This window comes from Paenarthrobacter sp. Z7-10, from assembly GCF_026932795.1.
Lineage (GTDB): Bacteria > Actinomycetota > Actinomycetes > Actinomycetales > Micrococcaceae > Arthrobacter_M.
This window is the reverse complement of record NZ_JADPVH010000034.1, coordinates 1-44,355: the sequence shown is the minus strand read 5'-3', so window position 1 is coordinate 44,355 and position 44,355 is coordinate 1. Positions and strand designations below refer to the sequence as shown.

The following is a 44,355-nucleotide window of genomic DNA, read 5'->3' as shown; positions in this document are numbered from 1 at the left end:
CCTCCTGTGGAGGGGGCTTCCTTTATGCCCAACTGCCTGATGTCTCACGGGTGTGGACCTGCTTCCGCCCAAGCCTTACGCGTACCGTACGGTACGCGTTTCAGTCCTCGACGAGCACCGGATCCTTTTCGGAAAGGCGGCTCGTTTCGTCGTGCCATTCGGAGGAGAGCGGCTTCAGCGTCGGTTCGACGGCCCGTGCATGATGGCCGCAGAAAAGCAGTTCGCCGCCGGAGGATTCCAGCACGACACGCACATAAGCTTGAGCGCCGCAACGGTCGCAACGGTCCAGCGCGTTCAGTTCCCGGCTGGCTACAGCTGTCGTCATGATGGCCTCCTTAGTAGATCTGTCTTACCTATACAACCATTGTTCGCAGCGAAACGATGTCAGGCTTGGTCTGATTTTCGCTGTCCGCGTAGCGCGGCCCTTCGCTGCCGGCAGGACCGCAACGGTGCGGCAAGCCTGCGCGGCCCGGGACCGGGATGGCGTTACCCTGAAAGTGGGCCAGAAGCGGCCGTGATTCGAAGTAGTCGCACAACAGCATTACGTTCCCGAGGAGTCAGCCCAACGTGGCGCCACCAAATTCCGATTACACCGCCAGGCATTTGTCCGTCCTTGAGGGGCTCGAAGCGGTGCGCAAGCGGCCAGGCATGTACATCGGCTCCACTGACTCCCGCGGATTGATGCATTGCCTCTGGGAAATTATTGACAACTCCGTGGATGAGGCGCTGGCCGGCTTTGGACAGAGCATCAAAGTTATCCTGCATCCGGACAACTCCGTGGAAATTCACGACGACGGCCGAGGCATCCCCGTGGACGCTGAACCGAAGACCGGTCTGAGCGGGGTGGAGGTGGTGCTGACCAAGCTCCATGCCGGCGGAAAATTCGGCGGCGGCTCCTATACGGCCTCCGGTGGTCTGCATGGCGTGGGTGCCAGTGTGGTTAACGCGCTGTCCGCCCGGCTCGATGTCCAAGTGGATCGGGGCGGCAAGACCTACCAGATGTCCTTCCGGCGGGGCGAGCCTGGACACTTTAAGGACATCGGCCGCAGCCTCAGTCCTTCCGTCCCGTTTGAGCCCTTCATCGACAAATCCAGCCTGGACATCATCGGCAGCACGAAGCGCGGAGTAAGCGGCACCCGGATCCGGTACTGGGCGGACCGGCAAATTTTCACCCCGGACGCCAAGTTCTCCTACGAGGAACTGACGGCTCGTGCGCGGCAGACGTCGTTCCTGGTCCCCGGACTGCGCATCACCATCCGGGACGAACGCCGGCTGCCGGGCACCCCGGGCGAACTGGCGGTGCATGAGGAGGTTTTCCACCACGACGGTGGGATCTCCGAGTACGTCGACTACCTCGCCGCAGACGCACCCGTCACGGAAATCTGGCGCCTGCACGGCACGAGTACGTTCAAGGAAACCGTGCCGGTCTTGGACGCCAGCGGGCATCTGCGCAGCACCGAGGTGGAGCGGGACTGCGAGGTCGATATCGCGCTGCGCTGGGGCGTGGGATATGACACCACCATGCGCAGTTACGTGAACATCATCGCCACGCCCAAGGGAGGGCGGCACCAGGAGGGTTTCGAGCAGGCGATGCTCAAGACCTTCCGAAAAGTGATCGAGGCCAATGCCCGAAAGCTTAAGGCAGGCAGCGACAAGATTGAGAAGGACGACGTGCTGGCCGGGCTGACCGCGGTGCTCACGGTTCGGCTCGCGGAACCGCAGTTCGAGGGCCAGACCAAGGAGATCCTGGGTACGCCGGCGGTCCGGACCATTGTGGCCAAGGTGGTGGAGAAGGAAATCACCGCCAAACTCAATTCCGGGGCGCGCAATGACAAGACACAGTCGGCCCTGTTGCTGGAAAAAGTGGTTTCGGAGATGAAATCGCGCATCTCCGCCCGCGTCCACAAGGAGACGCAGCGCCGGAAGAACGCGCTCGAAACTTCGTCGCTGCCCACCAAGCTGGCAGACTGCCGCACCGACGACGTCGCCCGCAGCGAACTGTTCATTGTTGAAGGTGACAGTGCGCTCGGTACCGCCAAACTGGCACGGTCCTCGGACTTCCAGGCTCTGCTGCCGATCCGCGGAAAGATCCTCAACGTGCAGAAGGCCTCGGTGGGGGACATGCTCTCCAATGTCGAGTGCGCCGCCCTGATCCAGGTGGTTGGTGCTGGCTCCGGCCGGAGTTTCGCACTGGAGGCCGCACGGTACGGCAAGGTCATTCTCATGACAGACGCGGACGTGGACGGCGCCCACATCCGCACCCTGCTGTTGACCTTGTTCTTCCGCTACATGCGGCCCATGATCGACGCCGGACGCGTGTTCGCGGCCGTGCCTCCGCTGCACCGGGTGGAGGTGATCAACGCCGGGTCCAAAGCCAACGAGATGATCTACACCTACTCCGAGCAGGAGCTGCACACGCTGTTGGCCGGACTGGAGAAAACCTCAAAGCGCTACAAGGAGCCGATCCAGCGGTACAAGGGCCTGGGCGAGATGGACGCGGGGCAGCTGGCGGAGACCACCATGGATCCGCGGCACCGAACGCTGCGCCGGGTTACGGCCGCCAACGCCGAGGCCGCGGAGAAGACCTTTGAGCTGCTGATGGGCTCGGACGTGGCTCCGCGTAAGGATTTTATCATTGCCGGCAGCACCAGTCTGGACCGCGAGCGGATCGACGCTTAACCGCCCAGCAGCCCGGGAACAATCAGCAGGGCCGTGGGCAGTGCCAGCAGCGCTGCCGATCCGGCCAGAATCAGGGCCCGGCTGTTCCGGGCCAAGGCCGGAACTGGGGTCAGCAGGCGGCCCAAGCGTGCTGAGGTGGTCTGCGGCGTGTCGATCTGCTGCCGACCGGCGTCGACCAATTCGCTGGCTGGAAGCTGCGCGGGCCCGCTGGCGACCAAAGCAATCGCGCTGACCAGGGTAGCCCGATCCACGGTCTTGAGGGCCTCGTCGTCGGCCAGCATTTCAATCAGTGAGTTGACCGCCCGTTGTGCCAGCCGCGACGTCGGCAGCCACGGCAACGCCGAGCGCCAGGCCGCGAAGGCCCACAGCAGGAGGTGATGCCGCTGCACCAGATGGGTATTTTCGTGGATCAGCACGGCCCGCAGCTCATCGGGAGCCAGCAAATTCATCAGTCCGTCGGAGAGGACCGTGATGGACCGGGCGCCGCCGGGCAGGCAGTACGCCACTGGCGCTTCATGGTTGATGACCACCGTTCCGGGACGGCCCGCCGCGGGAGACCCCAGCAGGGCCAGCAGCTGACGGTGCCGATTTTGCTGGGTGCGGATCCGCAGGAAGGTCAGCAGCAGCGTAAACAGCAGATGGGCCAGCAGCAGCGCCGCCGCGCTGAGTGCAAATGCGTTCCAAAACCCCAACCGTCCCAGCGGGTCCGGTTTCGGTCCGAAGCCGGAGCCGAGCACGATGCCCAGCAGCGCCCGCATGCCGGAGAGCAGGTTATCCCCCAGCGGCACCAGTCCGAATACCAACATCGCCCCGATCATGGACAGCCCACCCGCCAGCGCAATGGATTGCCAGAGGACCATGGCCGAGAACGGTGAGCGGGAGGTCCAGCGAGCGCGCGAGAGCAGCAGCGGTACCGGCCACGCCAGCACCACGGCCAGCACCGCGAGGAACCAGGATGTGAAAAACATCAGCGGAACCCGGAAGCCGGCGGTCCCGGTCTAACCGTGACTGAGCAGTTTGCGCAAGGTCGCGGCTTCGCCGTCGCTGACCGTTCCAATGAACCGCGCCAGTACCGCTTCGCGGTCCGGCGCTGATCCCAGCACCTCCAGCATCAGCTCGGCCGTGTGCTCCGCCCGGCTGGTGACCGCCCGGTAGCGGTGCGGGCGGATATCCCGCTCGCGCTGCACCAAGCCCTTTTTTTCCAGCCGCGACAGGACCGTCAGAACGGTGGTGACGGCGAGTTCCTTCGAATCGGACCCGCCGCCGGCGGTATTTGACGGTCGTTGTGTCAGGAAGTCCCGCAGCGTGTTGGCGCTGATGGCTTCAGGATGTTCCCACAACAGATCCATGACGGCTCTTTCGAGCTCCCCAAGAGTGGCCATGTAATCCTCGATTATTCTCTCATTCAGATGTCTTGATCTAAATCTACCCGGTTTCCACAAATTGTTCTACACTCAGTAGAAGTTAGATTTCTACAGACTGTAGAAATACGCCGGATCCGCGCTGAGGGGAAACGATGGAAGCACTGGACATCGCCAGGTGGCAGTTTGGCATCACCACCGTTTACCACTTTCTGATGGTGCCCCTGACGATTGGCCTGGGCCTGCTGGTGGCGCTGCTGCAGACGATGTGGCACCGCACCGGCAAAGAGGAATACCTCAGAATGACCAAGTTCTGGGGCAAGCTCTTCCTGATCAACTTCATTATGGGCGTGGCTACCGGCATTGTGCAGGAGTTCCAGTTCGGCATGGCCTGGAGCGAATACAGCCGGTTCGTCGGCGATGTGTTCGGAGCTCCGCTGGCTATGGAGGCACTTCTCGCCTTTTTCGTGGAATCCACCTTCCTGGGCCTGTGGATATTCGGCTGGCAGAAACTGCCGGCACGGATTCATTTGGCGTGCCTGTGGATTGCCGTGCTGGGGTCTGTGTTGTCCGCCTACTTCATCCTGGTCGCCAATTCCTGGATGCAGCATCCGGTGGGCGTGCGGATGGTGGACGGACGCCCTCGGATGGTCGACGCGTGGGCGGTCTTCACCAATAACACAGCCCTTGTCACCTTCCCGCATACCTTGACTGGCTCCCTCGCCGTCGCGGGCGGCTTCCTGCTCGGCATCTCCTGGTATCACCTGTGGCGTCGGCGCAGGGACGGTATCGACACGGTCGACGACGACGGACGCGTTCTGGTAGGGGAGTCCGCCGTCATTCCCGGCCGGGACAAGACCGATCACAAGGTCTGGCTGCGGTCCCTGCGCATCGGCGCCGTCGTGGCCATGCTTGCCTTCGCCGGGACTGCCATCACCGGCGACATGCAGGGCAAACTGATGTTCCAGCAGCAGCCAATGAAGATGGCTGCTGCGGAGGCGGCCTGCCACGACGGCACCAGCTTCTCGATCCTCTCGCTGGGCGATGTGGGGAGCAAGGACTGCAGCGCGGTGGTGGCCGTGATCGAAGTACCAGGACTGCTCTCCTTCCTGGCGCACAATGATTTCAGCACGGACGTCAAAGGCGTCAACTCCCTGGTTCCTGAATACCAGGCCAAATACGGCACGAATCTGCCCAACGACCCTATTTACGGCGACCGTGCAGGCCAGCCGATCCACTACGTGCCCGTGATGGCAGTGACGTACTGGGGCTTCCGGGTGATGATCGGCTTTGGCGGATTGGCCGCCTTGGCGGCGCTGGTGGCCCTGGTCCTGGTCCGCAAGGGGACCGTGCCGTCGTCGAAATGGCTGATGCGGCTCGCGTTGTGCGGAATCCTCGCGCCGTTCGGGGCCAACGCCGCAGGCTGGATCTTCACCGAGATGGGTCGCCAACCATTCGTGGTCGCGCCGAACCCGCAGCTCAGCGGCGTCGACCGGGTGTTCATGTTCACCGCGGCGGCCGTCTCTCCCGGCGTCTCCGCCGGCGAGTTGATCTTTTCCCTGGTGGCCCTCGGCACCGTTTATGCCGCGCTGCTGGTGGTCGAGGTCCGGCTGCTGGTGCGCTACATCCGCGGCGGCGTTGCCTCGGCTATGCCCGAACTGGCAGATTTGGCCCCCCACGATGGCTCGGACCCGCACGGGTCCGGCCCGCAGCCTCCGGCGAACGACGACGTCCTCGCGTTCGCATACTGAGTCGACTTCGGGCATCACGTTCGAAACCACCGAACTGACATACAAGGATTTTCATGGAAACACTTCCTACACTCTGGTTTGTGCTGATCGCCGTGCTGTGGACCGGTTACCTCTTCCTGGAGGGGTTTGACCTGGGTATTGGGATGCTGATTAAGCTCTTTGCCCGCAACAATGACGAGCGCCGTGTCCTGCTGAACACGGTTGGACCGGTCTGGGACGGCAACGAAGTCTGGCTGATCACCGCCGCCGGCGCCACCTTTGCCGCCTTTCCGCTGTGGTACGCGTCCCTGCTCTCGGCTATGTATCTTCCGCTGGTGCTGGTGCTGCTGGGTCTGATCTTCCGCGCCGTGGCGTTCGAGTACCGCGGCAAGGTCAATGCGCATCGCTGGCGCAACCGGTGGGACTGGGCCATCGCCGTCGGCTCCTTCGTCTCTGCCTTCGGAATCGGTGCCGCGCTGGCCCTGACCACCACGGGACTGCCGCTGAACGCCAACGGCGACCGGGTGGGAGGACCCTTCGCCTGGTTCAACGGCTACGCGGTCCTTGGTGGCCTGGCCGTCGTCGGCTTCGCCCTGATGCACGCCGCCGCGTTCCTGATGCTCAAGACGGACGGTGAGATCCGTCTCCGGGCGCGCTCACTCCTGCGCCGCTGGCTGCCGGTGGCATTGCTGCCGATGGCGATCTGGGCGGCCGCGGTTGCGGCACAGTACGGCAAAGCTGCCAGTTGGCTGTTGATCGTGCTGGCCGCTGCCGGGGCAGCCGCTGCGTGGCGGTTCGCAGGGCAGGGCCGTGAGGGCCGCAGTTTCCTGGCCATGGGGGTCTTCCTGGTCTCCGCCAGCGCCGCCATCTTCGGTTCAGTCTTTCCCCGGGTACTGCCCTCCACCCTGAACCACGCCTGGGATCTGACCATCAGCAATGCCTCATCCTCGCCGTACACCTTGGGACTGATGAGCATCGTGGCCTGCTTCGGGCTGCCGATGGTGCTGGCATACCAGGCGTGGACGTACTGGGTGTTCCGCAAGCGCATCAGCGCAGCGCATCTGCCCGATCAGCATGACGTCGTTCCAGCGATTGGCACGGCTGAGTTTGGTACGGCCGACAACCGCACGGCCGACAACCGCACGGCCGCTGATGGCACGCTGGGATGACGAAGCGTCCAACCATGGCGGTTCCGCCCGGCGCCACGGGCAGCCTGTACCTGCTGGGGCTGCTCAGTGCGCTGAAGGCCCTGTGCGCGGTGGCCCTGGCCCAGGCCGTTGCCGGCGGAATCGTGGCGGTCATCGGCGGCGCCGGAATCGGTCCAGGAAGTGCCAGCACACCCGGAGCCGGGAGCATTGTCGGCTCCGGTGCGGGATTGGTTGGCGGGAGCTCTTTGGTTTCGGTTTTGATCTTGGGAGGCGGCGCGGCCGTGGCCCGGGGACTTGTCGTGTGGGCCGGCCAGGTGGTGGCCCGACGCACGGCCCTCGGCGCCAAGGAGGAACTGCGCCTGAAACTGGCGGAGCGATTGGCCCGCGACGCCGGAACAGATTCCGGCGCGGGGTCGGGTTCCGGCAGCACCGGCCAGGGGGCCGGCACTGTCCTGGTCACACGGGGACTCGACGCGCTGGATAACTACTACGCGCAGTTCCTGCCGGCACTGGTGGGCTGCGCCGTCGTGCCGCTGCTGATCGGCGCGCGGATCCTGCTTGCCGACTGGATCAGTGCCGTCATCATTGTCCTGACCGTCCCGCTGGTCCCATTGTTCATGGTGTTGATTGGCTGGCACACCCGCGCTCGTGTCCAGCGGGCCGCGGGTGCGCTCGCCACCCTGTCCAATCATCTGGTTGAGCTCGCGAAAGGCCTTCCGGTGTTGGTGGGGCTGGGACGGGCGCGGGCACAGACCGAAGCCCTCAGCCGGGTCTCAAATGAATACAGGTTGACTACCATGGCCACCCTGCGCGTTGCATTTCTCTCTGCCTTGGCACTGGAGCTCATCGCCACGCTCTCCGTGGCCGTCGTCGCCGTGTTCATCGGCATTCGGTTGGTGCAGGGCGGCATGGAGCTGGAAACCGGATTGCTTGTGCTGATCCTTGCACCGGAGTGTTACCTGCCGCTGCGCGAACTGGGATCGGCGCATCATGCGAGCGAGGACGGTCGGGAGGCGATGGAGCAAGCGGACAAGGTGCTGGCGGCACCCAAGGGCGAGCCGTTGTCCCGGTGCGGACCGGCCGGCGGCGGGACGGGCGTTGACTTTGCGAGGCACTCCACCGACCAGACACCCGACGCGACGAAGGCCGTCGTCGTCCGCGGTTTGACGGTGCACTACCAGGACCGCTCCGTTCCTGCGCTGGAATCGCTGGACTTTGCCGCGCCGTACGGTCGGATTACAGCTGTTGCGGGCCCAAGCGGCTGTGGAAAATCGACCCTGCTCAAGGTATTGGCAGGGTTGGTGGTGGCAGGGGAGGGGACTGACGTGCGAGGGGGTGTCAGCGGACTCGACCCGGAGCGGGTGGCGTGGGTGCCGCAGCACCCGGTAACCGCGGCTGAAACCGTTCGGGCCGAACTGGAAATGTACGCAGCACCGGATTTTCGCAGCCTGGCGTTCGTCCTGGACCGGGTTGGGATCAGCAAGCTGGCGGACTCGCACCCAGGAGAGTTGAGCCCGGGGGAGCTGCGCCGACTCGCACTGGCACGCGCATTGGTCAGGGTGGAGGCCGGTGCAGCGGTGGTGCTGTTGGACGAGCCCACGGCGCACCTCGACGCCGCCACGGCCCGCGTGATCGAGGAAGTCATCATGTCCCTGCGCGGCCGCGCCACCGTGATTTTGGCGACGCATAATGAACCTACGCTGGCGCTCGCCGAGCACGTGGTTCGGTTGGCAGGCGGAAAGGCACGGGGCGCGGTGCAGCGGGAAACGGTCTGTGCCCCCGCCGGTGTGCCGGGTACCGCCGTCCCCAGACTCTTCGCTCCCGACCGCGCCGACCGGAGCGGGCGGTTCGCTCCCGCAGTACGCCCGATACCCCGGTCCTCGCTTGTGCCGCTGAGGGCGAGGTTGGGTCTGCTGGCATCGATTCTCGAACCGTGGCGTCCCAAGTTCATGCTGGCGGTGTCGGCAGGCGTGGTTGCGACGCTGGCGGCATTGGCGTTGACCGGGCTCTCCGGCTGGCTGATCGTGCGGGCAAGTCAGCAACCGCCCATCTTGTACCTGATGGTGGCGATTGTTGGCGTACGGTTCTGCGGCCTAACCCGGGCTGTCGCGCGCTATGGCGAACGGCTTTGGCTCCATGATGCGGTGTTCGCTGCCCTGACCCGGATGCGTGTGCGGGTCTGGATCTCCCTCAGCCGCCAAGTCCTGTCCCGGCGCTCGCTGTTGCGCGGGGAGGGGGCGGTGGACCACCTGATCGGTGACGTTGATGCAGTGCGGGATCTGGCGCCGCGGGTGGTGCTGCCGCCGCTGACCGGGGTGCTTGCCGCAGCTGTGGTGCTGACGACGGCGACACTGCTGCTTCCGCAAGCGGCGGCGCTGGAGCTGGTTGTGCTGATCGGAGCCCTCGTGCTGAGTCCGGCTGCGGCGGTGCTGGCCGACCGGGCGGCGGCCCGGGCCGAGCAAGCACACCGGTCAACGGTGATCAGGGCGGTGGCGGCCTTGCTTAACGCGGCGGCGGACCTGCGCGCCAACCGGGCAGAAGGACGCCTGCTGGCACGGCTCCGAGCCGGGGACCACGCTGCGACCGCTGCGGTGAAACGCTCAGTTCAGGCGCAGGGGTTGTCCCAAGCGCTGCTCATCATCGTTTCCTGCTGTGGTGCGCTGGGCATGCTGGCTGTCGGAGCTCCGGCTGTATCAGCCGGAGCTGTGCGCCCGGAGGTGCTGGCCGCCCTGGTGCTGCTCAATCTTGCCCTGGTGGATGCCTTTGCCGGGGTGAGTGCCGCCATTCAGCTCTGGCCGGCGCTGAACACAGTGCTGATGCGTTTCGTGCCGGACCTGGCAGGTGCCGAGCTGCTCCGCGGTTCGAGCAGCGGTTCCAGTTCCGGTTCCAGCAGCGGTTCCAGCCGCAATTCCCCTGCAGATTCCAGGCCCATCTCCGGCTCCATTTTGGACCATCCTGCCGGCAGCAACGGAAAAAGCGGCACCGGCCTGAGCCTGCTGGAAGTGACGGCGGCGTGGCCGGACTCCAGCGGCCCGGTTTTCACGGGTCTGAGCACCACGGTCCGGCCGGGCGAGTGGCTGACTGTCACGGGCCCATCCGGGTCGGGGAAGTCCACTCTACTGGCGGTGATGCTGGGGTTCCTGGCAACAACCAGCGGTCGGCTGCAGGCAAATGGCCGCGTTGCCTGGTGTCCGCAGCAGGGGCATCTCTTCGACTCCTCGCTGCGCGCCAATCTGCTGCTGGCGCGGCCGCGGTCCGAAGCTCCGAGCGAGGCGCAGCTGAAGGGGGTGCTCGACGACGTCGGCTTGGGCCCGCTGCTGCGCCAGCTCCCGATGGGGCTCGATACCCGGCTGGGTCCGGAAGGCAGTCACCTCTCCGGCGGCCAGCGGCAGCGCGTCGCGGTAGCACGAACGCTGCTGGCCGGTGCCGACGTCGTCCTGCTGGATGAGCCAACAGCCCACCTGGACACCGCGTCGGCCCGGTCCCTGATGCTGGATCTGCGCCACGCCCTGCGGTCCAAGGCGGTTGTACTGGTCACGCACGATGCTGCGGGCAGGCAGCGGGAGGACAAGAGTCTGGTGCTGTCCGACGCCTGAGCAGTGGTCGGTGGTCCGTTCGCACCGCTGCCGCGGTGCCGGGGAGGCTCGGACGCTGCCGGATAGGCTGTCGTTATGACCGAGCTTCCCGAGGTTTCATTGCCCAGCTCGACCGGACTGGCTTTCCGGGCGATTGTTCCATCGGACATCGATCAATGGCTTGCCCTGATCGAGCGGATCGCCGAGGCGGAAAGGCCACCGTGGAGCGACCAGCGCGCCGACCTGACACACATTTTCGCCTCCAGCAAGAATGATCCAGCCCTTAATACGGTGATCGGCATGGACGAGGGCGGCACAGCACGCGCCTACGGGCGTGTGAGCAAGAACCTCGGCGGTCCCAAGGCCATTGCCGCAGGCGGAGTCGACCCACAATGGCAGCGGCGTGGTGTGGGATCTGCGGTGCTGGCCTGGCAGCTGGCCCAGGCCCGGCTCCGGTTTGCTCAGGAGCGGATGCCGGAGGCCAGGATCCGGGTGCATTCGGAGGAAGACAATGTGGCCGAGCGCGCGCTCTTCACCGGATTCGGTTTCGACGTGGTGCGCTACTTCACCTCAATGCTGCGCCCGCTCGACGGCGGGCTGCCGGAGATTGCGCCGGCTCCGGAGATCGAGATCGTTTCCCTTGCCCCCAACCTGGACGAGGCCGCCAGGCTGGCCCATAATGAGGTTTTCGCCGACCATTGGGGATCCGAGCCACGCGATCGGGAGGCTTGGGGATTCATGCTCGGCCATCCACTGTCCCGGGCGGATTGGAACACCTTGGCACTGGAACGCTCCAGCGGCGAGGTCGTGGGGTATCAGCTGGCCAGTTATGACCCCCAGGTGCTGGCACGGGAGGGTCGTGCGGAGGGGTACACCGAGCTGCTGGGCGTTCGCCGAAAATGGCGGGGTCGGAAGGTAGCCGCGGCACTGCTGGCCGACGCGATGCAGCGGTTCAAGGCTGCCGGCATGGACTATGCCGGGCTCGACGTCGACACCGAGAACCCGTCGGGGGCGTTGGGCCTGTATGAACGGATGGGCTACCGGGCCACGCACCGCTCGATGGCCTGGGATCTGCTGCTCGAGTGAGCGATACGCTCAGCCGTCCACGTCATGGAGATGGTGCACGATATCGTGCAGGAAATAACCGGAAATGGTCCGGACGGTGAAGACAAAACCGTTGCTCCGGAGGCCGGTGCGGTCCCACTGGCTTTCGGTGACCGAGGCAAAGGACGCTGCGAGTTCAGACCCGCACTCCAGCAGCTCGACGCTGACGACGGCCGGATCTTGGAGGGCGTAGCCCTGGTCCACAGCTGCCTGATCCTGGTCCCAGTTGGCGAATTCGGGATTGTCCGTCTCCAGCATCAGGTTCAGCCGCTGGTCGAAAAGGGCGAACACATCGCGCACATGACAGCCGTATTCGAGCGGGGACCAGCGGGAGTCCGAGACGGGTTCGGCGGCATCGGGCCGGCGCAGGACCGCCAGCCAGCGCGGCAGCAGCTCGGGAATCATACTGGCCGCCGTTGCGGGCGTGCTGTTGGCGGCTTCGAAGCCGCATTCGGGACAAGGACGGGTCAGTACCCAGGTCCAGTCCTTGTTGTCCGGGGGAATCGCCATGGTTGTAGTCTAGGCACTTGCTGACCTACTGCGGTTGTGCGGCGTCGACCAGTCCGAGCTGTTCAGCACCCGGTTTATCCGTTCCCGCAGCTGGTGTCCCGGCCAGGGATGGACCGACGGCCTCGACTTCCTGGCTCAGCGGAATCCCCGAACCGTCGCGGCGTCCATGTTCGGTGGGCAGCGCCCGGGCCACCCCGGTGGCGGAGGCAGCTTTGGCGGGCCCATGTCCGGCCCATGCAAGCAGCAGCAGGTCTTCGCCCTTGAGGAAGCGGTGGGCACGCACTCCAGCGGTGCCGCGGCCCTTGACGGGATATTCGTCCGCGGCGGTGACCTTGGCGGAACCGGGCACTGTACCGGGCAAGGCAACCGTGCTGCCAGCTATGGTGACCACCACTGCGGCATCGTCTCCGGGGGACAGCACTGAAAAGCCGATGACGCTGTCCCCGGGGCCGAGTTTGATGCCGGCCATTCCGCCCGCGGTCCGGCCCTGGGGACGGACACTGGCGGCCGGGAAGCGCAGCAGCTGTGCCTGTTCGGTGAGGAAGACGAGCTCCGCGTCGTCGGCGGCCGGTGCGGCGGACACCACCTGGTCCCGATCCTTGAGCGCAATGATGTTCCAGTCGTCGCGGTTCAGCGGATATTCCGGGACCACGCGCTTGACCACTCCCCGGCGGGTGCCGACGGCGATCGTCGTGTTGAGCGCGGTGAAACCTATCAGGGACTCGCCCTTGGCCAGCGTGAGGAAATCCTTAGCCGGTACGCCACCGGCCAGGTTGGGCATGCCGGATGTCGCCGGAAGGGCAGGCATGTCCACTACGGAGAGCCGGAGCATTCGACCGGCGGAGGTCACGGCGGCGATCTCGGACCGGGCGGTGGTGCGCACGACGGAACGGAGTGCGTCGTGCCTGGTCCGCGGGCCGGCATCGACCAGCGGTTCCTGGTTCGAGGTCCGCGCAATCTGGCCCGAGGTGCTGAGCAGGACCCAGCAGGGATCGTCGGCAATTTCCAGGGCCAGCGGTGCGGCTTTGCCGGAAGCGGAGGGTCCGGCGGATGCCAGCGCACTGGCCGCGCTGGGGGCCACCGCCTCGGATTCAAGCAGGATGGTTCGGCGCTCGGTGGCGTACTTGGCCGCAACAGCGCCCAATTCGCTGGAGACCAGATCACGCAGCCGCTGCTCCGAAGCCAGGATGGCTTCCAGCTCGGCGATTTCCTTGCGCAGCTGGTCCTGTTCCTTTTCCAGCTCGATCCGGGAGAACTTGGTCAGTTGGCGCAGCCGCAGTTCCAGGATGTAGGTCGCCTGGACTTCGCTTAGGTCATAAATGGCCATCAGCCGCGTCCGGGCCGCTGCCACTTCATCGGAGGAGCGGATAATGGCGATGACTTCGTCGATGTCCACAATGGCGATCAGCAGACCCTCGACCAGGTGCAGACGGTCCTTTTTCTTGCCCAGCCGGAAGCTGGTGCGGCGGCGCACCACGGAGATCCGGTGCTCCACATAAACCCGGAGCAGTTCGAGCAGTCCCAGCGTCTGTGGCTGGCCGTCCACCAGGGTGACGTTGTTGATTCCGAAGGAATCCTCCATTGGCGAATAGCGGTACAGCTGCGCGATCACGGCATTGGGATTGAAACCGTTCTTGATCTCGATGACCAGGCGCAGCCCGTGGTTGCGGTCGGTGAGATCCACGATGTCGCTGATGCCCTGGAGCTTCTTGGCCAGGACCGCGTCCTTGATTTTTTCGATCACTTTTTCCGGACCCACCAGGTACGGAAGTTCGGTGACCACCAGTCCGGTCCGGCGGGCCGAGAGCTGCTCGATCTCCACCTTGGCCCGGGTCTTGAACGAGCCGCGGCCCGTGGCGTATGCGTCGCGGATGCCGTCCAGTCCCACAATCCGGCCACCCGCAGGCAGATCCGGACCGGGGACAAAACGCATGATGTCCTCCAGTGTCGCGTTCGGATGGGCGATCAGGTGCTGGGCCGCGGCAATGACCTCGCCCAGGTTATGCGGGGCCATATTGGTGGCCATGCCGACGGCGATGCCGGTGGTGCCGTTGACCAGTAGGTTGGGGAACGCGGCCGGGAGCACATCCGGCTGGGTGAGCTGGTTGTCGTAGTTTGGAACGAAATCGACGACGTCCTCGTCCAGGTCGTCGGTCAGGGCAAGCGCCGCCGCGGCGAGGCGGGCCTCGGTATAGCGCGGCGCCGCCGGTCCGTCGTCGAGCGAGCCAAAGTTGCCATGACCATCGATTAGCGGCAGCCGCAGCGAGAAGTCCTGCGCCATCCGCACCATGGCGTCATAGATAGCCGTATCGCCGTGCGGATGCAGCTTGCCCATCACCTCGCCGACTACGCGGGCACTTTTCACATGCCCGCGGTCAGGTCGGAGGCCCATCTCGCTCATCATGTACAGGATGCGCCGCTGCACCGGTTTGAGGCCGTCACGGGCATCGGGCAGGGCGCGCGAGTAGATCACCGAGTAGGCGTACTCAAGGAATGAGCCCTCCATCTCACTGGAGACATCGATATCGATGATCTTCTCGGTGAAGTCTGCTTCTGCCGGAGCTTGGCGCTTGGCCATGGGAGAGCGGGATCCTTACTGCTGCGGATGGTGGGAACGGAGGGTGGCGGACATCCCGGGCCCATAATGTTGGACCCGTGGTTGGTCCAATGGGTTGAACGGGCGTCCACTCGCTACAGTGAGTCTATGGTGGAACAGCCTGCACACGGGGTATATCCCGAACATTGGGAGGCCGATGTCGTGCTGCGGGATGGCGGGACGGCGCACCTTCGGCCCATTTCGCCCGGGGATGCCGATGCCGTGCAGGCCTTCCACAGGGCCCAGTCGCAGAATTCCATTTATCTGCGCTTTTTCACCTACAAGTCCCAGCTCAGTGACAAGGAACTGCTGCGTTTCACGAATGTGGACTACCGGGACCGGGTAGCGTTCGTGATCACCATGGGACGGGCCATTCTTGGCATTGGCCGCTATGACCGGCTGGAGGATCCGCTGGAGGCTGAGGTTGCCTTCAACATCGCCGACCGGCACCAGGGCCGCGGGCTGGGCTCGATCCTGCTGGAGCACCTGGCCGCCGCCGCATGGGAGAACGGCATCCGCAGGTTCAGTGCCGAAATCCTGCCCGAGAACGGCAAAATGCTGGCTGTGTTTTCCGAGGCCGGCTACGAGGTGCACCGACACTTCGACAGCGGCGTGATCAGCCTTGGCTTTGACATCGATCCCACCGAGAAGTCGCGCTCCGTGATGGAGTCCAGGGAGCACCGTGCCGAGGCCCGCAGCGTGGCCGCGCTGCTTGCTCCGGCGTCGGTGGCGGTGATCGGTTCCGGCCGGTCTGCAGCTGAACCGGCCGGTGGGCGGTCCGAGGCGTCCAGGCTGGTGGAGCACATCCTGGCGGGTGGGTACAGCGGCGAACTCTTCCTCGTGATCTCCGGGCCGGCGACCGGTGCCGACGCGGACGGGACTTACCCAATCACTGCGTACCGCAGCCTGTCCGAGGTTCCGGGACCCGTGGACCTGGCCGTCATCGCGGTGGACTACGCGGACGTCCCGGCCGTCGTGGCGGAGTGTGGTGCCGCGGGCGTCAAGGGGGTTTTGGTGATTACGGGCGGCTTCGCGGACGACGGCGAACACGGTCTGGCGCGGCAGCGGTCGCTGGTGCGCCAGGCCCGAGCAAACGGTATGCGTTTAATCGGTCCCGCCTCGCTGGGGTTGGCCAACACCCGATCCGATGTCCTGCTTAACGCCTCGCTGGCGCCTCACCTGCCGGCTGCCGGCGGTTTGGGCCTGTTCAGCCAGTCGGCAGCCCTGGGCGTCTCGCTGCACGCGGCGGCCGTCCGACGCCGGCTGGGCCTGTCCAGCATGCTGTCCGCCGGCAACCGGGCGGACGTCTCCGGCAACGACCTGATGCAGTTTTGGGAGGACGACGGGCAGACCAGCGCGTGTGCGCTGTATCTGGAGTCCATTGGCAATCCCCGAAAGTTTTCCCGGATCGCCCGCCGGCTCTCGCGCAGTAAGCCGGTGATTGTCGCGAAATCCGATGTGATGGGCCTGCGGTTGCCTCCCGGACATGCGGTGCGCACGACGGCGGCGCCGGCCGGCGCGCTGGACGCCATGCTGCGCCAGGCCGGCGTGCTGCGGGTGGGGACCATCGAAGAACTGGTTGATGTGGCACAGCTGGTCCTCGGAGCTCCGCTGCCTGCCGGTGGCTCCGTGCTGGTGCTCAGCAACTCCCTGGCGCTGGCCTCGGTGGTGGCGGACTCCCTCGAATCGCACGGAATGGTGGTGCAGGACATCGTGGCTGATCTGCGGCCCGGCGCTCAGGATCAGGCGGCGGCGGGGCTGCGGGAACGACTTCTCGAATCGCTCGGCAGGGAGAGCGTCCATGCCGCCGTGGTGGCGCTGCTGCCGGATCCGGAATTGCCGCTGGAGCCCGTTGCCGCCGTCCTGCATGAATGCTCGCAGCGCACCGGAAAGCCCGTCGCTGCCGCCTTCCCCGGGATTCTCGATGCCTCCATCGCCGTCGACGGACTGAGCGGGGCCGGGCTGCCGTGCTACTCGAGCCCCGGCTCCGCTGTGGCCGCCTTGGCCGCCGTCGTCCGCTATGCCCAGTGGCGGCAGCGCGAACAAGGCGACTTTCCGCATCCGGCGGGGATCGATTCCGATGCCGTCTCGAGACGGCTGGAAATCCTGCTCCAGTCCGTCCGGGGCGACGCACTGGTGCGGCTGGGGCCGGATGAAGCCGCGGGGCTCCTGAAGCTGTACGGCATCACGGTGCTCGAATCGGCACCCTTCACGACGGCGGAGGAAGCGGTGGCGGAGGCCGACCGGCTGGGCTGGCCGGTGGCGCTGAAAACCACCGACGCCACCCTGCGGCACCGGCTGGACTTGGGCGGCGTGCAGCTGAACATCGACGACGCCGGGTCGCTGCGCCGCAACATAGCTCGGATGACGGCGGTGCTGCGGCCGTACGGAAGTTTCGGCATGGAGATCCAGGCGATGGCCGCCGTCGGGCAATCGTGCACGCTGCGGGCCATCGAAGACCCGCTGCTGGGGCCCGTGCTGTCCTTCGGACTGGCCGGGGACGCCGTCAATCTGCTGGACGACTGGGCCCACCGGGTGCCGCCCCTGACGCAGGCCGACGTCGCCGACTTGGTGCGCTCGCCGCGGGCGGCCCGCAAACTGTTCGGGTACCAGGGCCTGCCGGCGGTGGATCTGGCTGCCCTGGAGGACCTGGTGGCCCGGCTCGCCGTGCTCAAGGACGAGCACCCGGAGATAGCGCTGGTCGAATTCAACCCCGTTCTGGCCGGGCCGGCGGGGCTTACGGTTCTGGCGGCGGACGTGCGGATCGCCAATCCGGCCCAACGCACGGACAGTGCCCGCCGGGCGCTGCTTTCGTGAGTCAGACGCCGGTTAGCGTGTGTGCCTCGGATCTGTGAAAATGGAGGGATGAACACGTTCGGAACGACGGCTCATTCCACTGGCGCGGGTCACGGCTTGGCCTCGGCCCTGCAGCGTGCGGGCTTTTACCCGCTGTTGGTCTCGGATGTAGTCAATGACGCCTTGGACGGCCGCGAATGCCTGTCCCACCTGGTCCATCTCGAAACCCATTTTGACCGAACCGAGGTGCATCGTCACATCACCGTGCTGGTGCTGACCGAGGACATGCTGGTCATCACCCATGTTGACGACCAGCAGCTCGACGACGAGGGGGAGCAGATGGTGGCGCAGATTTCCACCGAATCGGTTCCGGTGAGCCAGATCCGCTCCGTGGTCCTCAGCTACATGTATGCGCAGCCGCAGAACTATAAGCCCTCCGACCCGGTGCGGGAACTGACGCTCTCCATTTCCTGGTCCGGTGGCCAGCGGCTGGATATCGGCCCGGCTGGCTGCAGCGACCCCCAATGCGAAGCGGACCACGGACTGACCGGAACCATTGCCCAGGAAGATATTGCGCTGCGGATCAGCGCCGAAGCCGATGGGCTGCAGGCCGTCCAGGATGCCAAGTCCTTCGCCCGGGCGCTGCGCGCCGTCAACACGAGCAGCTCAGCGGTCGCCGCGGATGGCCATGGCGCTCCGCGGGGTAAGTTCCCGGTACTCGGATCGCGGCTTAGCCGCGGCCACCACCGCGAGCCGTGACGGCCCCGTGACGGGTCAGCCGGAGGCAGCACTGCCGGAAGCCCCCGGATACGGGCGGAATTCCATCGCCGAGGTCCTGACCTCCAGCGCAGCGGCGCTTGGCGCCCCCGGCTTCAGCAACCACTTGAGCATTGGATCGGCGCGCCGGATCTGCATCGTGCTGGTGGATGGCCTGGGTAAGGCCATGCTGTCCCGCCGGGCCGCGCACGCCCCCTTTCTGCGGTCGGTGATCAGCGGTGGGGATACATCTTCGCACCGGCAGACGCTGATGGCAGCCTTTCCCTCGACGACGGCGACGTCCCTGGCCAGTTTGGGGACTGGTGCCGCTCCCGGCCAGCACGGCATGGTGGGCTATGACGTGCTTGACCCAACCCGGGACAAAGTCATCAACCAGCTCAGTGGCTGGGACCCCGAAGTCGATCCGCTGTCCTGGCAGCCCCTGCCGACCGTTTTCGAGCGGCTGCAGGGGATTCTTCCCACCGCCACCGTTGGCCTGCCCAAGTTTGCCGAGTCGGCCATGACACGCGCCGCGCTGCGCGGAAGCGAGTTCAGCCCGGCCACCACCCCGTACGCACGCACGGCTGCCGCCGCCGAGCTGATGGCTTCCCACGAGCGGCTGCTGCTCTATTTCTACTGGGGCGAACTGGACAAGGCGGGCCACCGATTCGGCAGTGATTCGGCGCAGTGGGAGCATCAGTTGGAGGAACTGGACGCTGCGGTGAAGCGGCTCTCCCAGCAACTGCCGGCTGACACCATGGTGCTGCTCACGGCAGACCACGGGATGGTGGACGTTCCCGAACGGCGGCGGGTGGATTACTCCGCCCGATCCGAGCTGATCGCCGGCGTCCGCCATACCGCCGGAGAGCCTCGAATGGTCCACTTGTACCTTGAGCCGGACGCGAACGAGGGAGCCCGCGATGCCCTGCTGACGAACTGGCGGGAAGTCTATGGCAGGCAGGCTTGGGTGCTGACCCGGCGGCAGGCTATTGAGGCTGGGTACTTCGGCCAGGTCCGGCCCGAAGTGCTGCCCCGGATAGGAGACGTGCTGATTGCGGCCCGAGAGCCCATCGCGTTCTACGACACCCGCCGCGTCCGCTCCTCTGCGCTGGAGGTGGTGGGTGCGCATGGATCCCTGACCCGCGCCGAACGCGAGGTGCCGCTGCTGCGGATTCCGATGGAGGCCGGTTCCCGCTCCAAACAAGCTTCCCGGAGCGGCCGCCGTGGCTGAGCTCGTCTTTTTTTCCGGCACGATGGATTGCGGCAAGTCCACACTCGCCCTGCAGATGGACTACAACCACTGCGCCCGCGGACGCGGCGGCGTGTTGTTCGCCTGCCACGACCGCGCCGGCGAGGCAGTCATCTCCAGCCGGCTCGGGCTGCGCACGCCGGCGGCCGAAGTGGCACCGGGCACGGATTTCTGGGACGAGGTGGTCCGGCGCCGAACCAGGGGAGACCGTGTCGACTACCTGATCTGCGATGAGGCCCAGTTCTACACGGCCGAGCAAATTGAGCAGCTGGCGCGGGTGGTGGACGAAATGGACATCGACGTGTTTGCCTTTGGCATCAACACGGACTTCCAAACCAGATTGTTCCCCGGTTCCCAGCGGCTGATCGAACTGGCGGACCAAGTGCAGGTTCTTCAGGTGCAGGCACTGTGCTGGTGCGGGAACCGCGCAACCCACAATGCCCGCACCCTGGACGGCGTGATGACGGTTGAAGGCGAGCAGGTCGCTGTGGGCGATGTGGCCATGGTCGAGCCGGCCGCGGTGGGGAATATGGCCGGGGCGAGCAGATGGCTGTGGCCGATGTGGCCATTGTCGAACCGGCTGTGTCCGCCGTGGGTCCCGCCGTGGAATATGAGACGCTGTGCCGGCGACACTTCATGCGCCGATTGACGGCGCACGGTGCGAACCTCATGGCCGAAAGGGATCAGCTGCTGCCCTTCCAATCGAGTGAGTAGTACGCGCTCGATACCGGCCTGTATCGCGCACTAACTACTCACTCGATTGGGTTCTTAGTACGGCTGCGGGGCTAGTCGCTCTTGGTGCCAAAGACTATTTCATCCCAGCTGGGCACGCTGGAGCGCTTGGGTTTAATGGCTGTCCGCCGATCCGCACGTTCCACGCCGGCAGCAGATCCGCCGCTGTTGATGCCCTCTCCGGTGGGAGTTTCCGCAGCAGTCTTACCGGGTTCGCCAGCTGTCGTCTTAGGCGCGGCGGAAATGCGGATTTCCCGGGTTTCGGTGCTGACCTCATGGAGTCTGAGGGCGTCCTCGTGGTTGCGGCTCCGTGGTGCCAAAGTCAGCGAAGGGTAGCCCTCCGGCATCGCCGCTGCCGGGCTGTCCTGATCGGCCGCCCCGCGGGTTGCTGTTCCCGCAGCGGTGGCATCCTGGGACCTGGCGGCCTCGTCGTCGTGCTTCTTGGGTCCTTGTGCAGCGGAAGAACCCGGTGCGTCCTCGGCCCCCGGCCGAGGATGTGCCGCGGGAATTCCATTCGTCAGCAGCACGGCAAGGGCGTCGTCGTCGTCCTCATCCACCCCGAGGCGTTGACCGCGGCGGGCGCGCAGCATGTCCAACAAACCTTCCGCCTCGTTGGGGACCGAGGCCGACATGGCCTCGGTGACGTGCGCCGCATCGGTTAATGGAAGGGCGGCATCCGTCTCGAAATCGAAGGGGCGGTCCGCGACGGCTGACAACCGCCGGGCCGGAAGCGGCCCGTCCAAGGGTTCAATTTCGCTCAGCTGCTGCGCCCAGCGATTGGCATTGCGGATGATCTTTCGGCCCGGGCTGAAGGTCCACTGAGCCGGAGCCGGCTCGCCAATGCTTGCCGCCGCGCCCGCGGCGGAGGATTCGAAGTCGGCCGTGACCATCCAGGTTCCATCCTGGTGCCGCCACGCGTCCCACAACACAGAGTCCGGATCGATGCCAAAAGCGGCCAGCCGGTACGAGACCATCTCTTCCAGGGTAGCCGGGTTGTCGCCAAAGGCGGACCGGTAGCCATCGTGCGGGGGAATCGGGGCCGACAATTCGATGGCCCTCGCCTGACGCGCCACATATTCCCGTTCGGCCACGACCGGGCCTTCATATCGTTGGATGTGCGCCAGCGGCAGGCCGGAGGCGGCGGCCACCGCCTCGGCGCTGTCACCGGCGCGGATCTGCATCTGGATGTCGCGGGGGGAAAGCCTGCTGCCGGATTCAGCGGTGGTCGCCTGGGCCGATGCTGTTCGCAATCGGGTGGATGCCCTGGAGGCCGCTACCCGCAGAGCCTCATCAATGGGCAGACGGAAAACGTCTCCACCGGTTCCACTGAGGAGCAGATGTTCGCCATCATCGTGGACACCCACCAACCGTAGATCCTGCATAAAACCCTCCAGCGTCGCCATACATTCACTGGAAACTCTGCCATTGAAAGCGTGGGATTCCTACTACCGGTGCAGGCGTGGCGCAAAATCAGCGTTATCGGGGGCACACGGGACGCTGCGGCCCTTACGCTGCGGTTCTTACGCCGCGGGCGAAAAGCTGCCGGGAAGGCTGTCCTGCGCACTTCGCCGGGCATAAGGTGTTCATCTGCATTCGAGCGGACATGCCCTCGGGCGCCTCGGGCGCGGACCATCTGCAAAACAATGGAGCGTGAGAATACAGGATATGGCGACTGACTATGATGCGCCGCGGAAGAACGAGGACGAGCTCAGCCAGGACTCGATCGAGGAACTGAAAACCCGGCGGACGGACAAGACGTCTGCCGTCGTTGATGAGGACGAAACCGAAGCTGCCGAAGCATTTGAGTTGCCGGGCGCGGACCTGTCCGGCGAGGAACTCCTAGTGCAGGTGCTGCCGCCTCAGGCGGACGAATTCACCTGTTCGTCCTGTTTCCTGGTCCGGCATCGTTCGCAGATCGCCCGTGAAAAGGACGGTTTGCTGTACTGCACGGATTGCGAAGGTTAGGGATTGCGAAGGTTAGGGATTGCGAAGGTTAGGGACTGCGAAGGTTAATGTCCGGGCTGCGCCGCCGACGACGGCGCAGTCAAGGCGGCGGCGAATTGCTCCGGTCGGCGCGAGGACGCCAGCCAATATGGCGTGCGGTCGGATTCGTCCGTAATCTCGATGCGAACCACCGGGCTCACCCAGCCCCGGATGCACAGGTAAGCCAGTCCGTTGAGTGCTGTGCCGCGCTGGGCAATGGCATCATTTGCGCGGAACGGCTGCACCTTCCCGACAAAGGCACGTTCAATATGCGCGCGGCCCACCTGCAGCGATTGGGTGCTGACTTCGATCCGTGGCGTGGACAAGATCAGCAGGATGCCCTGGACCAGGAACACCGCCACGCCCGCAATATAACCGGCGGTCATGCTGATCGGGGCACAGACCAGAATGGCTGCCCCGGAGATTCCCAGCGCCACCACCCAGATCCACACGGCTGGCCACAGCCTCTCCGAATAGGTCACAACGGAGGAGGGTGCGCTTTTCAGCGGGGGTTCGGAGGACATGGGAGCAGTTTTTCACCTTTCTGCGGACATTTCATCCCGGCAGCTCCGGTACGGCCGGATCCGGCAGGCGGGGCGGAGGGGTTAACCGGGAACCGGCTAGAGTGATCTGCTGTGAGGAAAGAATCCATGCCCGCCGTTTCGAGCGGAAAAGTAACTGATGCAGCGGGTGTTTCGGAGCCCGGCGGAACGGACGTTTCATCCGATTCCGGTTATGGGCCCGGGGCCGCAGCGCTCCCGACCGCCGGAACATCCGCGGCCGGCACATCCGCCGCTGGGACCCTGACGGTTCGCCTGAAAATGCTCGACGACGGAATTGAGCCGCCTCAGTACGCCCACCCCGGAGATGCCGGTGCAGACCTGCGCACCCGGGTTGATCTCGTGCTGGCGCCAGGGGAACGAGTGCTGGCTCCGACCGGAGTCAGCATCGCCCTGCCGGAGGGATACGTGGCCCTGATTCATCCGAGATCGGGACTTGCCACCCGGCACGGTTTGAGCATCGTGAATTCCCCTGGCACCGTGGATGCCGGTTATCGGGGTGAACTTGCCGTCACGCTCCTGAACACCGACCGGACGCAGAGTATTAGGCTCTCCCGGGGCGAGAGAATTGCACAGATGGTGATCCAGCGTGTGGAGCACGCGCATTTTGTTCCGGTTGCCGAATTACCGGACTCCGTCCGCGGCACCGAAGGTTTCGGATCCACCGGAGGCTTTACGGCGCCGGCTGGCCAGTCGGTGGGCGGTGCGCGAACTTTCGAAGCCGCGGCGGGCAATGGATCCGAGGCGGGCAATGATGCCGGCCAGCCTGGGTCCCCCTAAAGCGGCAGGGCGTCGGCGGCTTCGCCGGTAGTCTTTTGGCAGGAGTGTTTCGCCGGTACGGTCCGGTCCGTCGAACAAGTTGAAGGAGATACCCCGGAATGGCTTTTGGGTTCGGTAAGAAATCCCGCCAGGCGACTGAGCGCGACGCGGAAACTGCCGCATCGGACGCGGCGGTGCCCGACGCCGATACAACGGACGAGGCGCAGGAGGGGGCGCAGGGCTTCCCTTTGCCCGAATCCGGTGTACCGGCAGGCAGGGACGGCGAAAGCGCGACTGCGGCAGCCGGAGCAGCTGACGCTCAATCTGTGGATGACACGGCGCTCCCTGCTGCAGCCACTGTTTCGAGCATGGCAGCTTCCGCCAGCAGCGGCGTCGGCAATGCCACTCCCGATCCCTCGGACGTCGCGTATGAGCGCAATGTGCACGGTCCCTTCGACGCCGATGAGATCGATTCACCTGAAAACTATGTAGACCTGGGTGCCCTGCTGATCACCCCGCACGATGGTCTCGCGCTGCGCCTTGAAGTCGAGGAGCAAACCCAGCGGGTCATCGCGGTGACCCTGGATCTGGGTAACTCCAGCCTGCAGCTGCAGGCGTTTGCTGCGCCCCGCTCGGAAGGTCTGTGGGACGAAATCCGGGAGCAGATCGGTTTGTCCGTGGGTTCCCAAGGGGGAACTATCGAGGAGCTGGACGGCACCTTCGGTCCTGAGGTGCTGGCAAAGCTGCCCGCACAGGCTGCCGATGGCAGTATGGGCTTTCGAGTGGCCCGCTTTCTCGGAGTTGATGGGCCGCGCTGGTTCCTGCGCGGTGTGTTCGGCGGCGAAGCCGCCCTGGACCGGGATGCGGCGGCCGACCTGGAAAAGCTGTTCCGTGCCGTCGTCGTCGTCCGGGGTGAGAGCCCCTTGCCGCCGCGCGAACTGCTCGCCCTCCGCCTGCCCAAGGACGCCGTGACGGACTCCACCGGCCACGTCCCGGCGGACCATCCGGCCGAAGGGCAGGGCGCTGCGCCCTTCCGGCGCGGCCCCGAAATCACCGAGATCGGCTAAGTCTCCTTGGTTAACCAGCCGCCCGGCGACGGAACGCGAATGACGGAAATCTCCGCACTTCCCGTTCGCGGCCGTGCTCTATGCTGCGGCACCGTTCACTCCGTGACCATTCTGCCCCCCGGTGAGCCGCCGCAGTTCTCGGCCATCGTCACCGACGTCGATGATGCGGTGGATGCGCCCAAGGCCGGCCGCAAGGTCAACCACCGGGTCCGGTTGATCTGGCTGGGACGGCGCCGGGTGCCAGGCATCGGTGCGGGTACGGAGCTGCGTTTCGAGGGCATGGTCTCGATCCGGGACGGGCTGCCAACGGTTTTTAATCCCCGCTACGAAATTATCGGCAAACAGGAGACTTAGTTGAATCAGCCCGAAGACGACAGCCGGGAACGTCCCGAGCAGCCGTCGCTGGCCTCGCTGGCACAGGATTTCGCCGTTAAGTCTGGTGTCCGGCGCAAGGACAACGGTCACATCGACCTGCTTCAGGCGGCCGGCGGCATCCGAGGCATCGCCGAAAGCATACTGCCCGGGCTGGTGTTCCTGGTGCTCTTCACCACCACGGGGCTCCTGCTGATTTCACTGCTGGCCTCGGTGGCGGCAGCGGTGCTGTTCACGGTGGCCCGGCTTGTGCAGCGGACCCCGTTGACCCAGGCGCTGGCCGGCGTCATTGGCGTGGCGGTCTCCGCAGCACTGGCGCTCTTTACTGGCAAAGCCGCGGATTATTACGTGGCAGGGTTCCTGACCAACGCCGGCTATATCGTGGCGATGGCCGTCTCCATTGCGGTTCGATGGCCGGTGCTGGGATTGCTTTTCGGATACGTCCGCAATGAGGGACTGCACTGGCGCGCCAAGGCCGAAAGGCTGCGGGCCTACCGGGTGGCCACCTGGATCGTCATTGGAGTGATGGGCCTGCGGCTGCTCGTTCAGTTCCCGTTGTACCTGGCCGGGGCCGTGGGTGCCCTGGGGGCAACCCGGCTGCTGATGGGGCTGCCGCTTTACGCGCTGGGCTTGTGGCTGGCCTGGCTTGTCAGCCGTCCGGCTGTGCCGGCAGGGGAAACCCCCGCCGGCTCCGTTACTACGGCTGGGCCTTCTTCTTCGGAGACAACAGCGCCCTAAGACCGTCCTCGGCAGCGATGGTGCTGATGAAGAACAGTTCATCGCCGCCGTCGAAGACATCATCGATGCTCGGCGTTATTGGGGCCTCATCGCGCAGGATGGCCACCAACGTTGAGTCCGCCGGCCACTCGATGGAGCCAACCGTGCTCCCCACCACATGGGAATCGGAAGGCACGGTGAACTCCACCAGCGAGGAGACCCCCGTCTGCAGGGTCAGCAGCCGCACCAGGTCACCGATTTCCACTGCTTCCTCCACCAGCGCCGTCATCAACCGCGGGGTGTTGACCGCGACATCCACCCCCCAGGAATCATCGAACATCCAGTCATTCTTTGGGTTGTTGACGCGGCCCACGGTGCGGCCAACGCCGAATTCCGTCTTGGCCAGCAGGGAGACCACCAGGTTCACCTTGTCGTCGCCGGTAGCAGAGACGACGACGTCGGCCTCCTCCAGTTTCGCTTCCCGCAGTGTGCTGATTTCGCAGGCGTCCCCCACCAGCCAGCGGGCTCCCCGCAGCCCGCTGCGGCCAATCACCTCCGGCTTGGGATCGATCAGCAGGATGTCGTGGTCATGCGAGAGGAGTTCGCGGGCAATCGAGGAGCCAACGCTGCCCGCTCCTACAATGACGACTTTCATGCGGACTCCTTCACTGGTGCGGTGGCAAGAATTCGGCTGATCTCGGAACTCCGTGCGACGGGCAGCATCACGTGCACCGTGTCGCCCTGCTGGTAGCTCGTGTCGCCGGAGGGGAGCATGCCCTCGCCGAAGCGGGTGAGATAGGCCACCCTGGCCCCGGCGGCTTTTTCGACATCGAGGACGTGCCGGCCTATCCAGCCCGGATGCAGGGCAACTTCGGTGAGGATCAAGCGGCCTGACGGTTCACGAAAGTCGCCGTTGATGGTTGCCTCGGGCAGGATCCGGCGCAGCACCTGGTCCGCGCTCCAGCGCACCGCGGCAACCGTGGGGATGCCCAGCCGCTGGTAAATCTCAGCCCGTCCCGGGTCGTAGATGCGCGCCACCACGTGCTCCACATGAAATGTCTCGCGCGCCACACGGGTGGCCAGCACATTGGAGTTGTCGCCGCTGGAAACCGCGGCAAAGGCGTAGGCCTGTTCAATGTCGGCCTGCTTAAGGGTCTCACGGTCAAAACCCACGCCCGTGACCTTGCGGCCGGCAAAACCGGTCCGCAGCCGTCGGAACGCGCGGTCATCCTGATCAATGATGGCCACCGAGTGTCCCGCATCCTCAAGCGTGTGGGCCAGCGTGGCACCGACACGGCCGCATCCCATGATCACAAAATGTGGCACCCAGGCTCCTTTGGCTCGTTATCCGTGCTGTTGCACGTCCGTGCATATTATCTGCCGCCGGGACGGGCGGCGCCAAAACGTGGACTGTCGGCGGGCGGCGCGGGCGGCCCAATGTCCGGCTCTATGACATTGACTCCCGGAGCGACTACCGTTACCCGCGTGCTGACTTTTTTCAACGCGATTAAGCGCGTTCTGGTCGGGCGTCCATTTCGGAACGACCGGCTGGCCCATACCCTGCTTCCTAAGCGGATCGCGCTGCCGGTTTTCGCCTCCGATGCGCTCTCCTCCGTGGCCTACGCGCCGGACGAAATCCTGCTGACGCTGGCGCTTGCCGGCGGGGCCGCCGTCACGATGGCGCCTTGGGTGGGGATCAGCGTCATGATCGTCCTGCTGACGGTGGTGGCCTCATACCGGCAGAACGTGCACGCCTACCCTTCCGGCGGTGGCGACTATGAGATTGCCAACACCAACTTGGGTAAAACAGCCGGTCTGACCGTGGCTGCCGCGCTGCTGGTGGACTACGTGCTGACGGTTGCGGTATCGATGTCCTCGGCAGCCAACTATCTGGCTACGGCCGTTCCCGGTCTGCACAGCAGCCAGGCGCTTATCGCCGCGCTGGGCGTCGTGGTCCTGGCGCTGGTGAACCTGCGCGGCATCAAAGAGGCCGGCAACGTGTTCGCCGTTCCCACTTACATCTTTATCGCCTGCATTCTGGGAATGACCGCTTTTGGACTGTTCCAGGCCGTGACCGGCCAGCTCGGCACCGCTCCTTCGGCGGACTTCACCATCGTGCCGCAGGCGGACTTCGAAAACGGCCTTGCCGGCCTGGCCGGCGGGTTCCTGCTGCTGCGGGCCTTCTCCTCCGGCGCCGCCGCCCTGACCGGCGTGGAAGCGATCAGCAACGGCGTGCCCAACTTCCAGAAACCCAAGAGTAAGAACGCAGCGACCACCTTGCTGCTGCTGGGCGCCATCGCAGCCGGGATGCTTGCCGGCATCCTGTACCTTGCCCGAGTCACAGGCGTCCAAATGGCCCAGAATCCTGCGGGGGAATTCCTGCTGCACGGCCGGGCCCTGCCGGACAGCTACGTGCAGAACCCGGTGATCAGCCAAATTGCCAGCACCGTCTTTGGGTCTGGTTCCATTCCGTTTATCATCATTGTCGCCGCCACCGGGGTCATTCTGGTTTTCGCGTCCAACACCGCCTTCAACGGGTTCCCGGTCCTGGCCTCCATCCTGGCCCAGGACGGCTACCTGCCCCGGCAGCTGCGCACCCGCGGGGACCGGCTGGCCTTCAGCAATGGAGTGCTGGCCCTGGCCGCCGGCTCGCTGGTACTGATCATCGCCTTCAACGCCGACGTGACCAAGCTGATCCAGCTGTACATTGTGGGCGTATTCATTTCCTTCACCTCCAGCCAGCTGGGCATGATCCGGCACTGGGGACGGGCCCTGCGGGTGGTTAAGGACAGCGCCTCACGGCGTCGGATCATCAAATCGCGCACCATCAACACGCTGGGCTTCCTCATGACCTTGACGGTGCTGATCATCGTCCTGATTACCAAGTTTGAGCAGGGCGCCTGGATTGCCTTGCTGGCCATGTTCTTCCTGTTCCTGGTCATGTGGAGCATCCGGGCGCACTATGACAATGTGGCCAAGGAGCTGGCGGTGGACGAAGATTCCTCCCCGCGTGCCCTTCCCACCCGCGTGCACGCCGTGCTGCTGGTGTCGCACGTGCGCAAACCCGTGCTGCGCGCGCTGGCTTTTGCCCGGGCCTCCCGGCCGTCACGGCTGGACGCTATCACGGTGGACATCGATGCCGCCGAGACCGAGCGAACCGTCCAGGATTGGGAAAAGCTTGAAATTCCAGTTCCGCTGACGGTGCTGGCGAGCCCCTACCGGGAAACCATTACGCCGATCCTGGACTACATCCGCAGCATCCGCCGCGAGGCACCGCGGGACCTGATTGTGGTCTATATAGCCGAGTATGTTGTGGGCAAATGGTGGGAACAACTGGTGCACAACCAGACCGCGCTCCGGATCAAAACGCGGCTGCACTTTGAACCCGGCGTGATGGTAGCCAGCGTGCCATGGCAGCTGAAGTCGTCCGAGGACGCGCAGAGTTTCCAGGACATCCGCTGATGGCCGCCGATCGTTCGTCCATCCGCCAGCCGCAGCCCGAGCCGCAGTCGTCGGTACAGCCGCAGCCCGAGCCGCAGTCGTCGGTACAGCCGCAGCCCGAGCCGCAGTCGTCGGCACAGCCCGAGCCGTCGGCACAGCCGCAGCCCGGGCGCCGACCGCAGCTGCCGTCGGGATCTCATTTGAAGGGCGGGGAACTGGGTGAGATTAGGGATCGAACGCTGACCCTGACAGTTGGCCCCGTGGCTCACGGCGGCCACTGCGTAGCCCGGCATGAGGGCCGGGTGATTTTTGTTCGCCATGCGCTGCCCGGCGAAGTCGTCCAGGTGCGGTTGACCGAGTACGACGACGGCGCCAGCTTCTGGCGCGCGGACGTCACCGAGGTGATTCAGCCCTCCACCGATCGCGTCAAGCATTTTTGGGCAGCCGCGGACGCGCCGACGGCTTACGCTGCCGGCCAACTTCCTGTCGGTGGAGCGGAATTCGGGCATATCACGCGTGCAGGCCAGCGCCGGCTCAAGGAGGCCGTGCTGGCAGAACAGCTTCACCGTCTGGCCGAAGCGGGATATCTTCCGGGAACGGGAACGGGAACGGGAACGGGAACGGGTCTGGGAACGGGTCTGCCGGAGGTTGAGGACGTCGACGCGGCGGGTACGCCGGATCAGGCGGCAGGGCTGGCCTGGCGCACCAGGGCCGGTTTTGCCGTCACCGCAGCCGGGCGTCTGGGGATGCACGCACACCGCTCCAATCAGGTGCTGCCCATTGAGGCCATGCCGCTTGCCGCGCCAGCCATCAATGCGCTGCGGCTGTGGGAAACCGATTTGACCGGCATCGCCCGGATCGAGGTGGCTGCGCCGTCCACCGGCAGCGCGCCCTTGGTGCTGCTGGCTCCGGAGCCGGCGCTATCTGCAAAGGCCGCGGGGAAGGTACTCAAACGAGTGGCAACCCAGTTGGGCCAAGGAACCGCTGGGCTGGCATCCGCTGGACGGGCAGCCGTTTCGGTGGCCGGCTGGGACCCGGAAAGCGGTCTGATCACCCCTCTCCGCGGACGGTCCTGGGTATCGGAGACCTCTGCCGGCCATGAATTCAGGGTGAGCGGTGCCGGGTTCTGGCAGATCCACCGTCTGGCACCCGCCGTACTGACCGATGCGGTACTGGACTTCCTGCAGGACGGGAATCATCTCGCCGCGGGATCTGTTGTCGCGGACCTCTACGCCGGTGCTGGGTTGTTCACGGCGCCGCTGGCTGATGTGGTTGGCCCTGAAGGCTCCGTCCTCAGCGTCGAAGGCTCCGCCGGGGCCAGCCGGGACGCGCGAAAAAACCTGCACGCAGCAGCCCAGGTGACCATTCAAGGCGGACGGGTGGAGCGGGTGCTGGCCGGGGCACGTCACCGTTTTGACGCCGTTGTCCTCGATCCGCCCCGAGCGGGAGCGGGTAAACCCGTGATCCAGCGGTTGGTGGCCTCATCGCCGCGGGCCATCGCCTACGTCTCCTGCGACCCGGCATCGTTTGCCCGGGACCTGGGGTATTTCCGGACAGCTGGCTGGAAACTGGAGCGGCTGCGGGCCTTTGACCTGTACCCGAACACCCACCATTTGGAGACGGTTGCCCTGCTGACGCCTGGAACTCATTCTTGACCAAGACGTCTAACCACGCCGCCCGGCTGCACCGCCAAAGGGTGGCCGACGCCCGCGCGGCGCTTCCCAGTCCGGACCCGACAGCGTTGGCGGTCGCAGGGCTTGACGACGAGCAGGTGCGCGTCCGGCATGCCGCCGGCCTGACCAACGCCGTTCCACATGAGAGCAGCCGCAGTATCTGGCAGATCCTGCGGGCCAACCTCTTCACGCTGTTTAATGCCGTACTCGGCGCCTGCCTGCTGATCGTTTTGGCGGTAGGCGATCCCCGGGATGCCCTGTTCGGCTTCATTGTGCTGGCCAATGCGGCGATCGGGGTCGTGCAGGAGTATCGGGCGAAGCGCGCCCTGGATCGATTGGCCGTCCTGCATGCGCCGACTGCCCGGGTGCTGCGCGCCGGCGAGGTGCAGAACATAGCAGTGGCCGCCGTCGTGCACGACGATGTGCTGGTGCTCCGCAGCGGGGACCAAATTCCAGCCGACGCCGTGATCCTCTCGGTCGAGGGTCTGGAGGTGGAAGAGTCGCTGCTGACCGGGGAATCGGAGCCTGAGCTCAAGGAGCCCGGCGCCGAGGTGCTCTCCGGCTCGGCGGTGGTTGCCGGTTCGGGAGCCGCCCGAGTCATCCGGGTAGGCGCCGAGTCCTACGCCAGCGTGCTGACCGCCGAAGCCAAGCGCTTTTCGCTGGTGAATTCGGAAATCCGCAATGCCATCAACCGGATTATCCTCTACATCACGTGGGCGCTGATTCCGATTATTGTGCTGGTGGTCAATTCGCAAATGCAGGCCAAGGGTGGCTGGGAAGCGGCCATTGCGACAGGGGAGTGGAAAGGCGCGGTGGTCAGCGCCGTTGCCAGCATCGTGGCGATGATTCCCGAAGGCCTGGTCCTGCTGACCAGCATTTCGTTTGGATTGGCGGCCGTCACGCTGGCCCGCCGCCAGGTGCTGGTGCAGGAGCTGCCCGCCGTAGAAGGGCTGGCGCGGGTGGACATGATCTGCCTGGACAAGACGGGAACCCTAACCGAAGGCGAAATCATTTTTGACGGCCCCCACCGGGTGACGTCGGCCGCGCCGGTTGGCTGGGAGCTTGTGCTGGGCTGGCTGGCGGGACAGGAAACTGCCAACGCCACTGCGGCGTCCCTGCGTTCAAGCTTTGCCGAGATTCCGGGCATCGCGCCGTTGCATGCCGTCCCGTTCAACAGTGCGCGCAAGTGGAGCGCTGTGAGCTTCGACACCGCGGAGGCGGACCGGTTCCACTCAGGGCATGCCGCCCCGATCGCCGGGACATGGGTATTTGGAGCGCCCGAGATGGTGCTGGATGCGGCCGACCTCCGGCATGGCGAAGCCCTGAACCAAGCCGCGGCGCTGTCGGCGTTGGGGCTCCGGGCCTTGGTCCTGGCCCACACGCCGGAGCCGGTCGAAGCTGAGCGGGGACGTGATTCGAAACCGGGGCTGCTGTCGGCAACCCCCGGCGGGCCGCCGTCGGCAACCACTGGCGGCCCCCCGCAGATAACGCCCGGTCTGTTGCCCTCAGCAACGGCCGGACTGCCGCCGCGGTTACCCTCGGGACTGCTGCCGGTGATGTTGTTGACGTTCCGCGAAAAGGTCCGCTCAGATGCTGCGGAAACGCTGCGTTACTTCCGTGAGCAAGGGGTGGCGTTGCGGATCCTTTCCGGAGACAGCCCGCGGACCGTGGCGGCCGTTGCCCGAGAGGTGGGCTTTGTCCATGTGGGGGAGGGCTATGACGCGCGCGGACTGCCCACCGATCCCGACGGCATTGCCGAGGTACTGGAGCGCGAACACGTACTTGGCCGGGTCACCCCTGAACAGAAGAAATCCATTGTCCTCGCGCTGCAGCAGCGCGGCCACGTGGTCGCCATGACCGGGGACGGCGTTAATGATGCGTTGGCCCTGAAGTACGCGGACATCGGTATTGCGATGGGATCGGGGGCCGCCGCCACGAAAGCGGTTTCGCGGCTGGTGCTGCTGGACGGCGCGTTCTCCCGGATGCCCGGAGTGGTTGCGGAGGGGCGGCGGGTGATCGCCAACGTGGAACGGGTGGCCAACCTGTTCCTGACGAAGACCGCATACGCCGTGGTCATTTCGCTGGTGATTGGCGTGCTGCTGTGGCAGTACCCATTCCTGCCGCGGCAGCTTTCCATCGTCAGCTCCCTGACTATCGGCATTCCGGCGTTCTTTCTGGCTCTGCTGCCCAACAAACGCCGGTACCAGCCGGGTTTCCTGCGGCGCTGCCTGATGTTCTCAATTCCCGCCGGCCTCATTATCAGTGCCTGCATTCTGGCCGTCTACTCATACGCCCGGGCGTTTCCGAACCCGGAGTTGGATCCTGGCGGGCAGATCCGCTCGGGCCAGACGGCTGCCACCATGGCGGTCCTGCTGGTGGCTCTGTGGGTGCTGTCCGCATTGGCGCGGCCATTCGACAGATGGCGGGCATTGCTGGTCGCCGCTATGGCAGCCCTGCTTGCCGCGGTGCTCGCGGTCCCCTTCGGGCGGGAATTCTTTGCATTACAGGTGCCAACAGGGGACCTGCTTGCGGTTACGATGGGCGTAGTTGTGCTTGGCTGCGCGGGTATCGAGGTCCTTTACCGCTCGCTCAAGAGAGCGGGAGCCGTCTCGGAGCGGGAGTAAGGCTGCCCTAACTAGCGGGGTAACGGCCGCGTGGCAAGATAAAGGCTGTGGCGAGAGGAGTCCAATCATGACGAATGTGGACAGTTTTGGTTCCAAAGGCATACTCAATGTAGCCGGGACCGAGTACGAGATTTTCCGGTTGAATTCGGTAGAAGGTGCCCAAAACCTTCCGTTCAGCCTGAAGGTGCTGTTGGAAAACCTGTTGCGCACCGAAGACGGCGCCAACATAACTGCGGACCACGTCCGTGCTCTGGCCGGCTGGAATCCGGATGCACAGCCGGATACCGAAATCCAGTTCACCCCCGCACGCGTGATCATGCAGGACTTCACGGGTGTTCCCTGCATCGTGGACCTTGCGACCATGCGCGAGGCGGTAAAGGAGCTCGGAGGGGACCCCAAGCGGGTCAATCCGCTGGCTCCGGCCGAAATGGTCATTGACCACTCTGTCCAGATCGACGTGTTTGGCAACGCCAGCGCCGTCGAACGCAATATGGACATGGAGTACCAGCGCAATGGCGAGCGCTATCAGTTCCTGCGCTGGGGCCAGACGGCCTTTGACGACTTCAAGGTTGTCCCGCCAGGCATGGGTATTGTGCACCAGGTCAACATCGAATACCTCGCGCGCACCATCATGACAAGGGAGGTCGACGGCGTCCTGCGCGCCTACCCGGACACCTGCGTCGGCACCGATTCGCACACCACCATGGTCAACGGTCTTGGCGTGCTTGGTTGGGGCGTCGGCGGCATCGAAGCCGAGGCTGCCATGCTTGGCCAGCCCGTTTCCATGTTGATCCCGCGCGTCGTGGGCTTTAAGCTCACCGGTGCTATTCCTGCCGGAGCCACCGCGACCGACGTCGTGCTGACCATCACCGAGAAGCTGCGCCAGCACGGCGTCGTGGGCAAGTTCGTGGAATTTTACGGCGACGGCGTCGCTGAGGTGCCGCTGGCTAACCGCGCCACCATCGGCAACATGAGCCCGGAATTCGGATCCACCGCTGCGATGTTCCCCATCGATGAGGTCACGATGGACTACCTGCGCCTGACCGGCCGCTCCGAAGAGCAGTTGGCCCTGGTGGAGGCCTACGCCAAGGAACAGGGGATGTGGCACGATCCCTCCATCGAGATCAAGTTCTCCGAGTACTTGGAAATGGACCTCTCCACCGTCGTGCCGTCCATTGCCGGTCCGAAGCGACCGCAGGACCGCATTGAGTTGACTGCCTCGAAGGCGCAATTCCGCGAGGACCTGAAAAACTATGTCGCCGGGGACGCGGAAGCGCAGGGCAACACGGTGGACGAGGCCCTGGAGGAAAGTTTCCCGGCCTCCGACGCGCCCTCATTCACGCATCCGGGCACCCGGGTCTCGGACAACAGCCGCAAGGTGGTCTCCGCCGCTGCCAACGCCGATGGCCGCACTACCAATCCGATCCACGTAACCACTGCGGACGGCAAAGAGTTCGAGTTGGACCACGGTGCGGTGTCGATCGCCGCCATCACCTCCTGCACCAACACTTCCAACCCTTCGGTGATGCTGGCTGCCGCGGTGCTGGCCCGCAATGCCGTCAACAAGGGCCTGGCGTCCAAGCCATGGGTCAAGACCTCGGTTGCTCCCGGCTCGAAGGTCGTCACTGACTACTACGAGAAGTCCGGGCTGATCCCGTACCTGGAAAAACTGGGCTTCTTCACGGTTGGATATGGCTGCACCACCTGCATTGGTAACTCCGGACCGTTGGAACCGGAGATCTCCCAAGCCATCGCGGATAACGACCTTTCCGTCACGGCGGTCCTTTCGGGCAACCGGAACTTCGAGGGCCGGATCAATCCGGACGTCAAGATGAACTACCTTGCCTCTCCGCCGCTGGTCATCGCCTACGCTCTGGCCGGAACGATGGACTTCGATTTTGAAGCCGATCCGCTGGGCCAGGACGAGGCCGGCAAGGACGTTTTCCTTTCGGATATCTGGCCCAACCCCATCGAGGTCCAGGAAGTCATGGACGCCTCCATTGACAAGGAGATGTTCACCAACTCCTACGATGCCATCTTCGCCGGCGACGAGCGCTGGCGGGCCCTGCCCACGCCGGCAGGGGACACCTTCGAGTGGGATGCCAAGTCCACCTACGTGCGCAAGCCACCGTATTTCGAGGGCATGAAGGCAACACCGGAGCCCGTAACGGACATCTCCGATGCCCGGGTGCTGCTCAAACTGGGCGATTCCGTTACGACGGACCACATCAGCCCGGCGGGATCCTTCAAATCGGATACCCCGGCCGGGAAGTACCTGCTGGAGAACGGCGTGGAGCGCAAGGACTTCAACTCCTACGGCTCGCGCCGGGGAAACCACGAAGTAATGATCCGTGGAACGTTTGCCAACATCCGGATCAGGAACCAGCTCCTCGACGGGGTCGAAGGTGGCTACACCCGGGACTTCAGCCAGGACGGCGCACCGCAGGCGTTCGTTTACGACGCCTCGGTCAACTACCAGGCGGCCGGTACGCCGCTGGTGGTGCTGGCCGGAAAGGAGTATGGCTCAGGTTCCTCCCGCGACTGGGCAGCCAAGGGAACCGCGCTGCTGGGCGTCAAGGCCGTAATCGCCGAGAGCTACGAGCGCATCCACCGCTCCAACCTGATCGGTATGGGCGTTTTGCCGCTGCAGTATCCCAAGGGCGAATCCGCAGAAACGCTGGGCTTGGACGGCACGGAGATCTTTTCCATCGAGGGAGTGACAGCCCTGAACGAGGGCGCGTCGCCCAAGACGCTGACCGTGCGCGCCAAGTCCGCGGACGGTTCAGAGAAGTCCTTCGACGCCGATCTGCGCATCGATACGCCCGGCGAAGCCGACTACTACCGCAACGGCGGCATCCTGCAGTACGTCCTGCGGCAGATTTCGGTCAACTGAGCCACTGACGCTGAAGGCATCAACCGGCCCCGGTCCGGACGGGAAACCGTTCGGCCCGGGGTTTTGCCGTTGCCGGACAGGTCCGGCACGGTAGGCGCCGACCACGCGTTAGAGTTAAATCCACGTCCGGCCGATTTTCCGAGGAGGGTATCTATGGGACTTTTGGAGACCATCGCGCATCCGCGGGACCTCAGCAAGCTCAGCAGCGATCAAATGGAACAGTTGGCGGCGGAGATCCGCCGCTTCCTGATCAGCAATGTTTCCCAGACCGGGGGACATCTGGGACCTAACCTTGGCGTCGTCGAACTGACTTTGGCCATCCACCGGATCTTTGATTCCCCCCGCGACAGCATCGTCTTCGATACCGGCCATCAGTCCTATGTCCACAAACTGGTGACCGGCCGGCAGGATTTCTCCAACCTTCGCCAGCAGGGCGGCCTCTCCGGCTATCCATCACGCGCCGAATCCGTGCATGATATCGTCGAAAATTCTCACGCCTCCTCGTCGCTGTCCTGGGCTGACGGAATCTCACGGGCGCGTCAGCTGACCGGCGAAGGTGACCGCTACGTCGTCGCCGTGGTGGGCGACGGTGCGCTGACCGGCGGCATGACGTGGGAGGCGTTAAACAATATCGCCGCGGATAAACGCCGGCGGGTGGTGATAGTTGTCAACGACAACGGCCGCTCGTACGCCCCAACCGTCGGCGGGCTGGCTGATTACCTTGCCTCACTGCGGCCAGCCATCGACCAGGTCCGCACGCACCGCAAATACGAGGACACAATGGGCTGGGCCAAAGCCCGGCTGCAAGGCGGAGGTCTGGGCGGGCAGTTCATCTACAAGAGCCTGCACGCCGCCAAAAAAGGCGTCAAGGATTGGTGGGCGCCGCAGGGACTCTTTGACGATTTGGGGCTGAAATACATTGGCCCCGTGGACGGCCACGACCAGAAAGCGATGGAGGCCGCGCTGACCACAGCGAAGAATTATGCCGGCCCGGTCATTGTCCACGCGATGACGGAGAAGGGTCGTGGATACGCTCCCGCCCGGGCGCATCAGGCCGATCAGTTCCATGCCGTGGGCATCATCGATCCCGAAACCGGGGAGCCGCTGGATGCTCCCGGCGGGAAGTCGTGGACTGGTGTCTTCGCCGACGAAATTGCGGACATTGCCGATGAGCGTTCGGACATCGTGGGCATTACCGGTGCCATGCTCATCCCCGTTGGCCTGCACAAGTTTGCAGAGCGTCACCCCGACCGGGTGATCGACGTCGGCATTGCCGAGCAGCACGCCTTCACCAGCGCAGCGGGGATGGCGTTTGGCGGACTGCACCCGGTGGTGGCTATTTATGCCACCTTCCTGAACCGCGCATTTGACCAGCTTCTGATGGACGTTGCCCTGCACAAGGCCGGTGTGACAGTGGTGCTGGACCGGTCCGGAGTAACAGGACCCGACGGCGCCAGCCATCACGGCATGTGGGACATGTCCTTGCTGCAGATCGTTCCGGGCCTGCATCTGGCGGCACCGCGCGACGCCAGCCGATTGCGCGAGGAGCTGCGTGAGGCCGTGGCCATTGAGGATGGCCCCTCCGTGGTTCGGTACTCCAAAGGCAGTGTCGGCGCCGAAGTCGAAGCGCTCGAGAGACTGCACGACGGCGTCGACGTGCTGGCACGCCGTCCGGTTGGATCCGTGGACAACGATGTGCTCATTGTCAGCGTGGGCGCCATGAGCGAACTGGCGCTGAACGTTTCGAACCGGCTTGGGGCCCAAGGCATCAGTTCCACGGTGGTGGACCCGAGGTGGGTGCTGCCGGTCCCGAAGTCGATCATCTCGCTGGCGGACCAGCACCGGATTGTGATTGTGATCGAAGACGGCGTCCGTGCAGGTGGAGTGGGATCCCGCCTGCGGCAAGATATGCGGGCTGCCGGCATCGACACGGCACTGAACGAGGTGGGCTTGCCGGTTGAGTTCCTCGATCATGGCACCCGATCGGAAGTGCTGGAACGGGTGGGCCTGACCGCCCAGCGCGTGGCGCACGACGTCGTCGCCCAAGTCTTGGGCACCAAGGTCCCCTTCGCCCGCCCGCTGCCGGGGGCTCCGGCCCCGCACACCGGACAGCTTCCACAGCTGTGACCGTCGGCAACCCATGGGCTCGGCAACCCACGAACCGCTTTCAAGCGGCAGTTAAAGCGCGGCAGTCACCCTTCGACGGGTTAGGTGCCGCCTGGTTCAAGAATGGACGATCATGAGCATTGTCAGAATGTACCGGAAGTCCGAGGACGGCGTGCTGCAGTTCCGCGAGTCGTGGTACGACGAGGATGACGGGCAACTGGTGGTCAACCACGGCGCCGTGGGGCATCAGAGCGCCACCCAGGAGAGCGATGTTGCGTCCGCCGAAGCCGCCGAGGCCCTCCTTGCCGCGTTTCAGGAACAATGCAGCCAGGACGGATACACCGTCATCCCGCCCGAAGAACAGTATTGGGTGATTGCCCAATACGCACTTAAGACCACCGAGGGCACGGAGCGGGACCGCTACCTCGAGCGCAAGGCCAAAGACGCCATCACGTCCCACTTCGCCTGGCGGGGAATCGGCATCGTCGATCGGACCGAACTGGGTGGTGGCAAACTCAATATCTTCACACTGGCACCGGACCCGGCGAAAGCCGTTGCAGGCATCAAAGCTTGCCTCCGGGATGCCAGGCTGGACTTCACCAAACTCAGCATCGGCGTCGCTCCGAATCAAGACCCGGCGGCCGTCAAACTCAAGCACTCGCCGCAGCCGGGCGGGACCTTCGCGCTGTAGCCCGGCTCTTGGAGCCGGGGGACTTGTAGCGGGGGCTAGTAACCGGAGCTCAGCGCGACGGCATCCGAACGGCGATCCGGCGAGCGGCGGCCGTGAGCACCGGCACGTATTCGATGAGCTGTTCGATGCTGGTCCGGTAGGCCGGCGCGGCGGTCGAGATCGCGGCGAGTGCCACGCCATCGGGTCCGAGAACGGGGACAGCCACGGCGCGGATGCCGGCCTCGTGTTCCTGATCGGCCAAGGCCCAACCGCGGGTCCGCACTTCGTCTAGGGCCGCACGGAAAAGCTGGCGGTCGGTGATGCAGTTGGGGCCTTTGGCGGTTAGCTCCAGGCTGCTCAACAGGTCTTCTCGAATGGTTTGTGGTGCCATGGAGACCAGTACTTTGCCCTGGGCGGTGCAGTGCAGTGGACCGTGGGCACCCGGCCTGCCGATAACGCTGACGCCTTGGGGCCCCTGGACCGAGTGGACGTACAGTTGCTGATTCCCGTCCCGGACCGCCATCAGCGTTGCCTCGCCCGTCAGCGCTGAGACTTCCTCCAGGATCGGACGCGCCATCCCCGTCAGCCCGCGGGCTTGGGCTACGGACTGCCCGAGCACGAACACCTGAAGGCCCAAGGTGTAGCGGCGCGATTTCGGCTCAAACTCCAGAAAGCCGTTCCGGACAAGTGACCCCAGCAGCCGGTGTGCGGTACTTAGCGGAAGCTGGCACTCACGTGCCAGCTCGGCGGCTGCGGCGCCGTTTGGGTGCTCGCCCAGCCGGCCCAGCAGGCCCAAAGCCTTGGCCACCATGTCCCGTTCGCTGCTTTTCGGCACTTCTGCCGGGTCATCAACCTCGGTAGCAGTTTCGGTCATCTCAGCCTCCAAAGCTCTCTCGACTCCCACCATACGGGAACATCGCCCGGATGCTGAACTAATTCCTTGACAGGGGCACGGGACCGGAGGCATGCTGTTTCTATCTGATGAGAGTTGCTCCCATAATATGGGAGTTACAGATAATCCTCCAATTCTGGCAAGGGAGCCTATATGGACACGCAATCAGGGGCGCACCAGCCCCAGGGATCTACCGGAGCCGGGCGCTCGCCCAACCCGGGCACCACGGTGGGAGACGTTTTGGGCCATCAGCGTTGGGCACGACTGCTGCCGATCGCCTTCATCACCTACAGCCTGGCTTACCTGGACCGGTCGAACTATTCGATCGCCGTCGCCGGTGGGATGAAGCAGGATCTCGGGATCACCGGCGGCGTTTCCGCGCTGATCGGCGCATCGTTCTTCATCGGCTACTTCCTCTTCCAAGTGCCAGGAGCGCAGTACGCGGAGAAGCGCAGCGTGCGCACGCTGATTTTCTGGAGCCTCATTCTTTGGGGCGTTCTCGCGGCAGCCCAGGGCGTGATCCAAAATGTGACCCTCCTGATCATCGTCCGGTTCCTCATCGGCGTCGTCGAAGCCGCGGTGCTCCCAGCCATGGTCATCTTCCTGGCTCACTGGTTCACCAAGGCCGAGCGCGGCCGGGCGAACACCTTCCTGATCCTCGGAAACCCGGTCACGGTACTCTGGCTGACGGTGGTGTCGGGATTCCTGATCGAGGCGACCTCATGGCGCTGGATGTTCATTCTTGAAGGCATCCCGGCGATTATCTGGGCCTTCGTCTTCCGTAAACTGGTGGCCGACCGGCCACAAGATGCGAAGTGGCTCAACCCCACGGAGCGGGACCAGGTCATCAATGCACTGGAGGCCGAACAAAAGTCGATCCCCGCGGTCCAGGGTGGCCTGACGGCCGCGCTCCGCTCGCGCAACGTCGTCCTGCTCTCCATCCAATACCTGCTCTGGAGCCTGGGCATCTACGGGTTCGTCTTCTGGCTCCCGACCATTGTCAAAGCCGGATCCGGCCAAGGCATCGGCTTGACGGGGCTGCTCTCCGGCGCGCCCTACGCGCTGGCCATCATCGTCATGGTGATCAACAGCCGCGCCTCCGACCGCTCGGGAAACCGCAACCGGTACGTCTGGCCGTGGCTCGCGCTGGGGGCTGTTGCCTTCTACGGCTCATACCTTCTGGGTCCGGATCGTTTTTGGCTCTCCTATCCGCTGCTGATTATCGCCGGCGCCGCCATGTACGCACCCTACGGCCCGTACTTTGCGAACATCTCCGAGTTCTTGCCGCGGGCAATCGCGGCACCGGCCATTGCCGTGGTGAACTCCTTCGGTGCCATCGGCGGGTTCATCGGCAGCTACCTGGTCGGATGGCTCGATTCCCTCACCGGTTCCTCCTCGGCATCCTTCCTGCTGATGGCCGCGTCCCTTGCCGCGGCGGCCGCGATCATGTTGTGGGTGCGTTCCGCCGCAGGCTCACGCACGCTACCCGGGGCGCAGCTGCCGCTCTCCAGCGAGAGCCGAAGAGGGCGTGCGTGAGGCTCGCCCGTGTAGAGCACGACGGCGGCCCCAGGTGGGCCGTCGTCGACGGTCCCACCCTGGTGCTGATCGAGGACCCGTGGCCGGGCGCGGCGGTTGCCACCGGTGAGCGGGTGCCGCTGAGGGGCGCCCGCCTGCTGCCGCCGGCCACACCAATGAACGTGGTGGGCATGGCGCACAACACCGGGCCCGCAGATCGGAATCTGCCGGCGCAGGCCTTTTTCAAACCGGCCCGGGCGCTGACCGGTCCCGGGAGCGCAATCCCGATACCGCCAGGCATTGGACGGGTGGACGCCGAAGCCGAACTTGCCGTCGTGATCGGCCGGACGGCGCGGCACCTCACCCCGGCGGACGCCCTCCGGCACGTGCTCGGTTTCACGCTCTCAAACGATGTCACTGCGCGGGACCTCCAAGTGAGCGATCCGCTCTGGACAACAGCCAAAGGCTTCGACGGCTGGACCCCGCTGGGACCTTGGCTCGAAACCGGGCTTGATCCCTCGGAGGTGCAGCTCACCTTGAGCATTAACGGAGTGCCGCTCGAATCGGGAAGCACCGCGAATCTGGCTCGAAGCGTCGTGGAGGTGCTGGTGTACATCACCTCCTTCATGACGCTGGGACCCGGGGACGTGGTGCTCACCGGGGCCCCCGGTGAGGTCGGCAGGATTCAGCCCGGGGACAGGGTCTCGATCAGCTCACCATTGCTCGGCCAGCTGGAGAGTACCGCGGCTGCGGATCCCGTCCCCGCGGCCGCCGGGGCAGAGTCGTGAACGGCCAGATGCTCGATGTCGTCACCTTCGGGGAGGTGATGGCGATGTTCGTTGCCACCGAGTCGGGGCCATTGGAACGCGCGGCGAATTTCAACCGTGCCTTGGCCGGAGCGGAAACGAACGTCGCGATCGGGCTCGCCCGGCTGGGCCATCGAGTTGGCTGGGTGGGCCGCGTGGGGGAGGACCATTTTGGCCGCTTTGCGCTCGCGGAGCTGGCCAGCCACGGCGTCGACACCGCTGCGGTCTCCTTTGACCCAGAGGCCGCCACGGGATTCCAGCTCAAGAGCCGTGCGGACGGTGGGGACCCCGAAGTCGCGTACTTTCGGAGGAACTCGGCCGGCAGCCGCCTGGCGCCGTCGCCCGCCACGGATGCCTATATCGCCTTGGGACGCCATCTCCACGTGACAGGAATACCGCTCGCGCTCTCGCCCAGCACACGTGCCTTCACGCTCCGGGCCATCACGATAGCCCGGGAATCCGGATCGACGGTCTCTTTTGATCCGAATCTGCGGGCCGGCCTCTGGGCGTCGAAGGAAGAAATGATCCAGGTGACAAACGATGTTGCCGCCACCGCCGATTGGGTTCTGCCTGGTCTGACCGAGGGGCGCCTGTTGTCCGGTCTGCCCGGTGCAGACGCGGACCAGGTGGCCCGGTTCTACCTGGACCTCGGTGCCGAACGCGTCATCGTGAAGGCCGCCGTACAGGGCGCCTCCCTGCACACGCGTGCCGGCCGCTGGGACCGCCCGATCTTCCCGGTGGAGGTGGTCGATACCGTCGGCGCCGGGGACGGGTTCGCCGCCGGCCTGATCAGCGCGCACCTGGAAGGCCTGTCGGTCGAGGCCGCGCTGGAGAGGGCCGCGGCGATCGGCGCGCTTGCCACCACCAGCAGCGGCGACAAGGACGGCCTTCCGGACCGGCCGTCGCTTGCCGCGTTCCTGGCGGAACAGCACCTGGCGGTTGCCCTGAATTGAGTCCCGTCCTGTCGTGGGCGGACCTGGGTAAGGACCCGTCTTGAACGGACCTGGCCGAGGACGCACTGTAAATCGAACCATGAAAGCTCCACCCAGCAGAACGGAAGTAACCAGTGCAGCTGCAGATCGCACTCGATCGGATGTCACTACGGCGGGCAATCGACATCACCCGAGCCGTCGCACCCTATGCAGATTGGATCGAGGTGGGCACCTCTCTCGTTAAGCACTACGGTGTGGACGCGGTGGCACAGATTGTCGAGGCCGCCGCTGGTAAGCCGGTCCTGGCCGACCTCAAGACCGTGGACGACGCCGCGTTCGAATTCGGACTAGCCTTCGATGCCGGTGCATCATCGGCAACGGTGCTGGCCCTCGCGGAGGATGTTACCGTCGACACGGCAGTCCGGGTGGCTGCGGAGCGGGGCCTGGAAGCCGTCGTCGACCTGATGGTGGTGCCGGAGCTGAGGCGCTCTGCACTGGCGGCCCGGTTGGCCTCCCACGTTGTGCTGGCCGCGCATATCGGCAAGGACGCGCAGCAATCCGGTGCCGAGCCGGGCCACCTCCTGGGGCCGTGGGCCTACGGACATCCGGTGGCCGTTGCCGGTGGCCTCGGACCGCACGAACTGGCTTCGCTTGGCGGAGTCCAGAATCTCCGCGCCATCGTTGGTTCCGCGATCACCGGCGCCGGCGATCCTGTCGCGGCGGCCCGGACAGTCCGTGCCGCCGCTGACGCCGCCGAACGTGGGGTGGCATCGCGATGAAGAAAACCAACATGGCCCCATCCGGCCAGCAGCAATTGGACTTGTTGGACGTCGTCCTTTCCGAGATCACCACGGTGGTGCAGCGCGTCGAGCGGGAGGATGTCCGACGCCTGGCTGATGTGTTGGCCGGCGCGCCGCGAATCTTCGCCGCCGGCGAGGGCCGCAGTGGCCTGATGGCAAAGGCGTTTGCGATGCGCCTGATGCACCTCGGCCTGCCGGTGCACGTCATCGGGGAAAGCACCACGCCGTCGGTTCAACGCGGCGACGTGGTCGTGGCGATTTCGGGATCAGGCACGACGGCGGGCACGGTCCGGGTGGCGCAGCAGTCCG

The 44,355-nt window shown here is 65.1% G+C and carries 34 protein-coding genes and 1 pseudogene; 25 read left to right on the top strand and 10 right to left on the bottom strand.

Features of this window, described 5'->3' with window-relative positions:
• Nucleotides 1–100 precede the first annotated feature (100 nt).
• The gene (locus tag IV498_RS11565; protein WP_269046758.1) at nucleotides 101–325 is read right to left on the bottom strand and encodes a DUF7455 domain-containing protein; all 225 of its coding nucleotides are present in this window, start codon (nucleotides 323–325) and stop codon (nucleotides 101–103) included.
• A 242-nt stretch (nucleotides 326–567) separates the two neighbouring features.
• On the opposite strand from IV498_RS11565, the gene IV498_RS11560 reads away from it, so the two are divergent.
• Complete coding sequence (locus IV498_RS11560; RefSeq protein ID WP_269046757.1) at nucleotides 568–2,679, top strand: DNA gyrase/topoisomerase IV subunit B; 2,112 nt, start codon at nucleotides 568–570, stop codon at nucleotides 2,677–2,679.
• Here IV498_RS11560 and IV498_RS11555 read toward each other — a convergent pair.
• Both IV498_RS11555 and IV498_RS11550 read right to left on the bottom strand, forming a co-directional pair.
• The gene (locus IV498_RS11555; protein WP_269046755.1) at nucleotides 2,676–3,647 is read right to left on the bottom strand and encodes a M56 family metallopeptidase; all 972 of its coding nucleotides are present in this window, start codon (nucleotides 3,645–3,647) and stop codon (nucleotides 2,676–2,678) included. The two genes, IV498_RS11560 and IV498_RS11555, sit on opposite strands and share 4 nt — an antisense overlap.
• Nucleotides 3,648–3,677: 30 nt before the next feature.
• On the bottom strand, nucleotides 3,678–4,061 hold the full coding sequence (locus IV498_RS11550) for a BlaI/MecI/CopY family transcriptional regulator (protein WP_269046753.1): 384 nt from the start codon (nucleotides 4,059–4,061) through the stop codon (nucleotides 3,678–3,680).
• A gap of 134 nt (nucleotides 4,062–4,195) precedes the next feature.
• Between IV498_RS11550 and IV498_RS11545 the strand changes: the two genes are divergently transcribed.
• From IV498_RS11545 to IV498_RS11530, 4 genes are all read left to right on the top strand, one after another.
• Entirely contained in the window at nucleotides 4,196–5,791 is a 1,596-nt protein-coding gene (locus IV498_RS11545) for a cytochrome ubiquinol oxidase subunit I (RefSeq protein WP_269046751.1), read from the top strand.
• Nucleotides 5,792–5,844: 53 nt separating this feature from the next.
• Nucleotides 5,845–6,939, top strand: a complete 1,095-nt coding sequence (cydB, locus tag IV498_RS11540) for a cytochrome d ubiquinol oxidase subunit II (RefSeq protein WP_269046749.1) — start codon at nucleotides 5,845–5,847, stop codon at nucleotides 6,937–6,939.
• Nucleotides 6,936–10,514 carry a thiol reductant ABC exporter subunit CydD gene (gene cydD / locus IV498_RS11535; protein ID WP_269046747.1) on the top strand — a complete coding sequence of 1,193 codons (3,579 nt, stop codon included), beginning with the start codon at nucleotides 6,936–6,938 and terminating at the stop codon, nucleotides 10,512–10,514. The genes cydB and cydD overlap by 4 nt, the downstream gene beginning before the upstream one ends.
• A 75-nt stretch (nucleotides 10,515–10,589) precedes the next feature.
• Entirely contained in the window at nucleotides 10,590–11,579 is a 990-nt protein-coding gene (locus IV498_RS11530) for a GNAT family N-acetyltransferase (protein ID WP_269046745.1), read from the top strand.
• Between the two features lie 9 nt (nucleotides 11,580–11,588).
• Here the strand turns inward: IV498_RS11530 and IV498_RS11525 are convergent, their stop codons facing one another.
• Together IV498_RS11525 and IV498_RS11520 are read right to left on the bottom strand one after the other, a co-directional pair.
• A complete protein-coding gene (locus IV498_RS11525; RefSeq protein ID WP_269046743.1) occupies nucleotides 11,589–12,107 on the bottom strand; it encodes a DinB family protein in 519 nt (172 codons plus the stop codon).
• Nucleotides 12,108–12,132: 25 nt separating this feature from the next.
• Nucleotides 12,133–14,685 carry a DNA gyrase/topoisomerase IV subunit A gene (locus IV498_RS11520; RefSeq protein WP_269046741.1) on the bottom strand — a complete coding sequence of 851 codons (2,553 nt, stop codon included), beginning with the start codon at nucleotides 14,683–14,685 and terminating at the stop codon, nucleotides 12,133–12,135.
• A 126-nt stretch (nucleotides 14,686–14,811) separates the two neighbouring features.
• Between IV498_RS11520 and IV498_RS11515 the strand changes: the two genes are divergently transcribed.
• The 4 genes and pseudogenes from IV498_RS11515 to IV498_RS11500 all read left to right on the top strand — a co-directional run bounded on the left by IV498_RS11515 (nucleotide 14,812) and on the right by IV498_RS11500 (nucleotide 20,218).
• Entirely contained in the window at nucleotides 14,812–17,520 is a 2,709-nt protein-coding gene (locus tag IV498_RS11515) for a bifunctional acetate--CoA ligase family protein/GNAT family N-acetyltransferase (protein WP_269046739.1), read from the top strand.
• A gap of 48 nt (nucleotides 17,521–17,568) precedes the next feature.
• Nucleotides 17,569–18,258 carry a DUF5998 family protein gene (locus tag IV498_RS11510; RefSeq protein WP_269046737.1) on the top strand — a complete coding sequence of 230 codons (690 nt, stop codon included), beginning with the start codon at nucleotides 17,569–17,571 and terminating at the stop codon, nucleotides 18,256–18,258.
• Nucleotides 18,259–18,265: 7 nt separating this feature from the next.
• A complete protein-coding gene (locus IV498_RS11505) occupies nucleotides 18,266–19,486 on the top strand; it encodes an alkaline phosphatase family protein (protein ID WP_269046735.1) in 1,221 nt (406 codons plus the stop codon).
• Nucleotides 19,479–20,218: pseudogene (locus IV498_RS11500) on the top strand (thymidine kinase). The gene IV498_RS11505 and the pseudogene IV498_RS11500 overlap by 8 nt, the downstream one beginning before the upstream one ends.
• A 71-nt stretch (nucleotides 20,219–20,289) precedes the next feature.
• Here IV498_RS11500 and sepH read toward each other — a convergent pair.
• Nucleotides 20,290–21,618: a septation protein SepH gene (sepH, locus tag IV498_RS11495; protein WP_269046734.1), complete on the bottom strand. Its 1,329-nt coding sequence runs from the start codon at nucleotides 21,616–21,618 to the stop codon at nucleotides 20,290–20,292.
• Nucleotides 21,619–21,901: 283 nt separating this feature from the next.
• Between sepH and IV498_RS11490 the strand changes: the two genes are divergently transcribed.
• Entirely contained in the window at nucleotides 21,902–22,201 is a 300-nt protein-coding gene (locus tag IV498_RS11490) for a DUF4193 domain-containing protein (protein ID WP_269046732.1), read from the top strand.
• Between the two features lie 44 nt (nucleotides 22,202–22,245).
• On the opposite strand, the gene IV498_RS11485 is transcribed toward IV498_RS11490, so the two are convergent.
• Nucleotides 22,246–22,743, bottom strand: a complete 498-nt coding sequence (locus IV498_RS11485; protein ID WP_269046731.1) for a DUF3093 domain-containing protein — start codon at nucleotides 22,741–22,743, stop codon at nucleotides 22,246–22,248.
• Nucleotides 22,744–22,869: 126 nt separating this feature from the next.
• On the opposite strand from IV498_RS11485, the gene dut reads away from it, so the two are divergent.
• The 4 genes from dut (at nucleotide 22,870) to IV498_RS11465 (ending at nucleotide 25,715) form a co-directional block, all read left to right on the top strand.
• Nucleotides 22,870–23,559 carry a dUTP diphosphatase gene (gene dut, locus IV498_RS11480; protein WP_269046729.1) on the top strand — a complete coding sequence of 230 codons (690 nt, stop codon included), beginning with the start codon at nucleotides 22,870–22,872 and terminating at the stop codon, nucleotides 23,557–23,559.
• A 347-nt stretch (nucleotides 23,560–23,906) separates the two neighbouring features.
• On the top strand, nucleotides 23,907–24,605 hold the full coding sequence (locus IV498_RS11475) for a DUF3710 domain-containing protein (protein ID WP_269046764.1): 699 nt from the start codon (nucleotides 23,907–23,909) through the stop codon (nucleotides 24,603–24,605).
• A 39-nt stretch (nucleotides 24,606–24,644) separates the two neighbouring features.
• The gene (locus tag IV498_RS11470) at nucleotides 24,645–24,959 is read left to right on the top strand and encodes a hypothetical protein (RefSeq protein ID WP_269046727.1); all 315 of its coding nucleotides are present in this window, start codon (nucleotides 24,645–24,647) and stop codon (nucleotides 24,957–24,959) included.
• A complete protein-coding gene (locus tag IV498_RS11465; RefSeq protein ID WP_269046725.1) occupies nucleotides 24,960–25,715 on the top strand; it encodes a DUF3159 domain-containing protein in 756 nt (251 codons plus the stop codon).
• Here IV498_RS11465 and IV498_RS11460 read toward each other — a convergent pair.
• Both IV498_RS11460 and IV498_RS11455 read right to left on the bottom strand, forming a co-directional pair.
• On the bottom strand, nucleotides 25,675–26,349 hold the full coding sequence (locus IV498_RS11460; protein WP_269046723.1) for a potassium channel family protein: 675 nt from the start codon (nucleotides 26,347–26,349) through the stop codon (nucleotides 25,675–25,677). The genes IV498_RS11465 and IV498_RS11460 overlap by 41 nt on opposite strands.
• A complete protein-coding gene (locus IV498_RS11455) occupies nucleotides 26,346–27,020 on the bottom strand; it encodes a potassium channel family protein (protein WP_269046721.1) in 675 nt (224 codons plus the stop codon). Before IV498_RS11455 ends, IV498_RS11460 begins: the two co-directional genes overlap by 4 nt.
• 123 nt (nucleotides 27,021–27,143) lie before the next feature.
• Between IV498_RS11455 and IV498_RS11450 the strand changes: the two genes are divergently transcribed.
• From IV498_RS11450 to IV498_RS11425, 6 genes are all read left to right on the top strand, one after another.
• Nucleotides 27,144–29,156 carry an APC family permease gene (locus IV498_RS11450; protein WP_269046719.1) on the top strand — a complete coding sequence of 671 codons (2,013 nt, stop codon included), beginning with the start codon at nucleotides 27,144–27,146 and terminating at the stop codon, nucleotides 29,154–29,156.
• Complete coding sequence (locus tag IV498_RS11445) at nucleotides 29,156–30,790, top strand: TRAM domain-containing protein (RefSeq protein ID WP_269046718.1); 1,635 nt, start codon at nucleotides 29,156–29,158, stop codon at nucleotides 30,788–30,790. The genes IV498_RS11450 and IV498_RS11445 overlap by 1 nt, the downstream gene beginning before the upstream one ends.
• Nucleotides 30,787–33,432, top strand: coding sequence for an HAD-IC family P-type ATPase (locus tag IV498_RS11440; RefSeq protein WP_330059511.1), 2,646 nt, complete (start codon nucleotides 30,787–30,789; stop codon nucleotides 33,430–33,432). Before IV498_RS11445 ends, IV498_RS11440 begins: the two co-directional genes overlap by 4 nt.
• A 67-nt stretch (nucleotides 33,433–33,499) precedes the next feature.
• Nucleotides 33,500–36,325 (top strand): aconitate hydratase, encoded by a 2,826-nt coding sequence (locus tag IV498_RS11435; protein ID WP_269046717.1) that lies wholly within the window; start codon nucleotides 33,500–33,502, stop codon nucleotides 36,323–36,325.
• A 153-nt stretch (nucleotides 36,326–36,478) separates the two neighbouring features.
• On the top strand, nucleotides 36,479–38,452 hold the full coding sequence (gene dxs / locus IV498_RS11430) for a 1-deoxy-D-xylulose-5-phosphate synthase (RefSeq protein ID WP_269046716.1): 1,974 nt from the start codon (nucleotides 36,479–36,481) through the stop codon (nucleotides 38,450–38,452).
• Nucleotides 38,453–38,561: 109 nt separating this feature from the next.
• The gene (locus IV498_RS11425) at nucleotides 38,562–39,122 is read left to right on the top strand and encodes a hypothetical protein (protein WP_269046760.1); all 561 of its coding nucleotides are present in this window, start codon (nucleotides 38,562–38,564) and stop codon (nucleotides 39,120–39,122) included.
• 49 nt (nucleotides 39,123–39,171) lie between these two features.
• Here IV498_RS11425 and IV498_RS11420 read toward each other — a convergent pair whose 3' ends face one another.
• Entirely contained in the window at nucleotides 39,172–39,975 is an 804-nt protein-coding gene (locus IV498_RS11420; RefSeq protein WP_269046715.1) for an IclR family transcriptional regulator, read from the bottom strand.
• A 171-nt stretch (nucleotides 39,976–40,146) separates the two neighbouring features.
• Between IV498_RS11420 and IV498_RS11415 the strand changes: the two genes are divergently transcribed.
• The 5 genes from IV498_RS11415 to IV498_RS11395 form a co-directional block, all read left to right on the top strand.
• Complete coding sequence (locus IV498_RS11415) at nucleotides 40,147–41,529, top strand: MFS transporter (RefSeq protein WP_269046713.1); 1,383 nt, start codon at nucleotides 40,147–40,149, stop codon at nucleotides 41,527–41,529.
• Nucleotides 41,526–42,296: a fumarylacetoacetate hydrolase family protein gene (locus tag IV498_RS11410; protein WP_269046711.1), complete on the top strand. Its 771-nt coding sequence runs from the start codon at nucleotides 41,526–41,528 to the stop codon at nucleotides 42,294–42,296. The genes IV498_RS11415 and IV498_RS11410 overlap by 4 nt, the downstream gene beginning before the upstream one ends.
• Nucleotides 42,293–43,267, top strand: a complete 975-nt coding sequence (locus IV498_RS11405; protein WP_269046709.1) for a sugar kinase — start codon at nucleotides 42,293–42,295, stop codon at nucleotides 43,265–43,267. Before IV498_RS11410 ends, IV498_RS11405 begins: the two co-directional genes overlap by 4 nt.
• A 113-nt stretch (nucleotides 43,268–43,380) precedes the next feature.
• Nucleotides 43,381–44,025: an orotidine 5'-phosphate decarboxylase / HUMPS family protein gene (locus IV498_RS11400; protein WP_269046707.1), complete on the top strand. Its 645-nt coding sequence runs from the start codon at nucleotides 43,381–43,383 to the stop codon at nucleotides 44,023–44,025.
• A partial coding sequence (locus tag IV498_RS11395; protein WP_269046705.1) for an SIS domain-containing protein occupies nucleotides 44,022–44,355 on the top strand: 334 nt, incomplete at its 3' end. The genes IV498_RS11400 and IV498_RS11395, both read left to right, overlap by 4 nt.

Bases quoted from the DNA above. Each gene is read 5' to 3' on its own strand.
- IV498_RS11565 (WP_269046758.1), bottom strand. From the start codon at position 325: ATGACGACAGCTGTAGCCAGCCGGGAACTGAACGCGCTGGACCGTTGC.
- IV498_RS11555 (WP_269046755.1), bottom strand. From the start codon at position 3,647: ATGTTTTTCACATCCTGGTTCCTCGCGGTGCTGGCCGTGGTGCTGGCG.
- IV498_RS11550 (WP_269046753.1), bottom strand. From the start codon at position 4,061: ATGGCCACTCTTGGGGAGCTCGAAAGAGCCGTCATGGATCTGTTGTGG.
- IV498_RS11545 (WP_269046751.1), top strand. From the start codon at position 4,196: ATGGAAGCACTGGACATCGCCAGGTGGCAGTTTGGCATCACCACCGTT.
- cydB (WP_269046749.1), top strand. From the start codon at position 5,845: ATGGAAACACTTCCTACACTCTGGTTTGTGCTGATCGCCGTGCTGTGG.
- cydD (WP_269046747.1), top strand. From the start codon at position 6,936: ATGACGAAGCGTCCAACCATGGCGGTTCCGCCCGGCGCCACGGGCAGC.
- IV498_RS11530 (WP_269046745.1), top strand. From the start codon at position 10,590: ATGACCGAGCTTCCCGAGGTTTCATTGCCCAGCTCGACCGGACTGGCT.
- IV498_RS11525 (WP_269046743.1), bottom strand. From the start codon at position 12,107: ATGGCGATTCCCCCGGACAACAAGGACTGGACCTGGGTACTGACCCGT.
- IV498_RS11520 (WP_269046741.1), bottom strand. From the start codon at position 14,685: ATGGCCAAGCGCCAAGCTCCGGCAGAAGCAGACTTCACCGAGAAGATC.
- IV498_RS11515 (WP_269046739.1), top strand. From the start codon at position 14,812: ATGGTGGAACAGCCTGCACACGGGGTATATCCCGAACATTGGGAGGCC.
- IV498_RS11510 (WP_269046737.1), top strand. From the start codon at position 17,569: ATGAACACGTTCGGAACGACGGCTCATTCCACTGGCGCGGGTCACGGC.
- sepH (WP_269046734.1), bottom strand. From the start codon at position 21,618: ATGCAGGATCTACGGTTGGTGGGTGTCCACGATGATGGCGAACATCTG.
- IV498_RS11490 (WP_269046732.1), top strand. From the start codon at position 21,902: ATGGCGACTGACTATGATGCGCCGCGGAAGAACGAGGACGAGCTCAGC.
- IV498_RS11485 (WP_269046731.1), bottom strand. From the start codon at position 22,743: ATGTCCTCCGAACCCCCGCTGAAAAGCGCACCCTCCTCCGTTGTGACC.
- dut (WP_269046729.1), top strand. From the start codon at position 22,870: ATGCCCGCCGTTTCGAGCGGAAAAGTAACTGATGCAGCGGGTGTTTCG.
- IV498_RS11475 (WP_269046764.1), top strand. From the start codon at position 23,907: ATGGCAGCTTCCGCCAGCAGCGGCGTCGGCAATGCCACTCCCGATCCC.
- IV498_RS11470 (WP_269046727.1), top strand. From the start codon at position 24,645: ATGACGGAAATCTCCGCACTTCCCGTTCGCGGCCGTGCTCTATGCTGC.
- IV498_RS11460 (WP_269046723.1), bottom strand. From the start codon at position 26,349: ATGAAAGTCGTCATTGTAGGAGCGGGCAGCGTTGGCTCCTCGATTGCC.
- IV498_RS11450 (WP_269046719.1), top strand. From the start codon at position 27,144: ATGACATTGACTCCCGGAGCGACTACCGTTACCCGCGTGCTGACTTTT.
- IV498_RS11445 (WP_269046718.1), top strand. From the start codon at position 29,156: ATGGCCGCCGATCGTTCGTCCATCCGCCAGCCGCAGCCCGAGCCGCAG.
- IV498_RS11435 (WP_269046717.1), top strand. From the start codon at position 33,500: ATGACGAATGTGGACAGTTTTGGTTCCAAAGGCATACTCAATGTAGCC.
- dxs (WP_269046716.1), top strand. From the start codon at position 36,479: ATGGGACTTTTGGAGACCATCGCGCATCCGCGGGACCTCAGCAAGCTC.
- IV498_RS11420 (WP_269046715.1), bottom strand. From the start codon at position 39,975: ATGACCGAAACTGCTACCGAGGTTGATGACCCGGCAGAAGTGCCGAAA.
- IV498_RS11415 (WP_269046713.1), top strand. From the start codon at position 40,147: ATGGACACGCAATCAGGGGCGCACCAGCCCCAGGGATCTACCGGAGCC.